A 50,595-nucleotide genomic window follows, 5' to 3' on the forward strand; every position below is an offset into this window, starting at 1 on the left:
TTAAACCGTTTATCCAGTCGGTCCGCCAGGGCTACTGGGGCTACTATTTGCCCGATCAGGATCACGGCGCCGAACACAGCGAGTTCGTCGATTTCTTCGCGACCTATAAAGCCACCTTACCGGCGATTGGCCGACTGATGAAAGTCTGCCGCGCGCGCGTGGTGCCGCTGTTCCCAGTTTATGATGGCAAAACCCATCGTCTGACGGTGCTGGTGCGTCCGCCGATGGATGACCTGCTGGACGCCGATGATCACACGATCGCCCGACGAATGAATGAAGAGGTCGAGATTTTCGTCAAGCCGCATACCGAGCAATATACCTGGATCCTCAAATTGCTGAAGACGCGCAAACCGGGGGAGATCGAACCTTATCAGCGCAAAGAGCTCTTTGCGAAAAAGAAATAGCGCCTGCCTGTACCTTCACCGGCACAGCACTCATGAGCCAGTGAACCTGCCGGGTTCACTGGCTGTATTGTCTGAGTAAAGCCACATGTTCGATTATCAACCGGTAGCGGTATTCCGGTCGGCCGGTGAGACCATAGTGGTTAGTGGTGAAGAGAATCCCCGTCTTTTCCAGCCAGATTAAATATTTACGGCACGAAACTCTGGAGATTTTCAGTGCGCCGGCGATCTCATTTGTCGAAAAGGCGTTCTCCTGATGGCGATCAATCCATTGACACACCAGACGCAGCGTTTGCGGCGTTAATCCCTTAGGTAGGCGGCGGGCGCTATCCGGGCGCTGAATACCGCTGCGCAGTAAATCGTCAAGATCGGACTGTTCGTAGTGGGATTTGGCGTGTTGTAGCTTACGTCGTTTGCGCCATGTCAGCAGTGCCTCTTCAAAACGCGGAAACTGAAACGGTTTAATTAAGTAATCAACCACGCCAAAGTGCATCGCCATCTGGACGGTGACCGCATCTGCAGCGGATGTAATCATGATCGCATCGATGCTGCGGGCGTTTGTACGCAGGGCGGGCAGCAGATCCAGCCCATTCTCATGCTGCATATACACATCGAGCAGGACTAAATCGATCGATGGCATATCATTCAGCATCTGCTGAGCTTCCTCCAGGGTTGAGGCGATACCGCAGCAGCGAAAGTCGGCGACCCGGCTGATAAACAGCCGGTTCAGCTCCGCAACCATCGAATCATCATCCACAATTAGCACATTGAACATGCGCGGTTCCTTTGGCTATCGGGAAGCATGGGAGTCGACGCCTGGATGCTTCCCGCAGGTTTAATGACGGGGGATCGCTACAGCGATGAACGCTTATATGAGGAGTAACGCGCATGCCAGAAGGTTTTATCAATATTCGCGATCAGCTCTTCCTCGCTGAGTTTTGCGGCGACGCCTTCGGCCTGGGCCACCAGCGCGACATCAAGGGCAATGGCCCGGGAAATCATCTCAATATCTTCCACCGGGGGTAATAATCCGCCTTTGCCGGTCGTGGCTAACGGTGAGTAGGCTGCCAGAGTTTTACTGCAGGTAATCAGCATGGCTTCGGTGACACGCTCCGCTTTGGTCGCCAGAATGCCTAATCCCAGTCCGGGGAAAATATAGGCGTTGTTGCACTGCGCGATGTCGTAGGTCTCTCCCTGACAGAAAACCGGTTCAAACGGACTGCCGGTGGCGATCAGCGCATTACCCTGAGTCCATTCAAGCAATTCTTTCGGCTGCGCTTCAGCGCGGGAGGTTGGATTCGAGAGCGGCATCACAATTGGCCGTGGGCAGTGGCGGTGCATTTCTTTGATAATCTCTTCACTGAACAGACCCGGCTGGCCAGATACGCCAATAAGTACGGTCGGGTGCACATTGCGCACGACATCCATCAACGACAGGTTGGCGGACGTTACATCCCAGTGGGCAATTGTGTCCCGTGGCGTCACGAGGCTTTGCTGAAAATCGAGCAGATTGGGCATCTCATCGGTCAGTAAACCAAAACGATCGACCATGAAGACCTTGTTGCGGGCTTCTTTCTCCGACAAACCATCATCCACCATCAGCGCAATAATTTTTTCGGCAATACCGCAGCCGGCGGAACCACCGCCGAGGAAAACAACCCGCTGGTCACGCATACGGCTGCCTGATACCGCGGCGGCGGCAATCAACGTACCGGTGGTGACGGCGGCTGTGCCCTGGATGTCATCGTTGAAACAGCACAACTGGTTGCGATAACGCTTGAGCAGGCGGCTGGCATTCTTCTGAGCAAAATCTTCGAATTGCAGCAGGACATGCGGCCAGCGACGTTTTACCGCGTCCACGAACATATCCATAAACTCCGTATACTGATCGTCGTTAATGCGCGGATGACGCCAGCCCATATACAGCGGGTCATCCAGGTGCTTCGCATTGTTGGTTCCGACATCCAGCATCACAGGCAGCGTCGAGGCGGGATGAATCCCCCCGCAGGCGGTATACAGCGAGAGTTTGCCAATCGGAATGCCCATTCCGCCGATACCCTGATCGCCCAGACCAAGAATCCGCTCGCCGTCGGTGACGACAATCACCTGAATATCGTTGCGCGAGAAGCTCTGCAGCATCTCGTCAATATGATGCCGGTTAGGCCAGGAAATAAACAGGCCGCGCCCGCGGCGATAAATGTCGGAGAAGTGTTCACAGGCTTCCCCAACGGTTGGCGTATAAATTACCGGCAGCATCTCTTTCATATGATCGCGCAGCAAATGATAAAATAGCGTCTCGTTCGTATCCTGAATATTCCGCAGATAGATATGCCGGGAAATATCACGCTTAAATTCACTGAACTGCTTCCAGGCACGCTCCGTTTGTTCTTCGATGGTTTCGACATTATGCGGCAATAATCCATGGAGATTAAAAGCCGTTCTTTCCCCCTCGCTAAAAGCGAGTCCTTTATTTAATAACGGATTTTCCAGCAGGACTGCGCCATTGTAAGGGGTGTATAATGTTTCTTTGACTAACATTTCGTGACTCCTGAATATTGTTTAAATAAATGCAGAGTTAACCTGGTAAATAATGTTGTGTTAGGGATGACAGTTAAGAAACTAAATAAATCATGATGCCTTCGGTGACGACGCCAATAGCGGTGCCGAGTAAAATCGAGGATGAGGCCGGTTCAATGTAAGTATCGCTGCGCAACGCAAACATTCCGGCGGCAATGGCCGAAGGCGTTGCGCCAATGATAATGACCTGCTGCATCAGCGTGTGGCTAAGACCAAAAGCCAGGCCAGCCACGGCCATCATGGCGGGCTGAATCAGATTTTTAATACTAATATTGGTGCAGGTCTGGATATTGACCGTCGGGCGTTCTCCATAAAACAGCAGACCAAGCGCAAACAGCGACAGGCCGCCGGCAATTTTCCCAACCATTTCAATCGGCATGCTGAGCATATGTGGAAGCTGTACGCCAGCCAGGCTCAGTAGCACCCCGGAGATCGGAATCCAGACGATAGGGTTTTTTATCGCTTTCAGCAGGTTTTGCACAATCAGTTTGCCGGCATGAATTTTCTCTCCATCATCAGTGCCAGATTTATCGCCCATCCGAATCAGGATTATCGTCAGGGGAATCATAAAGACGCTGGTGACTAAGTTGCCGATCAGCACGCCAAGAAACCCTTCTGGCCCAATCAGGACGGCAAGGACCGGCGCGCCGAAATAGGCCATATCAGGAAATGCGCATACCAGGGACTGGAGCGCGCTGGTTTTGATATCATGGCGGAAAACATAGCGCGAGATCAGCAGGGTAAGAAAATAAGATCCCATCAGGCCTATCACTAATACGGCCATAAAGGCGAAGTTTTTAATTTTATCCGGGTTGGTATTTAACGCCCCAATAAAAAGATGAAAGGGCAGAGCAAACCGAATGACGACGGTGGCCAACACCGAGGCATCTTCACGACGGGTATAGCCTAACTTACCGCTGAGCCAACCGAGTAACATGACAAAAACTAATGGGAACAATGATTGCAATAGCAGCGTAGGCATAAATTATTATCCTGAAAATAGGGTGTAGGGTTCGTTGTGGTTTTTAATCTAACGGTCCCTTATGGAATGAAAGGTGACTGAAATCACAGTGGTGGTTGTTTAAATAATTTCTCATTGGAAACTTTACTTACAAATGCTGACTCGGCGATTAATTCCTTTTTTTTCATGGCTGTCGATGACTGAGTGTTGTGGCGAAAACTTTAACTACGCCTTAATAATTTAAATTACTTAAAAGGGAGTTTCTAACTCAGTCACAAAGTCGCGAAAGGAGAGCGTTATTTACTTTTTTAGCGGAAAACCCTGTGCTACCGTTTCCCTGTCTTTAATTCTATTGTTTCTTCATTTTTTATTTTTATTTGACAGTGCAATTTTAATATTGCGCGACGATCCTACGCCATCTATCACAATGCAGGTGAAACATGAAAAATAATTCACTCAACCATCCGGTAGAACAAACGCACTCGAGTGGGCAAACTCCGCGCTTCTTATCCAACGTTGATGTCGGCGCCGTACCTTTAACGTTATTTGTCGGTATCGCGACGATTGTCGCCGTCTCTGCAATGGCGGGACTGTTGCCAAAAAACATGATTGGCGGGTTGGCGATCATCATGACCCTGGGATTTGCTCTGGCCAAAATCGGGCGAATGGTACCGGTACTTAAAGATATCGGCGGCCCGGCCATTTTGTGTCTGATGATGCCGTCGGTACTGGTCTATTTCGGGGTGTTTGATCCCCATACACTGGGCACCGTGCATCTGTTGATGAAAGAGGCCAATTTACTCTATTTTGTCATCGCCTGCCTGGTCGTCGGCAGTATTCTGGGAATGAACAGAACCATACTGATTCAGGGAATGGTGCGCATGTTCGTTCCGCTGGTCGCGGGGACCGGGGCGGCGATCGCGACGGGCCTACTGGTGGGCAGCCTGTTTGGCTACAGCATGTACCATACCTTTTTCTTTATTATTGTGCCGATTATCGGCGGCGGCATTGGGGAAGGGATCCTGCCGCTGTCGCTGGCGTATTCTGCGATCCTCGGGCAAACACCGGATGTGTATGTTGCACAGTTGGCGCCCGCAGCGGTAGTGGGGAACATCTTCGCCATTATCTGCGCAGGCTTTCTGGCACGCCTGGGCGTCCGCCGCCCGGCGCTGTCCGGCGACGGCATGTTGATTCGTAGTCGTGATGATAACGCTGTTTTCTCGCCGTCGCAGGGAGGGCAGCCCACCGATTTCCAACTGATGGGGGCCGGGTTGTTAATGATCTGTGCATTTTTCATCGTTGGTGGGCTGCTGGAGAAAGTACTGCATATCCCGGGACCGGTATTGATGATTCTGGCCGCCGTCTTGTGCAAATACACTAAAATTATCCCCGCCGCGATGGAGTTGGGGGCGCACAGCTGCTACAAATTTGTTTCCGCAGCCCTCGTCTGGCCACTGATGATCGGTCTTGGAATGCTGTATGTCCCGTTGGAGAGTGTGGTTTCCGTTTTCTCTATCGGCTATGTCGTCGTTTGTGGTTCCATCGTAATGGCCATGGCATTAAGTGGATTTTTCATCGCTTCCCGGCTGAATATGTATCCTGTGGAAGCGGCGATTGTGACCAGCTGTCACAGTGGGTTGGGCGGCACCGGGGATGTGGCGATACTCTCGGCATCGAATCGCATGTCGCTGATGCCGTTTGCACAGATTGCCACCCGTATTGGTGGCGCCTCAACGGTGATTGCGGCGACGTTGCTGCTGAGCTGGATTGTCTGATTAAGGATAAAAAAACCTGCCAGCGTCATGCTGGCAGGTTGGGTGGTCACGATGAGGTCGATGTTACCCGACGGTCAGAATACGCGTTGTGTTGGTGCTGCCGATGGTGCTCATGACGTCACCCTGAGTGACGATAACGAGATCACCCGACATCAGGTAGCCTTTATCGCGCAGCAGGTTCACCGCATCGTGCGCCGCAGCGACGCCGTCGTTGCTGCTGTCGAAGTAAACCGGTGTTACGCCGCGATACAAGGCGGTCAGGTTCAGCGTACGTTCGTGACGGGAGAGTGCGAAAATGGGCAGGCCAGAGCTAATGCGTGACGTCATCAGCGCGGTACGGCCGGACTCGGTCATGGTGATGATCGCGGTGACGCCTTTCAGGTGGTTCGCCGCATACATCGCTGACATGGCAATCGCTTCTTCAACGTTGTCGAACTGGATGTCCAGACGGTGTTTGGACACGTTGAGGCTTGGGATTTTTTCTGCGCCCAGACAGACGCGCGCCATCGCGGCCACGGTTTCTGACGGATACTGACCTGCGGCGGTTTCCGCTGAGAGCATCACGGCATCGGTACCATCGAGGACGGCGTTGGCGACATCCATGACTTCGGCGCGAGTTGGCATCGGGTTAGTAATCATCGACTCCATCATCTGAGTCGCGGTGATGACCGAACGGTTCAGTTGACGGGCGCGGCGAATCAGGGCTTTCTGAATACCCACCAGTTCCGGGTCGCCGATTTCAACGCCAAGGTCGCCACGGGCAACCATCACCACGTCAGAGGCCAGAATAACGTCGTCCATCGCATCCTGATCGCAAACCGCTTCCGCTCGCTCGACTTTTGCCACGATCCGGGCATCGCAGCCGGCTTCGCGCGCCAGACGGCGGGCGTAGTTCAGGTCTTCACCACAGCGTGGGAAGGAGACGGCCAGGTAATCAACGCCGATTTTCGCCGCGGTGACGATGTCAGCCTTGTCTTTCTCAGTCAGCGCTTCGGCGGACAGGCCACCCCCCAGCTTGTTGATACCTTTATTGTTTGACAGCGGTCCGCCGACGGTGACCTCGGTGAACACTTTCAGACCCTGAACTTCGACCACTTTCAGCTGTACGCGACCATCGTCCAGCAGCAGGATATCGCCAGGCACGACGTCCGCCGGCAGGCCTTTGTAATCAATACCGACTTTCTCTTTGTCGCCTTCGCCTTTACCCAGCTCTGCGTCGAGCAGGAATTTGTCGCCGATATTAAGAAAAATTTTGCCTTCTTTGAACGTGGATACGCGAATTTTAGGGCCTTGCAGATCGCCCAGAATGGCCACATGGCGGCCCAGTTTTGCCGCGATCTGGCGGACTTTATCCGCCCGAATCTGATGATCTTCCGGGGTACCGTGAGAGAAGTTCATACGTACCACGTTAGCACCTGCGGCGATCACCTTTTCAAGGTTGTTATCACGATCGGTTGCCGGGCCTAAGGTCGTTACGATTTTGGTTCTGCGAAGCCTTCTGGACATGTAATACTCCGTTGACTAAAACAACTTTGGTGTTGCGTGAACATGGAATCGGCGGTGCCGGTCAGCAATGTCGCTATGCCGGAACGTAACCGAAGGTGTAATGGGTCACTACCTAATTATCAAGTTTTATGGGTTGTCGCTGTGTGCAGGCAGCTCTTTATCAAAACGCGATTCCTTCAAGGCTTCCTTGACCCTCTTCAAGTTATCTCTGAATTTCGCTCCACGGCGAAGGGTAAAACCGGTGGCCAACACATCGATCAACGTCAGTTGGGCAAGACGTGAAACCATGGGCATATAGATATCCGTATCTTCAGGGACATCAAGCGTAATCGACAACGTAGCCTCTCGTGCCAGCGGGGTACCCGCCGACGTAATGGCGATAACCATGGCATCGTTTTCACGCGCCAACTGCGCCAGTTCAACCAGACTTTTCGTCCGGCCAGTATGTGAGATAATCACGACAACGTCATCATCATTACAATTCATACAGCTCATGCGTTGCAGGACAATGTCGTCGGAGTAGATAACCGGAACGTTAAAACGGAAAAATTTGTTCATGGCGTCATGAGCGACGGCGGCCGAAGAGCCGAGGCCAAAGAAGGCGATTTTCTTGGCCTGCGTCAGAAGGTCGACGGCGCGATTCACCGCTGACATATCGAGAGAGTGGTGGACCTGATCTAAACTGGCCATGGCTGACTCGAAAATTTTTCCCGTATAGGACTCTACGCTGTCGTCTTCATCGACATTGCGGTTAACATAGAGAGTACCTTGTGCCAGGCTTTGTGCCAGGTGAAGTTTAAAATCGGGAAAGCCGCGGGTTTCCAGGCTTCGGCAAAAGCGGTTAACGGTCGGTTCGCTGACGCCAGCTTCCAGCGCCAGGGCCGCAATGCTTGAATGAATCGCCTGAGCAGGCGTAGCAAGAATGACTTCCGCCACTTTGCGTTCGGATTTGCTAAGGTGTTCCAGTCGGGACTGGATTTTTTCCAGCATATTCATGGGTAATAGAGCGCTCATTAGTGGAAGCGATTTCATTAATGGGTGAAATCATCAGGCGTTTTAGCAAGAATATACCCCTCCGTTGTGACAAGCGGGGAGGAATGACGTTAAAAAATGTTGTTTTTTTTCATTACATGATCAGAGTCGTATTTTATTAACTTAAAACCGGTCTAAAGAACGAACAAGTCTGGCCGTTTGCCTGAATAGTCGGCGGAAGTTTCCTCCGCGTGCGGTTTAGCATCGAGAATAGCGGCCTGAGGGTTTCGGGAAGTTCGTAAACACAGTACAGTGCAGTGTAAGAAAATTACAAATATAGCCTGGCATAAGCACCAGACTATCAACTGAGGAGAATGACATGGCGGTAACGCAAACGGCCCAGGCATGCGATCTGGTCATTTTCGGCGCAAAGGGTGACCTGGCGCGTCGTAAATTGTTGCCTTCCCTGTATCAGCTTGAAAAAGCTGGCCAGATCAGCCCTGAGACCCGGATTATCGGGGTCGGACGTGCTGACTGGGATAAAGATGCTTACACCCGGGTCGTACGTGAAGCGCTTGAAACCTTCATGAAGGAAAAGATTGATGAAGGTTTGTGGGATACCCTGAGCGGACGTCTGGATTTTTGTAACCTCGATGTGAACGATACCAAAGCGTTTTCCCGTCTGGGTAAAATGCTGGATCAGGAAAAACGCGTCACCATCAACTATTTCGCGATGCCGCCGAGCACCTTTGGCGCCATTTGCAAAGGCCTTGGTGAAGCCAAACTGAACGCTAAACCTGCGCGCGTGGTGATGGAAAAACCGCTGGGGACCTCTCTGGAGACTTCTCGTGAAATCAACGACCAGGTCGGCGAATTCTTCGAAGAGTGCCAGGTTTACCGTATTGATCATTATCTCGGTAAAGAAACGGTGCTCAACCTGCTGGCGCTGCGCTTTGCGAACTCCCTGTTTGTCAATAACTGGGACAGCCGCACGATTGACCACGTTGAAATTACCGTCGCAGAAGAGGTGGGTATCGAAGGCCGCTGGGGTTACTTCGATCAGGCCGGGCAAATGCGCGACATGATTCAGAACCACCTGCTGCAGATCCTGTGCATGATCGCGATGTCGCCGCCTTCAGACCTCAGTGCCGACAGCATTCGTGATGAAAAAGTAAAAGTGTTGAAGTCGCTGCGCCGTATCGATCGTTCCAACGTGCGTGAGAAAACAGTCCGCGGTCAGTACACCGCCGGCTTCGCCCAAGGGAAAAAAGTCCCGGGCTACCTCGAAGAAGAGGGGGCGAACAAATCCAGCAATACCGAGACCTTCGTGGCTATTCGCGTGGATATCGATAACTGGCGCTGGGCTGGCGTGCCGTTCTACCTGCGTACCGGTAAACGTCTGCCGACCAAATGTTCTGAAGTTGTGGTTTATTTCAAAACCCCAGAGCTGAACCTGTTTAAAGAGAACTGGCAGGAGTTGCCGCAGAACAAGCTGACGATTCGTCTGCAGCCGGATGAGGGGGTGGATATTCAGGTCCTCAATAAAGTGCCGGGTCTTGACCATAAACACAATCTGCAGATAACCAAGCTGGATCTGAGCTATTCGGAGACCTTCAACCAGACTCACCTGGCGGATGCCTATGAGCGTCTGTTGCTGGAAACCATGCGCGGTATTCAGGCGCTGTTCGTGCGTCGCGATGAGGTCGAAGAGGCGTGGAAGTGGGTTGACTCCATTACTGAAGCCTGGGCTGCCGATCGCGATGCGCCGAAGCCCTATCAGGCAGGCACTTGGGGGCCGGTCGCCTCCGTGGCGATGATCACCCGTGACGGTCGTTCCTGGAACGAATTTGAATAGTCGGGGCGTAATCCGGATAAGTGATTTTACCGGTAACATGATCTGACGCAGCAAGTCGCATAATTTTTGCTCTTTTATGCCCCGGGAGGATTCACCCCCGGGGCTTTTTTTATTACACTGCGAACAGATATTTTGCCGCTGAGCTGCAGTTTTGGTGCCTTTCATCTTTTAAGACGTTGCTAACATGCTGTGGTCGGACAGATAAAAATTCAGGAGCCTTTATGAATTCGAAAATGTTACGGGTAACAAATCGCATTATCGAACGGTCGCGTGATACCCGCACCGCCTACCTCGCACGAATTAACCAGGCGAAGACGGATACCGTCCATCGCGCACAGTTGGCGTGCGGTAATCTTGCTCACGGCTTTGCTGCCTGTCAGTCGGATGATAAAGCTTCGCTGAAAAGCATGTTGCGTAACAATATCGCCATCATTACTTCTTACAACGACATGCTGTCAGCTCACCAGCCCTATGAGTATTACCCGGATATCATCCGCAAAGCGTTGCATTCGGTGAATGCCGTAGGCCAGGTGGCGGGTGGGGTACCGGCGATGTGTGATGGTGTCACCCAGGGGCAGGACGGGATGGAACTCTCTCTCCTGAGCCGCGAAGTGATTGCAATGTCGGCCGCTATCGGCCTGTCGCATAACATGTTCGACGGCGCGCTGTATCTGGGCGTATGTGACAAAATCGTCCCCGGACTGACGATGGCCGCGCTCTCCTTCGGCCACCTGCCGTCAGTATTCGTACCGTCTGGCCCGATGGCCAGCGGTCTGCCAAATAAAGAAAAAGTGCGCATTCGTCAACTGTATGCCGAGGGTAAAGTCGATCGGATGGCGCTTCTGGAGTCTGAGGCGGCGTCCTACCACGCGCCGGGTACCTGCACATTTTACGGTACGGCGAACACCAACCAGATGGTGGTGGAATTTATGGGCATGCAGCTCCCGGGTTCATCGTTTGTGCATCCGGATGCCGAACTGCGCCAGGCGCTGACCGCCGCCGCCGCACGCCAGGTGACGCGCATGACCGGTAACGGTAATGAATGGATGCCGTTAGGCAAACTGATTGATGAGAAGGTGGTGGTGAACGGGATTGTTGCGCTGTTGGCAACCGGCGGTTCGACCAACCATACGATGCACCTGGTGGCGATGGCTCGCGCGGCGGGCATTATCATTAACTGGGATGATTTCTCGGATCTTTCCGACGTTGTGCCGCTGCTGGCGCGCCTTTACCCGAACGGTCCTGCGGATATTAACCATTTCCAGGCCGCGGGCGGCGTACCGGTTCTTATACGTGAGCTGCTGAAAGGCGGCCTGCTGCACGAAGATGTCAACACCGTGGCCGGTTTTGGTCTCTCCCGTTACACCATGGAGCCGTGGCTGAATAACGGCGAGCTGGACTGGCGCGAAGGGGCGACGGCGCCATTAGACGATCAGGTCATTGCGACTTTCAACAAGCCATTCTCTCGCCATGGCGGGACGAGAGTGCTGAGCGGTAACCTGGGGCGCGCAGTGATGAAAACCTCGGCCGTACCGGTTGAGAACCAAATTATTGAGGCGCCGGCGGTGGTGTTTGAAAGCCAGCACGACGTTTTGCCTGCTTTCGAAGCCGGACTGCTGGATAAGGATTGCGTGGTGGTTGTTCGCCATCAGGGGCCAAAAGCGAACGGCATGCCAGAATTACATAAACTTATGCCGCCACTTGGTGTATTATTGGACCGCCGTTTCAAAATTGCGCTGGTTACCGATGGTCGACTCTCCGGCGCATCAGGCAAGGTCCCGTCAGCAATCCACGTTACGCCTGAAGCGTACGATGGCGGCCTGCTGGCAAAAGTACGTGATGGCGATATCATCCGCGTTAACGGGCAGACGGGCGACCTGACGCTGCTGGTGGATGACGCTGAACTGGCCGCACGCCAGCCGCATGTTCCTGACCTCAGCGGTTCGCGTGTCGGGAGCGGCAGGGAAATGTTTGCAGCGCTGCGTGAAAAACTCTCCGGAGCAGAACAGGGCGCAACCTGCATCACTTTTTAAGACGATACAATTTGTAGATCTGGCGAGAGAGAAACTCTGATGAAAAACTGGAAAACAACTGCAGAAGCAATCCTCACCAACGGCCCGGTTGTCCCGGTGATCGTGGTGAAAAAGCTGGAACACGCTGTGCCGATGGCCAAAGCGTTGGTTGCTGGCGGCGTGCGTGTACTGGAGGTCACGCTGCGTACCGAATGTGCAATTGATGCGATCCGCGTGATTGCGAAAGAAGTGCCGGAGGCGATTGTCGGTGCAGGTACCGTCACAAACGTAGAGCAACTGAAAGCGGTCACCGAGGCTGGCGCGCAGTTTGCTATTAGCCCAGGTCTGACCGAGTCCCTGCTGAAAGCCGCGACTGAAGAAGGGACCATCCCGCTGATCCCGGGTATCAGCACCGTCTCTGAACTGATGCTGGGCATGCAGTATGGCCTGAAAGAGTTTAAATTCTTCCCGGCAGAAGCAAACGGTGGCGTGAAAGCGCTGCAGGCGATTGGCGGTCCGTTCGCGCATATCCGTTTCTGCCCGACTGGCGGGATCTCTCCGGCAAACTACCGCGACTACCTGGCACTGAACAGCGTGCTGTGCATCGGCGGCTCCTGGCTGGTTCCGGCGGATGCACTGGAAGCAGGCGATTACGACCGTATCACCAACATCGCTCGCGAAGCGGTTGAAGGCGCGAAGTAATTTTCACGCCCTGAACAATGGCAAAATCCAGACCCGGTCGCGTTGACGCAACCGGGTTTTTTATCCCTGAACCAGCACGGCTGACGCAGCGGCTTTCGCGCGCGCCACCGCCTCCTCGACGCTATCGGCGACGGCCAGTGTGACGCCCAGTCGACGAGAACCGTCAATATCCGGTTTACCGAACAGGCGTAGCTGCAGTCCCGCCCCTACCGCGCCCTGAAGATTGCTAAAGGTGACGTTCTGGCTGGTGAGCTGCGGCAGAATGACCGCGGAGGCTGCCGGACCATACTGGCGGATCGCGCCAACCGGCAGACCGAGAAAAGCGCGAACGTGCAGGGCAAATTCTGAGAGATCCTGGGAAATCAGCGTCACCATCCCGGTGTCGTGTGGGCGAGGGGAGACTTCACTGAAAATCACGTCATCGCCGCAGACGAACAGCTCCACACCAAACAGACCGTAGCCGCCGAGCGCCAGCACGACTTTGCTGGCAATCTCCTGTGCACGGGCCAACGCCTGCTCGCTCATCTGCTGCGGCTGCCAGGATTCGCGGTAATCACCATCCTCCTGACGATGGCCGACCGGCGCACAGAAATGGACGCCGTCGACCGCACTGACGGTAAGCAGGGTAATTTCAAAGTCGAAATTCACCACCCCCTCAACGATAACCCGACCGGCGCCAGCACGACCGCCTTGTTGCGCGTAGCGCCAGGCCTCAGCCGACTGGTCAGAGTGACGAATAAAGCTCTGGCCTTTACCAGAAGAGCTCATGACCGGCTTCACAATGCACGGAAGCCCAATCTCCGCGACGGCCTCGCGGAAGGTCGCTTCGCTGTCGGCAAACCGGTACGCCGAGGTGGGGAGCAGCAACTCCTCCGCGGCCAGACGGCGAATCCCTTCGCGATTCATGGTCAGTTTCGCCGCGCGGGCGGTAGGGACGACTTTCTGCCCGGCCCGCTCCAGCTCCACCAGCATATCCGTGGCAATAGCTTCAATTTCCGGCACGATAAAGTCGGGTTTTTCTTGCGCAATCAGTGCGCGCAGCGTTTCACCGTGCAGCATGTTGATGACGTGCGAACGGTGCGCTACCTGCATTGCTGGCGCATCGGGGTAGCGGTCGACCGCGATGGTTTCAATACCCAGCCGCTGGCACTCAATAGCGACTTCTTTACCCAGTTCGCCGGAACCTAACAACATCACTCGCGTCGCTGCCGGACGCAGCGCTGTGCCTAATAACGTCATGACTCTTTTCCACAGTAAAAAAACATGCGTCGCATTATAAACGAAAACGTTTGCGTCTGTCTTTATGACTGTTGGTTGAGTCCCGGGTGAAAATTTGCTATACTGTATAAAAATACAGTATAAAGGGGCTGCACAATGGCGGTTGAAATTAAATATGTGGTGATCCGCGAAGGTGAGGAAAAGATGTCGTTTACCAGCAAAAAAGAGGCCGATGCTTACGACAAAATGCTCGATCTTGCCGAGGTCCTCAACGACTGGCTGGTAGAGTGCCCGCTGACATTAGATGAAACCCAGCGCGATGAAATGGCAATGTGGCTGGCGGAACGCAAAGAGACATTGCACCACATTCTGAGGTCAGGAAAACTCCCGGAAGCGGAAGCGGAAGCGGAAGCGGAAGCGGAAGCGGAAGCGGAAGCGGAAGCGGAAGCGGAAGAAGATACGAGCGGCCAGGTTTCCCTGGATGAGAGCTCCGCGGCTGAAACCTCAGAGGCTCTGGCGGAGGGGGCGAGCGAGCCGCCCGCGGCAACCGTGCTCGCAAAATCGCGCAAGCCGAAGGCCGCCTGAGTCCGGCCGAATTTGCGCATCTTTAGCTGCACATAACATTTCCTGACATCTCGTCGTTTAGGCTGATGACATCGCGTAATCAGTAACGAGGGAAATCATGGCTAACTGGCTTAATCAACTCCAGTCCCTGCTGGGCCAACAGGGACCATCTTCCTCATCAGGCGAGCGGCAGGATGGTAAAAGCTTTCTCCTGCCCGGCGCGCTGGGCGGCCTGGCAGGGTTGCTGGTGGCCAGTAAGTTATCGCGCAAGCTACTGGCCAAATATGGCACCAGCGCACTGCTGGTTGGCGGCGGTGCGCTGGCGGGAAGCGTACTGTGGAATAAGTATCAGCAGAAAATGCGGGAAAATTCCCCGGCACAATCTGTCTTTTCCCCTGCGCAACCCGACAGGGCGTCAACCTCGCCAGCCTCCGGGCTTGATGCGCGCAGTGAACGGCTCATTCTGGCGCTGGTGTTTGCCGCTAAAAGCGATGGGCACATCGATGACAGCGAACGGGCACATATCGAAGAGCAGCTACGCGCCGCTGATATTGCCGTACAGGGGCGCGTATTGATCGATCGTGCCCTGGCGCAGCCGCTTGACCCGCAGCGCCTGGCGCAGAGCATCGACAACGAGCAAGAGGCGCTGGAAATCTATTACATCAGCTGTGCGGCGATCGATATCGACCATTTTATGGAGCGGAGCTATCTCAACGCCCTTGGTGAGGCTTTAGGCCTCCCGCCGGAAGTGCGCGCCGACATCGAACAGGATATCCAGGCACAAAAACAGGCGCTTTCTACCTAAATCAGCAGGTTTTGCTTGCAACGTGGGCCACTTTTGCCACCCTTATATACACGCCATCCTTCAAGCCGCTTCTTGAATGATTTTGTGTATGAAATACAGGATGCAGAAGACCAAAAGATGCCACCAAAAGCAAAACGAATCCCTCACGCCATGATCCTTCATGGCGATACCCGTATCGATAATTACTTCTGGCTGCGCGACGACGAGCGTTCGCGGCCTGAAGTGCTTGATTATCTTCGTGAAGAAAATGCGTACGGACAGCAGGTCATGTCCACTCAACGTAACCTGCAGGAGCGGGTACTAAAAGAGATTATTGACCGTATCCCGCCGCGCGAAGTCTCCGCACCCTACAGCAAAAATGGCTACCGCTATCGTCAGGTATATGAGCCGGGCTGTGAATACGCTATCTATCAGCGTCAGTCGGTGCTGAAAGAGGCGTGGGATGAATGGGACGTGCTGCTCGATAGCAACCAGCGCGCGGCGCAGAGCGAATTCTATACTCTCGGTGGACTGGGCATTTCGCCGGATAACACGATTATGGCGCTGGCAGAGGATTATCTCTCCCGAAGGCAGTATGGCCTGCGCTTGTGCAATCTGCAAAATGGCGAATGGTATCCTGAAGTACTGGAAAACGTTTCGCCGGAATTTGCCTGGAGCAATGATTCGCAAACGTTGTGGTATGTCCGTAAGCATCCGACGACGCTACTGCCTTATCAGGTCTGGCGGCATACCGTGGGCACGTCGCCGTTTTCCGATGTGCTGGTCTATGAGGAGAAGGATGAAACCTTCTACGTCAGCCTCCATACGACCACCTCCCGGCAATTCGCCGTGATCTATCTTGCCAGCGCGACAACCAGTGAAGTGCGGTTACTGAATACCGAGATGCCGGATGCGGAACCGGTATGTTTCCTGCCGCGACGTAAAGATCATGAGTACAGTCTCGATCACTACCAGCATGCCTTTTATCTTCGTTCCAACCGCGAGGGGAAAAACTTCGGTCTCTATCGTACCCATGAGCGCGACGAGCAGCTGTGGGAGACGCTGATCGCGCCGCGCCAGGATGTGATGCTCGAGGGATTCGCCCTGTTTACCGACTGGTTGGTGGTCGAGGAGCGCCAGCGCGGGTTAACCAGCCTGCGCCAGATTAACCGCAAGACCCGGGAAGCGGTTGGGATCGCCTTTGATGATCCGGCCTACGTGACCTGGCTTGCCTATAATCCGGAACCGGAAACTTCGCGCTTGCGCTACGGATACTCATCCATGACCACGCCGGATACGCTCTTTGAGCTGGATATGGATACCGGTGAGCGGCGGGTACTGAAACAGCAGGAAGTGAAAGGGTTTGATGCCAGTCATTATCGCAGCGAACATCTGTGGATTGAGGCCCGTGATGGCGTGGCGGTCCCTGTTTCGTTGGTCTATCAGCGTGAGCATTTCCGCAAGGGCATCAGCCCACTGCTGGTCTATGCCTACGGGTCGTACGGCGCCAGTGAAGATGCTGATTTCAGCGCCAGCCGGTTGAGCCTGCTCGATCGTGGTTTTGTGTTTGCGATTGCCCACGTTCGCGGTGGCGGTGAATTAGGGCAGCAGTGGTACGAAGACGGCAAGTTCCTGTGTAAGAAAAATACCTTTAACGATTATCTCGATGTCTGCGATGCGCTGCTGGCGCAGGGGTATGGCAACCCTCGCCTGTGCTATGGCATGGGCGGCAGCGCGGGCGGTATGTTAATGGGCGTCGCCATCAATGAGCGGCCAGAGCTGTTTCACGGCGTGGTGGCTCAGGTTCCGTTTGTGGATGTCCTCACCACGATGCTGGACGAGTCTATTCCGCTGACGACCGGGGAGTTTGAAGAGTGGGGAAATCCACAGGACGAAGAGTACTATCGCTACATGAAGAGCTACAGCCCTTACGATGGCGTCACGGCGCAGGCCTATCCCCATCTGCTGGTTACCACTGGCCTGCACGATTCCCAGGTGCAATATTGGGAACCGGCAAAATGGGTGGCGAAGCTGCGCGAACTGAAAACGGACGATAACCTGCTACTGCTTTGCACCGATATGGATTCAGGGCACGGAGGGAAGTCGGGGCGCTTTAAAAGCTATGAAGGGGTGGCGCTGGAGTTCGCCTTTCTGATTGGCCTGGCGCAGGGGACATTACCCGGCCAGGCGGACGTTTAGCGTCGCTACTCCCCGAGATAGTGCTTGAGCGTCAAGCGCAGCTCGGGGCTCATCCGATCCAGGTTATTGAACAGCCAGCGTAAATAGCCCGGGTCGTTTTCTGCTATTTCGGCCACCGCCCTGCCGCGATATTTACCGAAGGTAAAGGTGGTCAACAGCGACGGACGACCGGTAATGGTCGCCATCTCCTTAGGTTGCCAGCCGGAAACATTCATAATATCGAGAAGCAGCGCGGCGGTGATATAGCAGTCGTACAGCGCGCGGTGGTGATGCAGCCCCGCGGGCGTTGCGACGCTCAGTTTACGTGATTTATACAGTCCCATATTGCTGTATTTAATGCCTGGCCACAGGCGACGGGCCAGCTTCATGGTGCAGATCCACTCTCCGTGCATTTCCGGTAACACCCGGCGGTCGAAGCTGGCGTTGTGGGCGACATACCACCGGCTGCCGATGTAATGCGGCAGAATTTCTTCAATCCACGGTTTGTCGGCGACCATCTCTTCGGTGATACGGTGAATCGCCATGGCCTGAGGGCTGATAGGTCGGTCGGGACGAACCAGATGACTCATCGGATTGGTTATCTGACCATCGACAATATCAACAGAGGCAATTTCAACAATGCCTCCCTGCAGTCCGCAAGTTTCCGTATCGATTACGCGTAGCATGGCTCACTCCGGCCCAAAGAAACCAGCGTAATGGAATGCGCTGCGCTTGCCAACCGGGACGTCCGTAGGAGACGGGAATTATTTCGCTTTGGGTTCATAAGGCAGGCGCGACAGCGAAACAGACGCCAGACGATGGGCGATCAGGCGTTCACGGAACCAGTCACGCAGGTGTGACGGTTGCTCCCGCTCAACTAAATCGGCGACAACAGGCATGTTGTAACGCTCTTTAAAGGCGACACCGGCCGCGGCAAGGTCGACGTTCACTTTATCCATCTCGTCCTGCGAAATTTTGGCCAGATTCTTTTCCATTTAGTTTCTCCTTCATGATGCCGAAAAACGCGCGGGCGCGACGTCAGACCGGGACGCAGCGCTCGACTACGCTATTATACAGGGTTATTCTCTGTGCTACATACATAACGAAAAGGAATGACGATTATGCGTACCATCGCCGGGCGCGCGCTGCGTGCCTCTGCTTTTTTCGCCGGTTTCCTGGCCAGCGCCGCAGCCTTTGCTCATGCGCATCTTCAACAGCAAACGCCTGCCGCAGATTCCACGGTCGCCGCTTCTCCTGCATCACTGACCCTGAGATTTTCTGAAGGTATCGAAACGGCCTTTAGCGCAGTGACCGTGACCGGCCCGCAGCAGAACGCCGTTGCGACCGGAAAGCTTGCGCGCAGCGACAGCGATAAAGCCCAACTGATTGTTCCGCTGACGCAGCCGCTGTCTGCGGGGGAGTATACCGTTGACTGGCACGTGGTCTCCGTTGATGGCCATAAAACCAAAGGGCAATACCACTTTACCGTGAAATAACTCATGCTCGCGGGAATCTATATCGGTCTGCGCTTCATCCACTTTCTCTCGCTGATGATGGCGTTTGGCTGCGTGCTGTATGGCGCGTGGTGGGCGCCGTTGACGTTGCGGCGTTTGCTGATGCAGCGCTTCTTCCCGCTACTGCGGCATCTTTTGCTGCTCAGCGCGGTTTCTGCGCTGCTGATGCTGATGGTACAAGGCGGCCTGATGGGGAACGGTTGGGGGGACCTCTGGCAACCTGCGATCTGGCAAGCCGTTGCTGGTACCCGCTTTGGCAGCGTCTGGGTCTGGCAGATTGTTCTGGCGTGGATTGCGCTGGCGATCGCGTGGCTTAAACCGCGTCATCCGGCGCGTTTGCTGTTGGTGCTGCTGTGTGCGCAGATCTTGCTGATGGCGGGCGTGGGCCATGCGGCAATGAGCGAGGGTGTGCGGGGTGTGGTGCAGCGGACTAACCACGCTGTGCATCTGCTCTGCGTCGCCGGTTGGTTCGGCGGGTTGCTGCCGTTCATCTACTGCCTGCGCCTGGCGCTCGGGCGCTGGCGTCAAGCCGCTATCGGCGCCATGATGCGCTTTTCTCGCTACGGGCATCTGGCGGTCGCGGGTGCGATTGCCAGCGGTGTGGTGAATGCGTTGCTGATCCAGGGCGGATTATTCCGTGATTCACTCTGGGGAGAGATGTTATTGATCAAATGTGCCCTGGCCGCAGGGATGGTAGCAATTGCGCTGGTGAACAGGTATGTTCTGGTGCCACGTATGTCGGTGAACGGAACGCGAGCGGAGCAGCTTATTTTGCGCACCACACAGGTTGAAATGGCACTCGGAATATTGGCGCTGCTGGCTGTCAGCCTGTTTGCAACCTGGGAACCTTACTGAATTAACTGGCTAAATCATGAAAAAAACTCTTTTAACTATGTTGTTACTGGCAAGCTCTGGCGTTGCGCTGGCAGCACCGCAGATTATCACTGTTAGCCGCTTCGAAGTGGGAAAAGATAATTGGGCGTTCAATCGCGAGGAGGTGATGTTGACCTGCCGCCCGGGGAATGCGCTGTATGTCATTAACCCCAGCACGCTGGTGCAGTATCCGTTGAATGACGTTGCTGAGCAGCAGGTGAAAGCGGGTAAAACCAGCGCTCAGCCGATTTCTGTGATCCAGGTTGACGATCCGCAACATCCGGGACAAAAAATGAGCCTCGCGCCATTTATTGAGCGCGCGCAGAAGCTTTGCTGATACCCGAGCGTATCTTACTGTATTAACATATAAAAAAACCGCCGGCATTCCTCTCAGGAAGCGGCGGTTTTTTGTTGGCGTTGGCCATTTAGACAGGAATTATTCGACCACTTTTGTTGCGGACTGGAAAACCTGACGCGGTAAACTATTCTTATAAGGCAAGGCGACTTAGCCTGCATTAATGCCAACTTTTAGCGCACGGCTCTCTCCCAAGAGCCATTTCCCTGGACCGAATACAGGAATCGTGTTCGGTCTCTTTTTATCTGAAGCTTATCAACTTGTTGCATAACAAGACCGCACATCATCCTTCGTTTCGCGTTACGGCCTTTTCACCTTATACCACAACAAAAAACGCCTTCACATTCTCTTTACAGAAAATCTGAGCACGATGGCGGGTCTGCGGAAGAGCGATGGCGCGCTGCGCTTTCGCAAACAAGGTCATTATCGGAGCGGGATCTTCATGTACTGAAGATACGCCGGCATATGATTTTATTGCGAACTATTTGACTGCTCGTTGACAGCAAATGAAAGGCGGTTCTGAAGAAGGCGGAGTAATAAAGAAAAGCATTATTCAGGTGTAACGAATGACGGATATAGCAGAGATTCAAGGATGGAGACCAGGGTCCAAATCTCACCGCTAAAAATAAACCAAAGCGCACTGACCAGAATTATTATCACGATAGCCAGAAGGGCAATTTCACTTTTACTCATAACTTCAATGGCTGCCAGAAGGAAAACGATGAAGGTATGATAGTAACGAAACCACAGGATAAGATGCAAACGCCGTGATTTAAAAACGGCGTTTGTTTGATATGAACAGGTGTTAGTCCGTCAGAGTTGGGGAGTCAGCTGCGCGACCTGCGCGGTCAGTTCGTCCAGCAGCTGGAAGCGGCGGCGATATTCCGCACGCTTTTTACTGGCGATGTCGTCCAGCGATTTTCTTGCCATCTGGAGCGGCAGGCGCCAGCGCCAGGTGCCATCGGCTACGCCATCAATAGACTGCCAGAACTCATCATAGCTGGCGTGGAAATGGCGCCCCTTGCTGAGACGATAGCGCAGCGCGCGGAAAACGTGACCGTTATCGCTTACGCCATAAATGGCCTGAATGTGACTTCTTGCGGCCAGCGCCCAGATAAATTCGAGCAGCAGGCGTTTAGGAAACAGACCATAGCAGGCGCGGGTGGCGAGTTTGATGACTTCGTGCGGCACATCGCGTCGCGGCCCCTGCAGTCCGCCGATAACCAGCTGCCATTGCTCCTGCTGGCGCACGACGCTGAACGTGGCGCTGGCCAGCAGCGTCTGGTTGCCGTCGTGCAGCCACAATGTGGTTTCGCCTTCGCGCTCGGCTTTACCTGCGGAGGAGGCCGAGAGAGTGAAGCGGGCCTCATCTTTGCCCTGCAATTCCAGCAGGGTCGTCTCGTTGGCGGCGGTCATCGCGGCAGCCAGCTTCGCGCCTGACAGTGAGTCGATGAACTGATAGTGGCTGATAATCGCCTGGGCGCGCTGGCTGGCGTTTAACCCACGTCTCAGATACTGGCGGTGAACTTTACCCGGCAGGGTGACCTGTGCGGCAAGTAACTGATTAAAGTCAGGACGCCCGGAAAGATTATCCAGCATCGCGCGCGTTGGCGTATAAAATAAGGCCGTACGCAATAAAAATTTAAGCCGGTAATTACGCTTTTGCCAAATCGGAGCGGGAATAAGTCTGCCCATCACCAGATCGGCAATAAGATGGGTGCGTGGCTGTTGTGCGAAGGCGGAGTGCAGGCTATTGTCCGTCACGATAAAATACCTCGTTGTTATTTAGCTTTATTTTAAGGGCTCAGTGAGGTGAGATTAATATCCTGGCGGACTATATTTCTGTTTCGTTTATATTTGATTGAGGTGGGGATCTTCGGGAGAGCCGGGGAGCGAATTAACTATAATTGCATCAGGAGGACAAAATATGTATCAACGCATCGATGGTTCGGCCTGGCGCAATATCTGGCTGATTGGCGATCTGCACGGCTGCTTTGCCTTATTGATGAGCCAGTTGCGGCATATAAAATTCGACCCTTACCAGGATCTTCTCGTTTCCGTGGGCGATTTGATCGATCGCGGGCCGCAAAGCGCGAAATGTCTCGCGCTTCTCGACTGCCGCTGGTTCTGTGCGGTGCGCGGTAATCATGAACAGATGGCGCTGGATGCGCAGGAGAGCGGGGTGCAGACGCTATGGGCCATGAACGGAGGCCACTGGTATCAGGAGAGCACGCGCAGCGAACGGCGACACATTGACGAACATCTCAGGAGCTGTCGCCAGCTGCCGCTGATCGTGGAACTTAGCGCCGGATCGCAGCGTCATATTGTGGCCCACGCCGATTACCCGGCGGCGACCTATCGTTGGCAGCAGCCGGTCGACGAACAACAGGTGCTCTGGAGCCGGCAGCGCCTGATGGACCATCTTGCTGGCCGGCATGGTGCGATAGGCGGAGCGGACCACTTCTGGTTTGGCCACACGCCGTTGAAGCAACGTTATGATAGCGACAATCAACATTATGTTGATACGGGGGCGGTATTCGGTGGTGCGCTGACCCTGGTACAGCTGCAATAAACGGCTCAAAAGTCGCTGTATTCGCTGGCAGGCTGCCAGAAGCCATCAATAAAATCCTCAACCGGAAAACAACCGCCCTGACGTATCCGCTGATCGTCCATCGCGACAAGGCACCGTCGCTCGTTATCGTAAACGTCGACGACAATATCTTCGCAACCACCATCCAGGTAACAAATAAACAAAACTAAGGCGAACATCCTGGCCTCATGTTTGGGTTTGTTATCAGTATAGGGTAGCTCATAAACGGGGGAATAAATAACCCGTCTCAGGCGACGGGTTCTTTTTGAATCAGGCAACGCGCATGATCCAGGCATCGGTTTGTTGATCGTAGTGCTTACGGTAGAGGACTGAATGTTGACCATCAAGAATGGCAGGGACGCTGGTTTCCGCATCCCAGCCATCCAACTGCATGCAGAGGTCCGGATCGGATTTGCAAGGAATGCTTAACGTTCGCTCTCCCTGCTGTTCACCGTACAACTCGGCGTCGTCTATCTCAAACGCACCGATTCGAATACTGGTTTTACTCATAAATTCACCCCATTGGTCTGCTGATTTGTGGTACGACCAGTTAGGCCGTCATTTTTCAGCGTAGACAACGGGGGACAAACCGCCAGTAAAACAATGCGGTTTTTTTGCACTCGCTCACGCCTTACCGGCAAAAAGTTTACCGTCGCGAACCAGCTCTCGCGGGTAGCTATTTTTCAAACGGGAGCCAACTTTTTTCGCCAGGCCCAGAGTCGCCCCCAGGAACGTGACGATGACTTCATCCCGCTGCGGCGGTGTTTCAGGGTAGATGTCGCGGCCGCGATACCACTCTTCTGCTTCATTCTGCGTCAGTTCAAAAGGGGCATCCGACGCGGCGAGCGCAATGACCGCTTCGTGCTGCCAGCGATAGCCTTTGCTATGGGTTTCCGCCAGCCGAATGCCAATCCGCGAAAAACGGACCTGGCCAATTAATGGTTCCAGTGCTTTAGGGAACAGCCAAATCTCTTTATCACGCTGCCAGAGCGTATGACTGTCATCCCAGTGCAGCCCGACGGCGAGGGCTGCGGCGGAAATCGCAGCGGCTTCACGGCCTTTAAGCGGTGAGAAAGGAAATTTTCCGACTTTGTAACCCGGCGCCGGTAATGCTGCGATCGCCGCGGTTTTCTTGAGGCGGGCAACGAAAAAGCCTTCGCAGTCAAAAATCTGCGGAAAGACGTGGAGAAACCCCTCTGGGGTTAAGGCATCCGCAGCCAGCGGGAACAACGTGCCGAGCGGTAGCACTTCGACCGCCTGCGGATAGCGGGCCAGCAACCACTGCACGACATCCTGGTTCTCTTCCCGGTTCAAGGTGCAGGTTGAGTAGACCAGCGTGCCGCCGGGACGCAGTGCGTGAAATGCGCTGTCGATGAGTTCCCGCTGGGTTCCGGCGATCTGCTGATTACTCTCCGGCGACCAGTTTTTCAACGCATCGGGGTCTTTGCGTACCACCCCCTCTCCGGAGCAGGGGGCATCCAGCAGGATGGCGTCAAAGCACTCCGGTAGCGCGGCGCCAAACACCCGGCCATCGAAGTGGGTCAAGGCAACGTTGCTGATGCCGCAGCGGCTGATATTGGCATGCAGCACTTTAACCCGGCTGGCGGAAAACTCATTGGCGAGGATCCCGCCCTCATTTCCCATGCGTGCGGCGATCTGCGTGGTTTTGGAACCCGGTGCGGCGGCCACATCCATGACCCGCTGCGGCATGTCGCCATCGGCAAACAGCGCTGCAACTGGCAGCATAGAGCTGGCTTCCTGGATATAAAAAAGGCCGCTCAGATGCTCGGCGGTGCTGCCCAGCGGCAGGGCGTCCTCGTCATCGCGTTCGATCCAAAAGCCCTCTTCGCACCAGGGGATTGGCGTCAGTTGCCAGCCATAGGGCGCCACACGCTGCAGAAAGTCGGCGACGGAGATTTTCAGCGTGTTCACGCGAAGGCTGCGGCGTAACGGGCGCTGACAGGCAGCGATAAACGCATCGAAAGAGAGATGCGTTGGCATCGCGTCACGCATTTGAGCGAGGAATTGGTCAGGAAAATAGACTGCGTTTTGAGCCACTGGTGCGCACCACAAGAAAAAAGGGTGCGCAGTTTATCATAAACGCTCCGGCGGAGGACACCGGAGCGTTTTGCTTACTGTGGCAGGGCTGTGCCCCATTCACGCCACTCTTTTGGTTCGCTTTCCAGCAGCAGGAAGTGTTTACCATCCTGCGCCTTTGGCGCCAGCGGCGTGCCCGGCGGGGTGGCGAAGGAGATGCCGCCACGAATGAACTGGTTAAAGGTCCCGGTTTTCACGACGCCACCAATCAGGCCAAAGTCGAGGTTATAGCCGGAAGAGAGCCAGAAGACCGAATTGTTACGCACCAGATACTGATAGCGTTTGCTGATACGCAATTTGACCATCACGCGATCCGACATCGAGCCCAGCGTCAGGCCAGTGACCGTACCGACTTCCAGTCCGCGGAACAGTACCGGCGTCCCAATATCCAGCGAACCGGCTTCCGGCACTTCAACCACGATGCTCAGGCCGTCAATGTAGCGGGAGTCGCTAATGGTCGTTTCCTGAATTTCGAAATCACGGCGCGGCGTGCCGCGGCCAGGTTCAACATTGATATAGGGCTGGAAAATGGTATCGAGGTGTTCGACGCCCGCCGCAGAAATCTGCGGGGTGATTACCGAGAAGCGGGTCCCGTTGCGGGCGAAGGTATCGACGTACTCCGGGTAGAGCACGGCTTTTGCCTGCACTTCGTTTTTCGCGGTAATCAAATTCAGCGACTGGATCTGGCCGATATTAATGCCCAGATAGCGAATCGGCATCCCTGCAGAAATTTTCCCGGCATCAAAGGCATGCAGCGTAATCTGGCCACCTACCGCCCGCGCGGCGGTTTCAGACGCATAGAGAATGCGTTTGTTGCCAATTCGCGCGCCAGCGCTGCTGCCGCTGAGATCGTCAAAGCTAATCGCGCCTTTCAAGGCCCGTGACAGCGGTGATGCCTGCACCGTCAGACCATTGCCATCGAGCTGGACTTTGGCGCCCCCCTCGGCCCAGAAGACGCTATTGTTGGTCAACAGATAGCGATATTCCGGCTTAATATGCAGATCGATATCAAATGCATTGCGGCGGGGTTTAACCGAAATGATCTCGCCGACGGCAAACTTACGATACAGCACCACCGAGCCTTCCTGAACATCCGGCAGAGTTTCTGCCGTCAGGCTCAGGGTGGTGGTGGGGACTTCGCTAAGGCTGTTTTCTTCCGCCTTTTCCATATTGGCATACAGCGGATAGCTGGCCTGCATTGCCCCTTTCTCGCCAGGAATGATGCGAATACCGCCTTCGACCCACTCGCTGGCGCTGGCGCCCAGCACTTTGATGCCATCAAAACCCACTTTTACGTCAAGGCGGCTGTTAACGACAAATTTGCTGTCGCCGCGCACCAGGTCGCGATACTCAGGGCTAATGGCCACCTGGAACGTGACGCCTTTAGCCGTCAGCTTGCGCTCCAGAACCTGGCCCACTTTCACGCCGTGCAGTGCCAGCGGCTGCCCGGCATCAATACCATAGCTCTCCGCTGCCGTGAGCGTGAGCGTCGCCACATCTGGTTCATCAAGCAGGGATTTGTCAGCCGGAAGCACCACAAAGTGATTCCGTGTCTCCCCCTCTCCGGGCACCAGTTCGAACGTATTACCGGTCAGTAGGGCGCTGAGGCTGGGGTTATCCAGTGAGATTTTTGGCTTTTTCATCTGGATAAGCGTCTTCTCTCTGAGCAGGGTGACAACGCTTGGGTCAACCGTCATCTCCCCGGTCACTTTACTGCCGGGGGTGAGGTTAAGTTTGGTCAACTGTCCGACTTCCAGTCCCTGATACATGAGCGGGGTGGAGCCGGCTTTCAGTCCTTCGCCGTCAGGCAGTTCCAGGGTGATCAGAACCCCACGCTGGCTATGAGCCAAATCTTCATACAGACTAAATTCCGCGTTTTGTTGCGCGGCCTGAGAATCGGCAGGAGAGTCAAACGCAATGGCGCCATTAACCAGCGCGGACAGGCTTTCCAGCTGGACCTTCGCACCGCTGAGGCTGACATCGGCCTTAACGCCTGACACATTCCAGAAACGGCTGCCTTTTTTCACCAGATTCGTAAAGCGGCGTTCGATCAGCACATCAATAGTGACGCCCTGATTGTTCTCATTGAGCGCAAAATCGTAAACCCGGCCCACCGGAATTTTGCGGAAGTAGACCTGCGATCCGGTGGTGAGCGAACCGAGATCCGGCGCCTGCAGATGAATCATCAGTTCGCCGTTATTAATATGGTATTTCGGCTGGGTATCGAGGGCGACGAAATGATCCTGCGGCTCGCCTTTGCCCGGCATCATACCGATATAGTTACCACCAACCAGCGCATCGAGTCCGGATACCCCGGCCAGCGAGGCTTTCGGAGTCACCAGCCAGAACTGGGTATCATTGCGCAGAGCGTCTTTCATATCGCCTTTCACGCTGGCAGAGACTTCAATTTTGCTCAGGTCTTTGCTCAGCGAGATAGTCTCGACGGTGCCTACCTCGACCCCTTGATAGCGGATAGGCGTGCGCCCCGGGACAATTCCGTTGGCCGACTGGAAGTCGATGGTGATGGTCGTGCCGCGATCGTTATAGCTGGTCCAGATCAGCCAGCAGGCGATCAACAGAGCGATTACCGGCAGCAGCCAGAATGGCGAGATGCGACGTTTGGTTTTAATTCTGGCCTCAGTCGGTGAAGCGGGCGTTTCCTGACTCATGTGCGTCCCAAAGTAAGCGGCTGTCCAGCCATTCAACAGTAAGGATAGTTAATATTACCGCGGCGCCGAAATATACCGCAGCAGGCCCCATCGTGAAAGCGAGGAGTTGGTCGCGATTAATCAGTGACATGGTTAATGAGATAACAAAAAGATCCAACATGGACCAACGGCCGATCCAGGTAATCAGCCGCAGCAGGATGATGCGGGTACGCAACCCCTGTTCGCACTTGAATTGTATGCTCACTAACAGCGTAAACAACACAATAACTTTAGTAAATGGCACCAGAATACTGGCGATAAACACGACGCCGGCAATCGCCACATTGCTATTGGCCAACGACATAATCCCCGACAGAATCGTATCATCCTGACGCGCGCCGTTGACGTAAATAATGGAGATCGGTAGCAGGTTCGCGGGCAGCAGGAATACCACCGAAGCAATCAGCCCGGCCCAACTTCGCTGCAGGCTTTGCGGCCGACGATGGTGGAGCGGCGTATGGCAGCGTTGGCAGCGTCCGCGGGCATCGCGAAAGCCGGTGTAATGACAGCCGAGGCAAACCTGCAGCGCCGGGTCGGCCCGAAACGCGGGGCGCTGGGGATAAAATCGCTCCCACAACTCTTCGACGTTCATATGGATGAGCGTCAGAATGCTGAGCAGGGTGAGCGAGATAAAGGCCACAAGCCCGACGCCCGGTTGCAGGAAAGCGTAATCCTGCACTTTGATGGAGGCCACGCCGATACCTACCAGATAGATATCCAGCATCACCCACTCTTTGAGTTTTTCCAGCATCAGCAGCACCGGGCGTAAATTCATGCCCAGAACGTTCCCCAGCCAGAGATAGGCGATAGAGATGACCAACAGCGCCGGCGCGCCAATCGCACAAAACAGCACCATCGCGGCAGTGAGCGGATCGCCCTGACCGGTCATTTGCCAGATCCCCTGGATCACGTTTGCATCGATACGTACGCCGAGCAGATGCAGGCGCAACAACGGTTCGCTCCAGGCAAAGGGCATCAGGAGCATCATGGTAATAGCCATACTCCCCAGCCGCGACAGAGACCAGTCGCGGCCATCACGCACTTTTGCATTGCAGCGGGGGCACCAGGCGCTTTGATGACGCTTCAGCACCGGCAAACGAAAAAGAACGTCACACTGCGGACAGCGGTGATAATGTGCCTGGGGCAGCGGACTGCTGACCGCATGCACAACCATCTTTTTTGCCGGTATTATCGGTTGTGTTTTTAGTGGCATTTATTACGTACAGGTATCAATGTATCTCACTATATTAACCCAGGAATGAATTCATCTTGAGCCTGAACGCATTTAATGCTTATTTTATTAGGCAATGCGTGTTTCGCAGCAAGACAACTAAGTGACCAGATAATGAACAAAACAGATTTTTACGCGGATTTGAACCGTGATTTTCAGGCTTTAATGGCAGGTGAAACCAGTTTTCTGGCGATGATCTCTAATACCAGCGCACTGTTGTTTGAGCGCCTGACCGAGGTTAACTGGGCGGGCTTCTATTTGCTCGAAGGGGAAACGCTGGTTTTAGGACCATTCCAGGGCAAGCTGGCCTGCGTACGGATTCCGGTTGGGCGGGGCGTTTGCGGCGCGGCCGTTGCGCAAAATCGCGTTCAGCGGATTGAAGATGTTCATGCCTTCGATGGACATATCGCATGTGATGCCGCCAGCAATTCGGAAATCGTCTTTCCGCTGCGGGTGAACAATCAGATTATTGGCGTTCTGGATATCGACAGCACGGCCTTTTCCCGCTTCACTGCTGAGGATGAACAGGGGCTGGCTGAACTGGTTGTACATCTGGAAAAACTCATTTCTGCGACTGACTATCAAAAAATATTCGCCCACGTCGCAGGATAATCAACGGATAACGTAGCATTTAGCGATGGCGTCATTATAATGACGCCTGTTCATGCCTGCGGCTTGTTGGCTACGTCCGTTGTAATCAGGAAATTTCATGGAAAATCAACCTAAGTTGAATAGCAGTAAAGAAGTTATCGCGTTTCTGGCCGAACGTTTCCCTCAGTGCTTCAGCGCTGAAGGTGAAGCTCGCCCCCTGAAAGTCGGTATTTTTCAGGATCTCGTGGAGCGTGTTGGGGGGGAGATGAATCTCAGCAAAACCCAACTTCGTGCCGCTTTACGTCTTTATACTTCGAGCTGGCGCTATCTGTACGGTGTTAAGCCAGGCGCAGTCCGCGTTGACCTTGACGGCAACCCGTGCGGCGAACTGGAAGAGCAACATGTTGCTCACGCTCGTCAGCAGCTCGAAGAAGCAAAAGCTCGCGTTCAGGCGCAGCGCGCAAACCAGCAGGCTAAAAAACGCGAAGCCGCCGCTGCTGCGGGTCAACAGGAAGACGGCGCTCGTCGTGAGCGTAAGCCACGTCCTCAGGTTCGTCGCAAAGAAGGCACCGAACAGCGTAAGCCGCGTCCAGCCGTGGCGAAAGCAGCACCGCGTGAAGAGCGTCATACCCCTGTATCAGATCTGACCGCGTTAAGCGTTGGCCAGGCGCTGAAGGTAAAAGCGGGTAACAATGCTATGGACGCCACCGTACTGGAAATCACCAAAGATGGCGTTCGTGTACAGCTGACTTCTGGTATGTCAATGATTGTACGCGCAGAACACCTGGTGTTCTGAAACGGAGGCCGGGCCAGGCATGAACACATTCTTTAAGCTCACCGCGTTTGCGGGTCTGCTAGCAATAGCAGGCCATGCGTTCGCCGTGGACGATATCACTCGAGTCGACCAAATCCCCGTGCTGAAAGAAGAGCCGCAGCACGCGACGGTGAGCGAGCGCGTAACCTCGCGCTTTACCCGTTCGCACTATCGGCAATTTGATCTCGACGACGCTTTCTCGGCAAAAATTTTCGACCGCTATCTGAATCTGCTGGACTACAGCCACAACGTGCTTTTAGCCAGTGATGTTGCTCAGTTCTCGGTGAAGAAGAATCAAATCGGCGATGAGCTGCGTACGGGAAAGCTGGCCGTTTTTTACGACCTGTATAACCTGGCGCAGAAGCGTCGTTTTGAGCGCTATGAGTATGCATTGAAGGTGCTGGAACGTCCGATGGACTTTACCGGCAACGACAACTTCAACCTTGACCGCAGCAAAGCACCCTGGCCGAAAGACAAAGCCGAGCTCAACGCGCTGTGGGATGCCAAGGTTAAGTTTGACCAGCTGAGCCTGAAGCTCGCTGGCAAAAATGACAAAGAAATTCGCGATACCTTAACGCGTCGCTACAAATTCGCTATTCGTCGTCTGGCGCAGTCAAACAGCGAAGATGTGTTCTCGCTGGCGATGACCGCTTTCGCTCGCGAGATTGACCCCCACACCAACTATCTGTCCCCGCGCAATACCGAACAGTTCAATACGGAAATGAGCCTGTCGTTAGAGGGCATCGGCGCGGTACTGCAGATGGATGACGACTATACGGTCATCAATTCGCTGGTAGCCGGTGGTCCGGCGGCGAAGAGCAAATCGATCGCCGTCGGCGATCGTATTGTCGGCGTCGGCCAGTCGGGTAAAGGCATGGTTGACGTCATCGGCTGGCGTCTGGATGACGTCGTCGCGCTGATTAAAGGGCCGAAGGGCAGCAAGGTGCGTCTCGAAGTTCTGCCTGCCGGTAAGGGCGCCAAAACCCGAATCGTCACGCTGACCCGAGAACGCATTCGTCTTGAAGACCGCGCGGTGAAGATGTCGGTGAAAACTGTCGGCAAAGAGAAAGTCGGTGTGTTGGATATCCCAGGCTTCTACGTTGGTCTGACCGATGACGTCAAGGTGCAGCTCCAAAAGCTGGAGAAACAAAACGTCAGCAGCATTGTTATCGATCTGCGCAGCAATGGCGGTGGGGCGCTGACCGAAGCCGTTTCGCTTTCTGGCCTGTTTATCCCGTCCGGCCCGGTGGTTCAGGTCCGTGACAACAATGGCAAAGTGCGTGAAGACAGCGATACCGATGGCGTGGTGTACTATAAAGGCCCGCTGGTGGTGTTGGTCGATCGTTTCAGCGCTTCGGCTTCAGAAATCTTCGCTGCCGCCATGCAGGACTACGGTCGCGGGTTAATTGTTGGTGAGCCGACCTTTGGTAAAGGCACCGTTCAGCAGTATCGCTCGCTGAACCGGATTTACGATCAGATGCTGCGCCCTGACTGGCCGGCGCTGGGCTCCGTGCAGTACACCATTCAGAAGTTCTACCGTATCAACGGCGGCAGTACCCAACGTAAAGGCGTAACGCCGGATATCATGATGCCGACCGGTAGCGAAGATCGCGAAACCGGTGAGCAGTATGAAGACAACGCGCTGCCGTGGGATAGCGTCAATGCGGCGACCTACGTGAAATCCGGTGATTTGAAGCCGTTCGATCCGCAGTTGCTGAAGTTGCATAATGAGCGGATCGCCAAAGATCCCGAGTTCCAGTACATTATGAAGGACATCGCTCGCTATAACGCAATGAAAGATAAGCGTTATATTGTTTCTCTCAACTACGCTCAGCGTGAGAAAGAGAACGAAGAAGACGACGCGACTCGCCTGGCACGGATTAACGACCGTCTGAAGCGCGAAGGTAAGCCGCCGCTGAAGAAACTGGACGATCTGCCGAAAGACTACCAGGAACCGGATCCGTATCTTGATGAGACGGTCCATATTGCGGTAGACCTTGCGCACCTTGAGAAAGAGATGCCCGCGGTAGAACCGCAGGTCAGTAAATAAGCACCCAACGGGCACAATGATTGTGCCCGTTTTTCTTTCCGTCATCCTCCTGAGCCGCCTCTCTGATACCTACAAAACGTCAACAATTTCTGTGGATGTCAGTTCGATGTGACAAAATGTAAAGTTGTGTTTTTCTCGTGACTTAGCCGGGTCTGATCGTTGAAAATTAGCGTTCTACCCATACGATATGGGGAATCGCATAGTGCGTTTTGTTAAATCGAGGTTAAAAGAAAATTATGATGCGAATCGCGCTTTTCCTGTTGACCAACCTGGCAGTGATGGTGGTATTCGGGCTGGTATTAAGCCTGACGGGAATTCAGTCAAGCAGCATGACCGGGTTACTGATCATGGCGCTGCTTTTTGGTTTTGGTGGTTCGATCGTTTCACTGATGATGTCGAAATGGATGGCACTCAAATCCGTAGGTGGGGAAGTCATTGAGCAGCCGCGCAATGAGACAGAACGCTGGCTGATGAACACCGTCGCGCAGCAGGCGCAGCAGGCGGGTATCGGCATGCCACAGGTTGCTATTTACCACGCGCCGGATATCAACGCGTTTGCCACCGGCGCACGCCGCGATGCTTCTCTGGTAGCCGTGAGCACCGGGCTGCTGCAAAACATGAGCCGTGACGAAGCTGAGGCGGTCATCGCCCACGAAATCAGCCACATCGCCAACGGTGACATGGTCACGATGACGCTGATTCAGGGAGTAGTGAACACCTTCGTTATTTTTATCTCGCGTGTTATCGCCCAGATTGCCGCCGGCTTCCTGGGTGGAAACCGGGATGACAGTGAAAGCAGCAACGGTAACCCGCTGATTTACTTTGCCGTAGCGACCGTGCTGGAACTGGTGTTCGGTATTCTGGCCAGCATTATTACCATGTGGTTCTCGCGCTACCGTGAATTCCACGCCGATGCCGGTTCTGCCAGACTGGTTGGCCGTGAGAAAATGATTGCCGCTCTGCAGCGGCTGAAAACCAGCTACGAACCGCAGGAAGCGAGCAGTATGATGGCGTTCTGCATTAACGGTAAGGCGAAGTCAATGAGTGAACTGTTCATGACTCACCCGCCCCTGGATAAGCGTATTGAAGCGCTGCGCAGCGGCGAATACCTGAAATAACGTTGTTCCAGAGTAGATAAAAAATCCGCGGCCTTCGGGCCGCGGATTTTTTTATGCCTGAAGCCTGACGAGAGTGGCTATTGTCCCGGTCGGGGCTGAGTCACGCGAAGCCCGCTGACGGTCGCGGCAATCACTGCCAGTCCGCCAGCCAGCAACAGTGCGCTGTGGGTACCGCTATTGCCCTGCAGGTTAAGCAGCAGGGCAACCAGCGCCGCACCGGTACTTTGACCGAGCAGACGCGCGGTCCCCAGCATTCCGCTGGCGCCGCCGCTGCGATGGCTCGGGGCGGAAGAGACAATGGTATGGTTGTTCGGCGACTGGAACAGGCCAAAGCCGGCGCCGCACAGCGCCATACGCCAGATAATATCCAGATCGGCGGGCGAGGAGGGCAACAGCGCGAGGCCGAACAGGCCGCAGGCCATCACCAGCAGGCCGATTGCCCCCAGTAATCCCGCATGCACCTTCTCAATCATATAACCCGCCAGCGGTGCCATCACCATCGTAGCCAGAGGCCATGGCGTTAGCAGCAAACCGGTTTCTACTTCGCTGCGGCCCATCATCGACTGCAGGAAGAAGGGCAGAGAAACCAGCGCCAGCATTTGCGCACAGAACGAGCAAATGGAGGTGCAGATAGAAAGGGAAAACAGCGGGATGCGCAGCAGGTCAATCGGCAATAGCGGGACCGGCATCTGCAGCTGGCGGCGCACAAAGAAGAAACCGATGACCAGCATTGCGGCCACTTCCGCAAGCACGAGACGTCCCGACTGACCCTGGGCAAAACCGCCGAGAGCGGTGATCAACAGGCCAAACGTTAGCGCATTCATGATGGCGCTGGGGAGATCGAAGCGGGTGATTTTACTGCGGCCAACGTTCGCTGGCAGGTAACGCAGGGCGAGGATAAGCGAAACGATCCCGAGCGGGATATTAATAAAAAAGAGCCATTGCCAGGAGGCGACCGAGAGAATCGCTGCCGCAATGGTGGGACCGGCGGCCGATGAAATCGCTACCACGAAGGAGTTAATCCCCATTCCGCGCCCCAGAAAACGCTGCGGGAAAATCAGTCGGATCAGCGCGGTATTGACGCTCATCAGGGCGGCGCCGCCAAGGCCCTGTGCGACGCGGGCAAGCGTCAGCATCTCCAGGCTATGGGAAAGCGCGCAGGCGAGCGAAGTCAGCGTAAACAACGCAAGGCCGATTTTATAAATACGCCGATAGCCAAACATATCGCCGAGAAAAGAGAGCGGTAGAAGGGCAATCACGATGGCTATCTGGTAGGCGTTGACAATCCAGATTGACGCCGCCGGCGAGGCGTTTAAATCGGTGGCAATAGTCGGCAGAGCTACGTTGGCTATTGCGCCGTCGAGCACCGCCATGGCCAACCCTAAAACGATGGTCAATATTGCGCCATAGCGCTGTGGCAAAGGCAGGCCATCGGAAATGTTTTTATCCATGCTGAATATCGGTCTTTATGGTAATTATTCTCTGAGTAATGATTTTAGCATTGATTATTCGGCTGTATGTCGCAGATTTGTAACGAATGAGCAGAAGAATGATTGCGAGGGGCACGATGCGAATTTATAATAAAAACCGGTTCTGATTTTTATAAAACAGTTACGATGAGGTGATAAATGGCAGTTGCAGATTTGGATAAGCAGCCAGATTCTGTCTCTTCGGTATTGAAGGTTTTTGGCATTCTGCAGGCGCTTGGTGAAGAGCGTGAAATTGGCATTACCGAACTGTCCCAGCGCGTTATGATGTCAAAAAGCACTGTTTATCGCTTTTTGCAAACCATGAAATCGCTGGGCTATGTGGCGCAGGAAGGCGAATCTGAGAAATACTCGCTGACCCTCAAGCTGTTCGAACTGGGCGCGCGTGCGCTACAGAATGTCGATCTGGTCCGCAGTGCTGACATCCAGATGCGTGAGCTTTCGCGGCTGACGAAAGAGACGATCCACCTGGGGGCGCTGGATGAAGACAGCATTGTCTATATCCACAAAATCGACTCCATGTATAACCTGCGGATGTATTCACGCATTGGTCGTCGCAATCCGCTGTACAGCACCGCTATCGGTAAAGTGCTGCTGGCGTGGCGCGATCGCGCTGAAGTTGAGCAGATTCTCGAAGGCGTGGAATATAAACGTAGCACCGAGCGGACCATTACCAGTACGCAAGTGCTGCTAGACGTTCTGGATCAGGTTCGTCAGCAGGGCTTCGGTGAAGATAATGAAGAGCAGGAAGAAGGGCTGCGCTGCATTGGCGTACCGGTTTTCGACCGCTTTGGCGTGGTGATTGCGGGCCTGAGCATCTCTTTCCCGACGCTGCGTTTCTCAGAAGAGCGTCTGAGTGAATACGTGGAGATGCTGCACACGGCGGCGCGTAAGATTTCTGAACAGATGGGGTATAACAACTACCCATTCTGATCCGAATGACCATCTGGTCGGTTAAGCGACAGTGGGAATGTGCTTCCCGCTGTCACTTTTACGTATCAACCTTTGTCGATAACGATTTCGCTTTTGCGTAAAATCGGGCAGTCGGTAATACCGATAATACCGCTATCAGAATGAACATATTGTGCGGTACTGGTACCGCGGGCGGTCAGATATTTACACTGAAGGCCCAGCCCCGCAGCGTTCTCATCGCTGCCAATAAGAATGCCATAGCCGCTCAATAATATCCCAATCCATACGATAGCCAGTACTACAACGGAACGAATGATTAATCGCATTGTTGCCTCATAGTTTGCATTATCCCTGCGTTTATTTTGCCAGCTACACGAATTGAAACAAGTCTATGATTCCTAAACTTGTCTTTCGTATTACAGTTAGCCACGGTTTAAGATGTTCATGTTAACCTGGAAACATCTGACACTGATGCGGAGAATGGAGTGAAAAAAGTACGCTGGGTTTTGCTGATAGTCATCATAGTGGGTTGTTTGCTGCTGTGGACTCAGATGCTTAACGTAATGTGCGATCAAGATGTACAGTTTTTCAGCGGCATCTGCACAATCAACAAGTTTATCCCCTGGTAAGACATTTTTATGACGACCGATTTCCTTCTGCTGTGCGAGTGGTAGAATGTACGCCTTCTCTTTGAGGTGGTGAAATGAGTGAGTTACTGAATCCTGGGATGTTAAACCTGGCATCACTGGCACTGTCTGTTGTGCTGCTGCTTGTCGGTTTGTTGTTATGGTTTTTTGTTAATCGCGCAAGTTCGCGCACCAATGAGCAGATTGAACTGCTGCAGGCGTTACTGGACCAGCAAAAGCGGCAAAATGCGCTGCTGCGCCGTCTCTGTGAAGCCAATGAGCCTGAGAAAGAAGAGGTTACTAAGACTTCGGCGGGAAAGAAAGACGATGACGATTTTATCCGTCTCGTCGCCGAACGGTAACTAAATGACAGGTGTGCACCGCGTCGGTGTGCACCTGGTTCAATAAGGTGCTATAACTTTTTCTTATCCTTTTCGATCGTTTTGTTACACCTCTCCGCGCGCTGAGTGTGTTCCCGCTCCCAATTCTGGCTATTGACGTCATTGATTTTTTAGTTAATCAAAATAAATAATAACAATCTGTTTTAATTGTCTGATGAAAAAATATCGTCATTAATGCGTCATGTTCAAATTGTATTATAAATAATATTTATAACCTAACCGTGCGGTGATTTTATATCTTTACCTCCGCAGAATTTAAGCGAAATTTCAACTATAGATATGACCTTTTATACGCATCGTTATGCATATGTCCTTACCCCGGTTGCTGAAAATGTGATGTTAGAATAGCCAACTGTCTGGACGATGCGAAGTTGTTGAGCTATGGTAAAAAAGTTGCCACTATGGGGTTTGCGATATAGCGAATCCTGCGGTAGCCGCGACGGTAGCCCAGGGCGGCAAAGACGCATAAATGTGCAGGTGATCAAATGATTCCCTTATAATTTGTGCGAAGGATCGAGACACGTTTAAAAATGGCTTGCCATTATTTACGTTGTATGTGATAACACCTTTCGGGTTAAACGAGGTACAGTTCTGTTTATGTGTGGCATTTTCAGTAAAGAAGTCCTGAGTAAACACGTTGTCGTTGAATACCGCTTCTCTGCCGAACCTTATATTAGTGCCTCATGCAGTAACGTGTCAGTTTTATCTATGTAAGCGCCTGTGGGCGAAGAAAACAGTCTAAGGAATTTTGCAAATGGCAAAGATTAAAGGTCAAGTTAAGTGGTTCAACGAGTCTAAAGGTTTTGGTTTCATTACTCCGGCTGATGGTAGCAAAGACGTGTTTGTACACTTCTCCGCTATCCAGGGTAATGGTTTCAAAACTCTGGCTGAAGGCCAGAACGTTGAGTTCGAAATTCAGGACGGCCAGAAAGGTCCGGCAGCAGTTAACGTTACTGCTATCTGATTCAAGACCACTCATCTTGTAAGAAAAGCCTCGCCTCTGCGGGGCTTTTTAGTGTTTATTGCAAAATATTTCCATTTTTTCCCTTCCGTCGTGCTTTGTTGCAAAACAACATCATTATTCGCATAGTTTCGCATTCTGTTGTGCCGATTTTCTGTTAAATCAGAGGGTTGCAATATAATGCTGGAGCTACGGTGCTAAAGAACAAAAATAAGTCAGTTGCTCATTTCACCCCTCTTCGTTTTGGGCTGTTGTGCGTGGCGATTCTCGGTTGTCTCGGAATATTGTTGGGGCGGGTGGCCTGGCTACAAATAATTTCTCCAGATAACCTTGTGAAACAAGAAGATATGCGTTCGTTGCGTGAAGAACCCATCGATGTGCAACGTGGAACCATCAGCGATCGTGAGAACCGTCCGTTGGCGGTTAGCGTGCCGGTGAGCGCCATCTGGGCCGACCCGCAAACCATTATGCAAAAAGGCGGCGTCGGCTATAGCCCGCGCTGGCAGGCGATGGCGGAGGCGCTGCACATCAATCTGGGTGATTTGGCCAAACGCGTTGAGAGCCATCCTCATATGCGATTTATCTATCTGGCCCGTCAGGTTAACCCGGAGCAGGCCGAATGGATCGACAAGCTGCACCTGCCGGGGATTAACCTGCGTGATGAGTCGCGCCGCTTTTATCCCGCAGGGCACGTGGCGGCTAACCTGTTGGGATTTACCAATATTGATAACCAGGGCATTGAGGGGATTGAAAAAAGCTTTAATGCCCAGCTCACTGGAAAGCCGGGGCGCCGGTTGGTGCGTAAAGATCGTCATGGTCACGTGATCGAAAATATCACCGAGATGCCGGCAGTGCCCGCGCATAACATTCAGCTGAGTATCGACGAGCGCTTGCAGACGGTCACCGAAGATGCGCTGGATAACGCCGTAAACTGGAATAAGGCGGAATCAGGGGCGGCGGTGCTGATTAAGATTGATACCGGCGAGATACTGGCGATGGCCAGCTATCCGGACTTCAATCCCAATAACCGTGATGACGCCAGGCTGGATGATTTTCGCAACCGTGCCATCAGCGATACCTTTGAGCCGGGCTCAACGGTAAAACCGCTGGTGGTGATGACGGCGCTACAGCAGGGCATTGTGCAGCCTGACAGCGTAGTGGATACCCATCCCTTTGTCCTTGATGGGCACCGCATTCGCGATGTTGGCTATTATCCCGAACTGTCATTGACTGGCATTTTGCAAAAATCCAGCGATATCGGGGTTTCACATTTGTCGCTGGCCATGCCCGTTCAACACCTGATTGATACCTATACAGCCTTTGGTTTTGGTGACCCTACAGGGCTGGGGCTGACCGGCGAAAGCGCAGGTCTGATGCCGAAACGGCGCTATTGGGGCCAGTTGGACCGCGCGACCTTTGCTTTCGGCTATGGTCTGATGGTGACCCCGCTGCAACTGGCACACGTTTATGCCACTATCGGCGGATTCGGTATTGAGCGGCCGCTCTCTATCACCCGCATCGATCCTCCGGTCATCGGGACGCAGGTGATGCCGGAAACCATCGTGCATGAAGTAGAGCATATGATGGAGAGCGTGGCGCTGCCGGGCGGTGGCGGAACCAAGGCGGCGGTGCGTGATTATCGTATTGCGGTGAAAACCGGGACCGCAAAAAAAATCGGTCCTGACGGTAAATATATTGATAAATATGTGGCGTATACCGCAGGCGTGGCGCCCGCCAGTCGTCCGCAATTTGCGCTGGTGGTGGTGATTAACGATCCTAGTAATGGCGCCTATTATGGCGGGGCGGTTTCCGCACCGGTCTTTAGTCAGATCATGGGAGATGTGCTGCGGTTGGAAAATGTGCTGCCGGACGGTATGCCGCAAGGTTCAGAAAATCTGATTGTGATGCATCACGGAGAGGTTGCGTCACCGGCGTTGTAACAGTGGTCTGAAAGGGCGAATAGCGCTACACTTTCGCCCTTTCAGCGACACCGGAGTTGTCATGTCATACAGTTGCCCACTTTGCCACGCGCCGCTTTCCCGCCGCGATAATAGCTATATCTGCCCGCAGCGGCACCAGTTCGATCTGGCAAAAGAGGGGTATGTCAATTTACTGCCGGTGCAGTTTAAGCGGTCTCGCGATCCGGGCGATAGCGCGGAGATGATGCAGGCGCGGCGGGCGTTTCTCGATGCAGGTCACTATCAGCCCCTGCGTGACGCCATCAGCGACTTTCTTTCCGTTGCCGCGCCTGAGCGTCTGCTCGATATCGGCTGCGGGGAAGGGTATTACACCCACGCATTTGCCGCCATCGCCGCTCATTGCTGGGGGCTGGATGTCTCAAAGTCGGCTATTCGCGCGGCCGCCAGACGTTATCCGCAGGTTAATTTTTGCGTCGCTTCAAGTCAGCGTCTGCCGTTCGACGACGTGAGCCTTGATGCGGTGGTCCGGATCTATGCCCCTTGTAATGCACAGGAGCTGGCGCGCGTGGTCAGACCCGGCGGCTGGGTGATTACCGCCACGCCAGGACCGCGTCATTTGCTGGAGCTGAAAGGGTTGATTTATGCCGAGGTGCGTCTGCATGAGCAAAATCATGAACAGATGGCTGGCTTTACGTTAAGCCAGCAGCACCAACTGGCCTATCCGATGCAACTGACCGGGTACGAGGCGGAAGCGCTGCTGCAGATGACGCCATTCGCTTGGCGGGCGAAGCCGCCGGTGCGTGAAACGTTACGCGCGCAGGCAACTTTCCGCTGCCAGACCGATTTTATTATTCACTGCTGGCAGCGCGAGTCCTGAGAATTAACCGGCGAAATGGCTCCAGAGAATCTGGGCGCCGATACCAATCAGAACGATACCACCAAGAATTTCGGCTCGTTTGCCCAGCAGCGGGCCGATAAACCGTCCGACCATGATCCCCAGCGTCGACATCACCAGCGTCGCGCAGCCGATAGCCAGCGCGGTGGCGATAATGTTGACCTGCAGGAACGCCAGGCCGACACCGACAGCCATCGCATCGAGACTGGTGGCGAAGGCGGTGGTGACCAGCAGCCAGAAACCATGGCGGCGAGGCGCTTCACTTGCCTCATCTTCGGTTGCGCGAAAACCTTCAATAACCATACGTCCGCCGAGAAAGACCAGTAGCACGAACGCGATCCAGTGATTCCACTCCAGTACGAACTGGCTGGCGAACATCCCCATTCCCCAGCCGAGAAGCGGGGTGAGCGTTTCGATGGCGCCAAAAATTAACCCGGTGCGCAGCGCTTCGGAGAACTTAGGTTTATGTAAGGTGGCGCCTTTACCGATAGAGGCCGCGAAGGCGTCCATGGACATGCCAAAGGCAAGAAGAATCGTAGCGGAGATGTTCATGATTGCGTCCTGACCGGGGAAAATCCATATGACACATCACAGCCCCCAGTAGATATACGCAGCCCACGCGTCAGGTATTGCGTATAGCGGTGATGTGTCTATGGTCTCGCCTGATTGAACACCTTCTTCAACCCGTACGTGCCACGTTTTGCAACGAGTATGTTGACACGTACATTTCCTGGCAGACAGGAAATCGGCTACTCCCCAACGACGGGCGCAACCTTAACATATTTTTAGAATATAAAACAATAACAGGATTTATTTATTTCAATAACCAAATGATAACGATTTTCATTTGGTTTTATGCGTGAATAATTCGTTAATAAATATAAGTGAAGTGCGCAGACGGAATATAGCCATGGCTATATATCTGTCTGCCAAAAATCGCTGAAATATAGCGTTGGCTATATTTTTAACTTATTGAGTTGAAATGAGAAATTTGTATATCCTTTCCAGATCGTCGATGTTTCGTACACGAATAAGCAAGCGCCGTTGTTCTAATTGCATCACCAGTACGCCGTCTTCCGATAAATTCATCGCTTTAATTCGCTTATATTCAATCCAGATATTGGCGAAGAAAAAACCAGTCGGTTTGAAGATGATTTTCGGCGTCCGGATCCAGAACAGATACCAACCCATTAACGTCAGTGCAGATAATAACCATGTGGTAATTAGCGCGCCGTGGCTGATGACGTTGTTATAAATCAGAATGGCGGTCAGGCCGACAAAGATGATCCCGTCAACGCGGCTGCGGCGGAGCAGGGGGATAGCCAGGAGTTGCGGGCCGTTACGACGGGGCATAATAAACTGGTCATAAATGGCAAACACCAGCAGAACAAGAATAAACAGAATCAGCACCAGATCCGTGAGTGTCATCTACCCTCCAGTGAAAAAAAACCGGGGGCAAGCCCCCGGCGGACAACAGGATTATTACAGGCCCAGCAGGCCGATAGCGTAGCCGACGATACCGATGACGAAGAAGCCGACGATAATCCACAGGGCGTTAACTTTCTTACGCAGCAGCCACATACAGGCAAAGGTCAGCAGCAAAGGCACCAGGCCCGGCATCAACTGGTCAAGAATGGTCTGTACGGTCGTTACGTGAACCTGACCATCTGAACCGGTGATTTTTGACACCACCAGCGGAATGTTCACATGCGTCCACTTGTTAACCAACGCCCCCATGACAAACAGGCCGAGAATTGACGCCCCCTCGGTCAGTTTCTGCAGGAAGCCGCCGCCCATATCTTTAACGATATCGATACCCTTGCTGTAACCGTATGCCACGCCGTAGTAACGGGTCAGCAGACGAACGGCGTTGAACAGAATAAAGAACAACAGCGGGCCTAACAGGCTGCCGCTCATCGCGATACCGGCACCCAATGCCGCAAATACCGGACGCACGGTACCCCAGAAGATCGGGTCGCCGACGCCAGCCAGCGGTCCCATCAGACCAACTTTGATACCGTTGATGGCACCATCATCGATCTCGGCGCCGTTTGCACGCTGCTCCTCCATCGCCAGCGTCACGCCAAGAACGGGCGCTGCGACGTACGGGTGAGTATTGAAGAACTCCAGGTGACGCTTAATCGCCTGCTTACGCGCATCGTTGTTCTCCGGGTACAGGCGACGAATAGCCGGTACCATAGAGAAGCAGAAGCCCAGCGCCTGCATACGTTCGAAGTTCCATGACCCCTGGAACAGGTTAGAACGAATGAACACGCCACGAATGTCACTCGGAGTGAGTTTTTTCTCGGTGGTATTTTTAGTCATATCAACCATTTCGCTCACCTGTTAGTCCAGTTCGTTATCGAGATCGTTATTACCAGCAGCCTGCGCTGGCGCACCCGCAACGCGGTTGTATTTCGGGCTCAGCTGGATATAGAGGATAGCCATCACCGTGCCAATCACGCCCAGCGCAACCAGGTTGAAGTTAGTGAATGCAGCGGTGACGAAGCCAAGGTAGAAGAACGGCATCAGGTAGCCTGCGCGCATCATGTTGATGACCATCGCGTAACCGACCACCACGATCATGCCGCCGGCGATGTTCAGACCGCTGGTGACCACTTCAGGAATCGCATTCAGCATGCCCTGAACTTCGCTGGTTCCGACGGAGATAGCCACGATGACCGCCGGGATAGCGATACGCATAGCCTGCAGGAATAACGAAGAGACGTGGATCCACGAAATTGCCGTCAGGTTGCCATTTTGCGCCGCTTTATCCGCCGCGTGCTGGAAGGCTACGGTAATGGTACGAACGATGATGGTCAGCACCTGACCTGCCGCTGCCAGCGGGATAGCCAGTGCGATACCGGCGCCGATACCCTGATGGCCAGCAATAACCAGAACGGTAGAAATGATGGATGCCAGCGCGGCATCCGGCGCAACTGCCGCACCGATGTTCATCCAGCCCAGAGCGATCATTTCCAGAGTACCACCGATGATGATACCGGTTTTCATATCGCCGAGAACGGCACCGATCAGCGTACACGCGACCAGAGGACGGTGGAACTGAAACTCATCAAGTACCGACTCCATACCCGCAATACACGCGACGATGAACACCAGCACAATCTGAAGAAGGGTAATCTCCATTGTACTTCTCCTGTTGATTAAGTCTTAAGTTGAAAACTGGGGCGCGACCCGCAAGGTTATTTCGCCACCTTGCCAATCAGGTCCATCATTTTCAGTTTCTGGTCGGTGGAAACTTTACGCACTTCCAGTTCAATACCGCGGGCATTCAACTTTTTAAATGCTTCAATATCTTTTTCATCGACCGAAACGGCGTTGTTCACCTGCGTTTTACCCTGACGGAAAGCCATACCGCCGATATTGACAGTGGTGATTTTCACCCCGCCTTCAACGACACGTTCGACGTCGGTAGGGTTGGTAAACAGCAGCATGACGCGATCGCCTGCGTATTTCGGGTTGTTGTAGACGCGAAGCATCTTCGCAACGTCGACAACGTGGGCCGTCACGCCCGGAGGAGCAACCTGAGTCAGTAATGTTTTGCGCACGGTATCCGCCGCCACTTCATCACTCACGACAATAATGCGGGTCACGTTGGTTTCTTTTGTCCAGCGGGTGGCCACCTGACCATGAATAAGACGGTCATCAATACGCGCCAGGCCGATAACCATGTAGTCGTCTGGACCCATTGGTTTTGCCGGGGCTACCGCTTTGGCTGCTGCCTTAACCGCAGCCGGAGCGACTTTTTCCACCGTCTTCGCTTTCAGCGCTTTCACGCCTTCACGGCCAGTTTCTACCGCCAGAGCCACCAGTTCGTCGAACGATGGATCGTCGTCGCGCGCCATCAGCGTTTCGACCAGCATCGGGATGTTAACGCCAGCAATCACTTCGTAATGTTCTTTATCGACGACAATGCGGCTGGCGGCATTGAATGGACTACCTCCCCACGTATCGACGAGAAATAACACGCCTTTAGTTGTGTCCAGCTTTGCCAGCTGTGCGTTGTATTTCTCGATTAGCGTTTCGGCGTTTTCACCCGGAACGAAATCGATCCAGCCAACGTTTTCCTGCTCGCCCAACAGCATTTCTGCGGTTTTCAGCAGTTGTTCTGCAGCCCAACCATGTGTGCCTATTACAATAGCAATCGTCACTTGCTACCTCCTTTATTATCGTGAATGCATCATCTGTGGTGATACATCCTGAATCACTCTTGCGGACAAAATCGATTCAGTGAGGGTGTAAGATCTAAAATAATTACTACCGCGAATTATTTTAGATAGTGAAAAAATAATTAATGTGATGAAGATCCGTTAATCACGTATCTACAAGGAATAATTTCGCGGCGCAAAAAATAGGCTTACCTATTGCAAAGACTGGTAAATTTTTTTCCAATCTCCCTCTATTTTTTGTTATGTTTAGCATCCGTTTAATTACTCAGGAGTATAGGGCATAGCCCGCTGTATGGACCCTCATCGACGTCTTTTCACCTTCTGGCATTTTTCTGCCGCCGCTACCTGCTACGCTTTTTTACCTGCAACGATTGTCTGTGCCGTACGTGACATGGCGATGACTCCGTCTGTCGTTAACTGGAGCAACTCATGGAATTCTTAATGGATCCCTCTATCTGGGTGGGTTTATTGACGCTGGTCGTCCTCGAAATCGTGCTCGGTATCGACAACCTGGTCTTTATCGCCATCCTCGCGGATAAACTGCCGCCGAAACAACGGGACAAAGCCCGTCTGATCGGCCTGTCGCTGGCGCTGTTTATGCGTCTGGGGCTGTTGTCGGTCATTTCGTGGATGGTGACCTTAACCAAACCGCTGTTCAGCATCGCGGATTTCTCTTTCTCCGGACGCGATCTCATCATGCTGCTGGGGGGGATATTCCTGCTGTTTAAAGCGACTACGGAACTGCATGAACGGTTGGAAAACCGCCAGCACGATTCCGGACATGGTAAAGGTTATGCCAGTTTTTGGGTGGTGGTGCTGCAAATCGTCGTACTTGACGCTGTATTCTCGCTGGATGCCGTGATTACTGCGGTTGGGATGGTTAACCACTTGCCGGTAATGATGGCGGCAGTCGTGATTGCGATGGCGGTGATGCTGCTGGCTTCTAAGCCATTGACTAACTTTGTCAATCAGCATCCGACGGTGGTGGTGCTCTGTCTGAGCTTCCTGCTGATGATCGGCCTGAGCCTGGTGGCTGAAGGCTTCGGTTTCCATATTCCGAAAGGGTACCTGTACGCCGCTATTGGCTTCTCGATAACCATAGAGTTCTTTAACCAGATAGCACGACGTAACTTTATTCGTCACCAGTCGACGCTGCCGTTACGCGCACGTACGGCTGACGCTATTCTGCGCATGATGGGCGGGCGCAAACAGCACGCCGTGAGCCACGATGGCGAGAGCCCGGCACCGGTTCCGGTCCCGGAAGGGGCGTTTGCGGAAGAAGAACGCTATATGATTAATGGCGTCCTGACTCTGGCGCAGCGTTCATTGCGCAGCATCATGACTCCGCGTGGTGAAATCAGCTGGGTGAACGCGGAGCAGAGCGAAGAAGAAATTCGACGTCAACTGCTCTCTTCGCCGCACAGTCTGTTCCCGGTATGCCGGGGCGAGCTGGATGAAATCATCGGTATCGTGCGAGCCAAAGAGATGCTGGTGGCGCTGGAGGCCGGTGAGAATGTCGCTGCATTAGCCGCGGCTTCGCCGGCGATTGTGGTCCCGGAAACGCTGGATCCTATCAATCTGCTGGGTGTGCTGCGCCGTGCCCGCGGTAGCTTCGTCATCGTGACTAACGAGTTTGGCGTGGTTCAGGGGCTGGTGACGCCGCTGGATGTCCTTGAAGCCATCGCGGGTGAATTCCCTGATGCCGATGAGACGCCGGAAATCGTTGCCGATGGCGACGGCTGGCTGATTAAAGGATCAACCGATCTGCACGCTTTACAGCAGGCGGTGGGACTCGATGACCTCGTCAATGAAGACGAAGACATCGCCACGGTTGCCGGGCTGGTGATTGCCGTAAACGGTCATATCCCGCGTACCGGCGATGTTGTTGAGCGGGCGCCGCTGCAGTTTACCGTTCTTGAAGCGAACGACTATCGGGTCGATCTGGTGCGTGTCGTGAAAACGGTGCATGACAGCCAGGAAGAAGAGTAAACTTTCCTGGTTGATCAGACTGACCGGCCGGTCTCCTCTGGAGGCCGGTCGGCGTTATTATCCATCCTCGCCTCGACCTGACGCCGGGCGGCCAGCCACTGCGGGAAGTCTTCAACCGGCATTGGCCTCGCATAGAGAAATCCCTGCAGGATATCAACGCCGTGGCGTCGCAAATATTCGGCCTGCTGCGGGGTCTCCACGCCTTCTGCCACCGTCATAATCTTCAGCCGGTGCGCCAGCGCAATAATCATATCCGTGACCGTGGCATTCACGCTGTCGATACCGATAGCGCTGGTAAAGGATTTATCAATTTTCAGCACGTCAGGCCGCAGCTTTTCCAGCCAAGAGAGCGAACTGTTGCCGGTGCCAAAGTCATCGATAGCCAGGTATACCCCCCTGAAATGTAGATGCTCGGCCATGTGGTGATCGCCATCCTGAAGGACGTCCCGCTCGGTGAGTTCAACCACCAGCTGCTGCACCGGGTAGGCGCTGAACCAGAGTTTATGCAGATCGCGCAGCAGTTCGCCATCGGCAAAATGGCGGGCCGCGACATTAATCGAAATATGAAAATGTTTATCGTGGGGGAATAGCGACAGCCGGTGTGCGGTTTCGGCAATGACATAGCGGGTGAGGGGAATGATCAGGTTATAACCCTCGGCGATCGGAATGAACACATCCGGCGAGATGTTTCCCCGACGCGGATTATTCCAGCGCAGCAGAATCTCGACTCCGCAGCATTTTCCCGAACGCAGGTCTTTCAACGGTTGGCACCACAGCGTGAATTCGCGGGCGGCGATGCCGAGGCTGATTTCCCGGGAAAAACTCATCCTGCCCGCGGTAGCCAGCCAGGCGATTCCGGTCATCAGTAAACTCAGAATCAGCGCCAGCGGCAGTTCCCCTGGCAGCTCGTTGAGCGCCAGAGCTGAAGCGCCGGGGCCGCTGACGTTGATGGCAAAGGGGAACTGTGTTGAATGTTGACGGTATATCACAGACTCACCAGGAGGGACCGGGTGATCAACCACCCCGATTCCGCTGATAAAGCTTTTTGTGCCAACACTCAGTCCGATACCGGTAATCAACGATGATTTTGCATTGAGAATTAACTCACCCAGCAGCTCAATATTGATGATCATCATCACACCGTCGGCGCTATTGAACACGGAGGGATACCATTGAATCAAGACTGGGGTGCCGACCAGCAGCGTGTTATCGGTTGAAAAAGCCAGCAGCGCCCGCTGGCTCGGCAGAACGGGTTGCAGCTTATGAATAGAGACGTTGCGGTCGCCAAAGATGCTGGAACAGTAGAGAATATTCGATTTAACCAGGACGATTGAACGCACGGTTTGTAACGAGGCCGCCAGTTTGCGCAGCGGCAGACGCACATCCTCACAGGGTTTCCCCACCATCTGAAGCAACGAAAGGTGTTGCTCCGACAGCGGGCGTAAAATTTTATCCATCGCCACCACCATTTTATTGGTGGTCATCTGGACGCGCTGCTGATTTAAACTACGCTGCGAAATAAATCGGACCACCAGCGTGGCCGTCAACGTCAGGAGCGCAACAATCAAACAAATGACAACCCGTTTACGACGGTATGTCGAAATGACCTTTTGTGCATTTTGCATGCGCGACACCCTGTCGACTCTATATGATGAGTAGAATAACAACCGCCTTTAAGCAAGTGTAGTGGGTGTAAATAAATAACAGAGAAAAATGCGCCCGGAAGGGCGCATTTTATGGGGAGAGTTTAGTCACACTGAACTTTTATCGCCAGACCACCGCGCGAGGTTTCGCGATATTTGGCGTTCATGTCTTTACCGGTCTCATACATGGTCTCAATGACTTTATCGAGAGAGACGCGCGGTTCACTGGTGCGACGCATGGCCATACGTGCGGCGTTGATCGCCTTCACGGATGCAATTGCGTTGCGTTCGATACACGGAACCTGAACCTGGCCAGCCACCGGGTCGCAGGTGAGGCCCAGGTTATGCTCCATACCGATTTCTGCCGCAATACAAACCTGCTCCGGGCTCGCGCCAAGCAGTTCGGCAAGACCGGCGGCCGCCATGGAACAGGCCACGCCAACTTCCCCCTGACATCCGACTTCCGCGCCAGAAATGGAGGCGTTCATCTTGTAGAGGGTGCCAACGGCGCCGGACGCCATAAAGTAGCGAATATAAATATCCGGGCTGACCGATTCGATAAAGTGATCGTAGTAGGCGAGCACCGCCGGGACGATGCCGCAGGCGCCGTTTGTCGGGGCCGTCACTACGCGTCCGCCGGCAGCATTCTCTTCGTTCACGGCCAGGGCGAACATATTCACCCAGTCAACGACGTTCATCGGGTCGTTTGACAGCTTATCGCTGGCCACCAGCAGACGACGCAGGGCAGAGGCGCGACGAGGAACGCGCAGCGGGCCAGGCAGCACGCCTTCGGTATTCATCCCACGATCGATACAGGCCCGCATGGTCTGCCAGACGTGAGCAAAATAGTCTTCAATCTCTTTTTTGCTGTGTAGCGCCAGCTCGTTTTGCATCACTATGCCGGAGAGCGACAATCCGGTCTCCTTGCAATGACTCAGTATCTCCTGCGCCGATTTGTACGGGTAAGGCACGCACAGTTCGTCGGCACTTTCTTTGCCGAAGTGCTCTTCGTCGACAATAAAACCGCCGCCAATCGAGTAGTATGTTTTGCTGTAGATCTCTTTGTCGCCCGCCCAGGCATGAATCGTCATGCCGTTCTCGTGCAGCGGCAGATTGTCGCTACGAAAACGCATGCCGTCATCCGCCGGGAAATCAACTTCATGCCGCCCTTGCGCCAGCAGCAGACGTCCGCGGGTTTCAACGTCGCGGATAAATGCCGGTATCGCGTCAATGTCGACCGTATCGGGCTGATTGCCCGCCAGTCCCATAATGATGGCGATATCCGTATGGTGGCCTTTGCCGGTTAATGAAAGTGAGCCGTAGACATCGACCGCCACGCGGGTCACTTCATTAAGCAATCCCTTTTCGACCAGGTCATCGACGAACTGTTTACCGGCCTTCATCGGCCCTACAGTATGGGAAGATGAGGGACCAATCCCCACCTTGAACATGTCGAATATACTAATCACGATAATACTCCTGACAGGGTTACCGCAGCGGCGGTAACGATGTGATAACTGCGCATAGTGTAAGAGGGAACCGAACCATCAGCTTAACTATTCACATGAATTAAACTAATGGATAACGGTGAATTTACTAATGATGAGCGCGCATTCTCATTTTGAGTATATACCCGAAATACGCCGCCCGATGGCGGGGATTTCGAGCGGTCTGCAGCGGGGGCACGCGGCCGGTATTTCAGCCGCCTCAGGCGGGATGAAGAAAACTAAGGTTTAGTCCCGATTTGCAGCGCCAGTTCGCGAATAATACCGGCGGTCATTCCCCAGACAAAATAGTGCTGATACCACGACAACCAGACGCGATGCGAGTTACCCCGGCGGTGAATGTCCAGCGGATGATAGCGTCCAAGACGCAGCGCTTCAGCGAGCGGCATCTCGAACACCGCAGCGACTTCATCCTGGCTGGCGTGATAGTGGAGATTTGGCGGAATGATGCCGACCACCGGCGTGACCTGGAAGCCGGTTACGCTGTCTACCGGTGGCAACACGCCGATAATCTCGACTGATTCGGGGGGGATGGCGACCTCTTCCTGCGCTTCGCGCAGCGCGGCGGCAATAAGCGTTGCATCGGTGGCATCCACGGCTCCGCCGGGAAAGGCAACCTGG

Annotated in this window: 49 protein-coding genes and 1 pseudogene; 25 read left to right on the plus strand and 25 right to left on the minus strand. The window is 53.9% G+C overall.

Annotated elements, in window-relative coordinates; translation table 11 throughout:
• Nucleotides 1-404 (plus strand): LpxL/LpxP family acyltransferase (locus ACZAHD_RS05025; protein ID WP_462455798.1); only part of this gene is annotated, 404 nt, incomplete at its 5' end.
• Nucleotides 405-459: 55 nt separating this feature from the next.
• On the opposite strand, the gene dcuR is transcribed toward ACZAHD_RS05025, so the two are convergent.
• The 3 genes from dcuR to ACZAHD_RS05040 form a co-directional block, all read right to left on the minus strand.
• Nucleotides 460-1,176 carry a two-component system response regulator DcuR gene (gene dcuR, locus ACZAHD_RS05030; RefSeq protein ID WP_462455799.1) on the minus strand — a complete coding sequence of 239 codons (717 nt, stop codon included), beginning with the start codon at nt 1,174-1,176 and terminating at the stop codon, nt 460-462.
• Nucleotides 1,177-1,253: 77 nt separating this feature from the next.
• Nucleotides 1,254-2,939 carry an NAD-dependent malic enzyme gene (locus ACZAHD_RS05035; protein ID WP_462455800.1) on the minus strand — a complete coding sequence of 562 codons (1,686 nt, stop codon included), beginning with the start codon at nt 2,937-2,939 and terminating at the stop codon, nt 1,254-1,256.
• Nucleotides 2,940-3,012: 73 nt separating this feature from the next.
• Nucleotides 3,013-3,960 (minus strand): AEC family transporter, encoded by a 948-nt coding sequence (locus ACZAHD_RS05040; RefSeq protein WP_462455801.1) that lies wholly within the window; start codon nt 3,958-3,960, stop codon nt 3,013-3,015.
• Between the two features lie 419 nt (nt 3,961-4,379).
• Here ACZAHD_RS05040 and ACZAHD_RS05045 point away from each other — a divergent pair, with 419 nt between their 5' ends.
• The gene (locus tag ACZAHD_RS05045; protein WP_462455802.1) at nt 4,380-5,714 is read left to right on the plus strand and encodes a 2-hydroxycarboxylate transporter family protein; all 1,335 of its coding nucleotides are present in this window, start codon (nt 4,380-4,382) and stop codon (nt 5,712-5,714) included.
• Nucleotides 5,715-5,777: 63 nt separating this feature from the next.
• Here ACZAHD_RS05045 and pyk read toward each other — a convergent pair whose 3' ends face one another.
• Entirely contained in the window at nt 5,778-7,220 is a 1,443-nt protein-coding gene (gene pyk / locus ACZAHD_RS05050; RefSeq protein WP_462455803.1) for a pyruvate kinase, read from the minus strand.
• Nucleotides 7,221-7,346: 126 nt separating this feature from the next.
• Nucleotides 7,347-8,252, minus strand: coding sequence for a MurR/RpiR family transcriptional regulator (locus ACZAHD_RS05055; protein ID WP_462455804.1), 906 nt, complete (start codon nt 8,250-8,252; stop codon nt 7,347-7,349).
• Between the two features lie 222 nt (nt 8,253-8,474).
• Here ACZAHD_RS05055 and ACZAHD_RS05060 point away from each other — a divergent pair.
• From ACZAHD_RS05060 to ACZAHD_RS05075, 4 genes and pseudogenes are all read left to right on the plus strand, one after another.
• Nucleotides 8,475-8,561, plus strand: a pseudogene (locus ACZAHD_RS05060) (formate--tetrahydrofolate ligase); the annotation flags it as partial.
• 10 nt (nt 8,562-8,571) lie between these two features.
• Nucleotides 8,572-10,047 (plus strand): glucose-6-phosphate dehydrogenase, encoded by a 1,476-nt coding sequence (gene zwf, locus ACZAHD_RS05065; RefSeq protein WP_462455805.1) that lies wholly within the window; start codon nt 8,572-8,574, stop codon nt 10,045-10,047.
• A gap of 221 nt (nt 10,048-10,268) precedes the next feature.
• Nucleotides 10,269-12,080, plus strand: a complete 1,812-nt coding sequence (edd, locus tag ACZAHD_RS05070) for a phosphogluconate dehydratase (protein ID WP_462455806.1) — start codon at nt 10,269-10,271, stop codon at nt 12,078-12,080.
• Between the two features lie 39 nt (nt 12,081-12,119).
• Complete coding sequence (locus tag ACZAHD_RS05075; protein WP_462455807.1) at nt 12,120-12,761, plus strand: bifunctional 4-hydroxy-2-oxoglutarate aldolase/2-dehydro-3-deoxy-phosphogluconate aldolase; 642 nt, start codon at nt 12,120-12,122, stop codon at nt 12,759-12,761.
• A gap of 60 nt (nt 12,762-12,821) precedes the next feature.
• Here the strand turns inward: ACZAHD_RS05075 and purT are convergent, their stop codons facing one another.
• Nucleotides 12,822-14,000 (minus strand): formate-dependent phosphoribosylglycinamide formyltransferase, encoded by a 1,179-nt coding sequence (gene purT / locus ACZAHD_RS05080; protein WP_462455808.1) that lies wholly within the window; start codon nt 13,998-14,000, stop codon nt 12,822-12,824.
• 135 nt (nt 14,001-14,135) lie between these two features.
• Between purT and ACZAHD_RS05085 the strand changes: the two genes are divergently transcribed.
• The 3 genes from ACZAHD_RS05085 to ptrB all read left to right on the plus strand — a co-directional run bounded on the left by ACZAHD_RS05085 (nt 14,136) and on the right by ptrB (nt 17,526).
• A complete protein-coding gene (locus ACZAHD_RS05085) occupies nt 14,136-14,564 on the plus strand; it encodes a YebG family protein (RefSeq protein WP_462455809.1) in 429 nt (142 codons plus the stop codon).
• Between the two features lie 97 nt (nt 14,565-14,661).
• The gene (locus ACZAHD_RS05090) at nt 14,662-15,348 is read left to right on the plus strand and encodes a tellurite resistance TerB family protein (protein WP_462455810.1); all 687 of its coding nucleotides are present in this window, start codon (nt 14,662-14,664) and stop codon (nt 15,346-15,348) included.
• Between the two features lie 117 nt (nt 15,349-15,465).
• Complete coding sequence (ptrB, locus tag ACZAHD_RS05095) at nt 15,466-17,526, plus strand: oligopeptidase B (protein WP_462455811.1); 2,061 nt, start codon at nt 15,466-15,468, stop codon at nt 17,524-17,526.
• A 5-nt stretch (nt 17,527-17,531) separates the two neighbouring features.
• On the opposite strand, the gene exoX is transcribed toward ptrB, so the two are convergent.
• The gene (gene exoX / locus ACZAHD_RS05100) at nt 17,532-18,191 is read right to left on the minus strand and encodes an exodeoxyribonuclease X (protein WP_462455812.1); all 660 of its coding nucleotides are present in this window, start codon (nt 18,189-18,191) and stop codon (nt 17,532-17,534) included.
• A 78-nt stretch (nt 18,192-18,269) separates the two neighbouring features.
• Nucleotides 18,270-18,500 (minus strand): DNA polymerase III subunit theta, encoded by a 231-nt coding sequence (locus ACZAHD_RS05105; protein WP_004863978.1) that lies wholly within the window; start codon nt 18,498-18,500, stop codon nt 18,270-18,272.
• Between the two features lie 126 nt (nt 18,501-18,626).
• Between ACZAHD_RS05105 and yobA the strand changes: the two genes are divergently transcribed.
• Genes yobA through ACZAHD_RS05120 form a run of 3 tightly spaced genes read left to right on the plus strand, consistent with a single transcriptional unit; the run spans nt 18,627 to nt 20,229 of the window.
• Nucleotides 18,627-19,001 carry a CopC domain-containing protein YobA gene (yobA, locus tag ACZAHD_RS05110; RefSeq protein WP_462455813.1) on the plus strand — a complete coding sequence of 125 codons (375 nt, stop codon included), beginning with the start codon at nt 18,627-18,629 and terminating at the stop codon, nt 18,999-19,001.
• Between the two features lie 3 nt (nt 19,002-19,004).
• Entirely contained in the window at nt 19,005-19,874 is an 870-nt protein-coding gene (copD, locus tag ACZAHD_RS05115) for a copper homeostasis membrane protein CopD (RefSeq protein WP_462455814.1), read from the plus strand.
• Between the two features lie 13 nt (nt 19,875-19,887).
• Complete coding sequence (locus tag ACZAHD_RS05120; RefSeq protein WP_462455839.1) at nt 19,888-20,229, plus strand: YebY family protein; 342 nt, start codon at nt 19,888-19,890, stop codon at nt 20,227-20,229.
• 567 nt (nt 20,230-20,796) lie between these two features.
• On the opposite strand, the gene ACZAHD_RS05125 is transcribed toward ACZAHD_RS05120, so the two are convergent.
• Nucleotides 20,797-20,940, minus strand: coding sequence for an Ecr family regulatory small membrane protein (locus ACZAHD_RS05125; protein ID WP_462455815.1), 144 nt, complete (start codon nt 20,938-20,940; stop codon nt 20,797-20,799).
• Between the two features lie 120 nt (nt 20,941-21,060).
• Nucleotides 21,061-22,032: a VirK/YbjX family protein gene (locus ACZAHD_RS05130; protein ID WP_462455840.1), complete on the minus strand. Its 972-nt coding sequence runs from the start codon at nt 22,030-22,032 to the stop codon at nt 21,061-21,063.
• A 142-nt stretch (nt 22,033-22,174) separates the two neighbouring features.
• On the opposite strand from ACZAHD_RS05130, the gene pphA reads away from it, so the two are divergent.
• A complete protein-coding gene (pphA, locus tag ACZAHD_RS05135) occupies nt 22,175-22,819 on the plus strand; it encodes a protein-serine/threonine phosphatase (protein WP_462455816.1) in 645 nt (214 codons plus the stop codon).
• Nucleotides 22,820-22,824: 5 nt separating this feature from the next.
• On the opposite strand, the gene ACZAHD_RS05140 is transcribed toward pphA, so the two are convergent.
• From ACZAHD_RS05140 to yebS, 5 genes are all read right to left on the minus strand, one after another.
• Complete coding sequence (locus tag ACZAHD_RS05140) at nt 22,825-23,016, minus strand: YdfD/YebW family protein (RefSeq protein ID WP_032686984.1); 192 nt, start codon at nt 23,014-23,016, stop codon at nt 22,825-22,827.
• A 91-nt stretch (nt 23,017-23,107) separates the two neighbouring features.
• Entirely contained in the window at nt 23,108-23,347 is a 240-nt protein-coding gene (locus tag ACZAHD_RS05145) for a YebV family protein (RefSeq protein WP_462455817.1), read from the minus strand.
• 114 nt (nt 23,348-23,461) lie between these two features.
• Nucleotides 23,462-24,895 (minus strand): 16S rRNA (cytosine(1407)-C(5))-methyltransferase RsmF, encoded by a 1,434-nt coding sequence (gene rsmF, locus ACZAHD_RS05150; RefSeq protein WP_462455818.1) that lies wholly within the window; start codon nt 24,893-24,895, stop codon nt 23,462-23,464.
• Nucleotides 24,896-24,969: 74 nt separating this feature from the next.
• The gene (locus ACZAHD_RS05155; RefSeq protein WP_462455819.1) at nt 24,970-27,603 is read right to left on the minus strand and encodes a PqiB family protein; all 2,634 of its coding nucleotides are present in this window, start codon (nt 27,601-27,603) and stop codon (nt 24,970-24,972) included.
• Nucleotides 27,572-28,855: a membrane integrity lipid transport subunit YebS gene (yebS, locus tag ACZAHD_RS05160; protein WP_462455820.1), complete on the minus strand. Its 1,284-nt coding sequence runs from the start codon at nt 28,853-28,855 to the stop codon at nt 27,572-27,574. Before yebS ends, ACZAHD_RS05155 begins: the two co-directional genes overlap by 32 nt.
• A 132-nt stretch (nt 28,856-28,987) precedes the next feature.
• On the opposite strand from yebS, the gene ACZAHD_RS05165 reads away from it, so the two are divergent.
• The 4 genes from ACZAHD_RS05165 to htpX all read left to right on the plus strand — a co-directional run bounded on the left by ACZAHD_RS05165 (nt 28,988) and on the right by htpX (nt 33,446).
• A complete protein-coding gene (locus tag ACZAHD_RS05165; RefSeq protein ID WP_462455821.1) occupies nt 28,988-29,485 on the plus strand; it encodes a GAF domain-containing protein in 498 nt (165 codons plus the stop codon).
• 97 nt (nt 29,486-29,582) lie between these two features.
• Nucleotides 29,583-30,260, plus strand: a complete 678-nt coding sequence (gene proQ, locus ACZAHD_RS05170; RefSeq protein WP_462455822.1) for an RNA chaperone ProQ — start codon at nt 29,583-29,585, stop codon at nt 30,258-30,260.
• A 19-nt stretch (nt 30,261-30,279) separates the two neighbouring features.
• Complete coding sequence (gene prc / locus ACZAHD_RS05175; RefSeq protein WP_462455823.1) at nt 30,280-32,328, plus strand: carboxy terminal-processing peptidase; 2,049 nt, start codon at nt 30,280-30,282, stop codon at nt 32,326-32,328.
• A 236-nt stretch (nt 32,329-32,564) separates the two neighbouring features.
• Nucleotides 32,565-33,446, plus strand: a complete 882-nt coding sequence (gene htpX, locus ACZAHD_RS05180; protein WP_004863936.1) for a protease HtpX — start codon at nt 32,565-32,567, stop codon at nt 33,444-33,446.
• Nucleotides 33,447-33,523: 77 nt separating this feature from the next.
• Here htpX and ACZAHD_RS05185 read toward each other — a convergent pair whose 3' ends face one another.
• Nucleotides 33,524-34,897: an MFS transporter gene (locus ACZAHD_RS05185; protein ID WP_462455824.1), complete on the minus strand. Its 1,374-nt coding sequence runs from the start codon at nt 34,895-34,897 to the stop codon at nt 33,524-33,526.
• 177 nt (nt 34,898-35,074) lie between these two features.
• On the opposite strand from ACZAHD_RS05185, the gene kdgR reads away from it, so the two are divergent.
• On the plus strand, nt 35,075-35,866 hold the full coding sequence (gene kdgR, locus ACZAHD_RS05190; protein ID WP_462455825.1) for a DNA-binding transcriptional regulator KdgR: 792 nt from the start codon (nt 35,075-35,077) through the stop codon (nt 35,864-35,866).
• Between the two features lie 65 nt (nt 35,867-35,931).
• Here the strand turns inward: kdgR and ACZAHD_RS05195 are convergent, their stop codons facing one another.
• Entirely contained in the window at nt 35,932-36,171 is a 240-nt protein-coding gene (locus ACZAHD_RS05195; protein ID WP_462455826.1) for a YobH family protein, read from the minus strand.
• 159 nt (nt 36,172-36,330) lie between these two features.
• On the opposite strand from ACZAHD_RS05195, the gene mgrB reads away from it, so the two are divergent.
• The 6 genes from mgrB (at nt 36,331) to rlmA (ending at nt 40,629) form a co-directional block, all read left to right on the plus strand.
• Nucleotides 36,331-36,474 (plus strand): PhoP/PhoQ regulatory lipoprotein MgrB, encoded by a 144-nt coding sequence (mgrB, locus tag ACZAHD_RS05200; RefSeq protein ID WP_462455827.1) that lies wholly within the window; start codon nt 36,331-36,333, stop codon nt 36,472-36,474.
• 74 nt (nt 36,475-36,548) lie between these two features.
• Nucleotides 36,549-36,833 carry a YebO family protein gene (locus ACZAHD_RS05205; RefSeq protein WP_462455828.1) on the plus strand — a complete coding sequence of 95 codons (285 nt, stop codon included), beginning with the start codon at nt 36,549-36,551 and terminating at the stop codon, nt 36,831-36,833.
• Between the two features lie 636 nt (nt 36,834-37,469).
• Nucleotides 37,470-37,586: a DUF2627 domain-containing protein gene (locus ACZAHD_RS05210; RefSeq protein ID WP_049267871.1), complete on the plus strand. Its 117-nt coding sequence runs from the start codon at nt 37,470-37,472 to the stop codon at nt 37,584-37,586.
• 40 nt (nt 37,587-37,626) lie between these two features.
• The gene (gene cspE, locus ACZAHD_RS05215) at nt 37,627-37,836 is read left to right on the plus strand and encodes a transcription antiterminator/RNA stability regulator CspE (protein ID WP_001062678.1); all 210 of its coding nucleotides are present in this window, start codon (nt 37,627-37,629) and stop codon (nt 37,834-37,836) included.
• 191 nt (nt 37,837-38,027) lie between these two features.
• The gene (ftsI, locus tag ACZAHD_RS05220; protein ID WP_462455829.1) at nt 38,028-39,773 is read left to right on the plus strand and encodes a peptidoglycan glycosyltransferase FtsI; all 1,746 of its coding nucleotides are present in this window, start codon (nt 38,028-38,030) and stop codon (nt 39,771-39,773) included.
• A gap of 61 nt (nt 39,774-39,834) precedes the next feature.
• Nucleotides 39,835-40,629 carry a 23S rRNA (guanine(745)-N(1))-methyltransferase gene (gene rlmA, locus ACZAHD_RS05225; protein ID WP_462455830.1) on the plus strand — a complete coding sequence of 265 codons (795 nt, stop codon included), beginning with the start codon at nt 39,835-39,837 and terminating at the stop codon, nt 40,627-40,629.
• Nucleotides 40,630-40,632: 3 nt separating this feature from the next.
• Here the strand turns inward: rlmA and mntP are convergent, their stop codons facing one another.
• The 5 genes from mntP to manX all read right to left on the minus strand — a co-directional run bounded on the left by mntP (nt 40,633) and on the right by manX (nt 44,819).
• Nucleotides 40,633-41,199 carry a manganese efflux pump MntP gene (gene mntP / locus ACZAHD_RS05230; RefSeq protein ID WP_462455831.1) on the minus strand — a complete coding sequence of 189 codons (567 nt, stop codon included), beginning with the start codon at nt 41,197-41,199 and terminating at the stop codon, nt 40,633-40,635.
• 417 nt (nt 41,200-41,616) lie between these two features.
• Nucleotides 41,617-42,075 (minus strand): DUF986 family protein, encoded by a 459-nt coding sequence (locus ACZAHD_RS05235; protein WP_462455832.1) that lies wholly within the window; start codon nt 42,073-42,075, stop codon nt 41,617-41,619.
• A gap of 54 nt (nt 42,076-42,129) precedes the next feature.
• The gene (locus tag ACZAHD_RS05240; protein WP_032686998.1) at nt 42,130-42,981 is read right to left on the minus strand and encodes a PTS mannose transporter subunit IID; all 852 of its coding nucleotides are present in this window, start codon (nt 42,979-42,981) and stop codon (nt 42,130-42,132) included.
• Between the two features lie 12 nt (nt 42,982-42,993).
• Entirely contained in the window at nt 42,994-43,794 is an 801-nt protein-coding gene (gene manY, locus ACZAHD_RS05245; protein WP_462455833.1) for a PTS mannose transporter subunit IIC, read from the minus strand.
• A 56-nt stretch (nt 43,795-43,850) separates the two neighbouring features.
• Entirely contained in the window at nt 43,851-44,819 is a 969-nt protein-coding gene (gene manX, locus ACZAHD_RS05250) for a PTS mannose transporter subunit IIAB (protein ID WP_462455834.1), read from the minus strand.
• Between the two features lie 447 nt (nt 44,820-45,266).
• Between manX and yoaE the strand changes: the two genes are divergently transcribed.
• Nucleotides 45,267-46,826 (plus strand): CNNM family cation transport protein YoaE, encoded by a 1,560-nt coding sequence (gene yoaE, locus ACZAHD_RS05255; protein ID WP_462455835.1) that lies wholly within the window; start codon nt 45,267-45,269, stop codon nt 46,824-46,826.
• 14 nt (nt 46,827-46,840) lie between these two features.
• Here the strand turns inward: yoaE and ACZAHD_RS05260 are convergent, their stop codons facing one another.
• The 3 genes from ACZAHD_RS05260 to ACZAHD_RS05270 form a co-directional block, all read right to left on the minus strand.
• Nucleotides 46,841-48,451 carry an EAL domain-containing protein gene (locus ACZAHD_RS05260; protein ID WP_462455836.1) on the minus strand — a complete coding sequence of 537 codons (1,611 nt, stop codon included), beginning with the start codon at nt 48,449-48,451 and terminating at the stop codon, nt 46,841-46,843.
• 122 nt (nt 48,452-48,573) lie between these two features.
• A complete protein-coding gene (gene sdaA, locus ACZAHD_RS05265) occupies nt 48,574-49,938 on the minus strand; it encodes an L-serine ammonia-lyase (RefSeq protein WP_462455837.1) in 1,365 nt (454 codons plus the stop codon).
• A gap of 257 nt (nt 49,939-50,195) precedes the next feature.
• Nucleotides 50,196-50,595, minus strand: a 400-nt coding sequence (locus ACZAHD_RS05270) for a CoA pyrophosphatase (protein ID WP_462455838.1), incomplete at its 5' end; no start/stop codon positions are given.

The organism is Raoultella sp., assembly GCF_039594335.1.
Taxonomy (GTDB): Bacteria; Pseudomonadota; Gammaproteobacteria; order Enterobacterales; family Enterobacteriaceae; genus Klebsiella.

Excerpts from the sequence above, each read along its gene's own strand:
- dcuR (WP_462455799.1), bottom strand. The coding sequence starts at position 1,176 with ATGTTCAATGTGCTAATTGTGGATGATGATTCGATGGTTGCGGAGCTG.
- ACZAHD_RS05035 (WP_462455800.1), bottom strand. The coding sequence starts at position 2,939 with ATGTTAGTCAAAGAAACATTATACACCCCTTACAATGGCGCAGTCCTG.
- ACZAHD_RS05040 (WP_462455801.1), bottom strand. The coding sequence starts at position 3,960 with ATGCCTACGCTGCTATTGCAATCATTGTTCCCATTAGTTTTTGTCATG.
- ACZAHD_RS05045 (WP_462455802.1), top strand. The coding sequence starts at position 4,380 with ATGAAAAATAATTCACTCAACCATCCGGTAGAACAAACGCACTCGAGT.
- pyk (WP_462455803.1), bottom strand. The coding sequence starts at position 7,220 with ATGTCCAGAAGGCTTCGCAGAACCAAAATCGTAACGACCTTAGGCCCG.
- ACZAHD_RS05055 (WP_462455804.1), bottom strand. The coding sequence starts at position 8,252 with ATGAAATCGCTTCCACTAATGAGCGCTCTATTACCCATGAATATGCTG.
- zwf (WP_462455805.1), top strand. The coding sequence starts at position 8,572 with ATGGCGGTAACGCAAACGGCCCAGGCATGCGATCTGGTCATTTTCGGC.
- edd (WP_462455806.1), top strand. The coding sequence starts at position 10,269 with ATGAATTCGAAAATGTTACGGGTAACAAATCGCATTATCGAACGGTCG.
- ACZAHD_RS05075 (WP_462455807.1), top strand. The coding sequence starts at position 12,120 with ATGAAAAACTGGAAAACAACTGCAGAAGCAATCCTCACCAACGGCCCG.
- purT (WP_462455808.1), bottom strand. The coding sequence starts at position 14,000 with ATGACGTTATTAGGCACAGCGCTGCGTCCGGCAGCGACGCGAGTGATG.
- ACZAHD_RS05085 (WP_462455809.1), top strand. The coding sequence starts at position 14,136 with ATGGCGGTTGAAATTAAATATGTGGTGATCCGCGAAGGTGAGGAAAAG.
- ACZAHD_RS05090 (WP_462455810.1), top strand. The coding sequence starts at position 14,662 with ATGGCTAACTGGCTTAATCAACTCCAGTCCCTGCTGGGCCAACAGGGA.
- ptrB (WP_462455811.1), top strand. The coding sequence starts at position 15,466 with ATGCCACCAAAAGCAAAACGAATCCCTCACGCCATGATCCTTCATGGC.
- exoX (WP_462455812.1), bottom strand. The coding sequence starts at position 18,191 with ATGCTACGCGTAATCGATACGGAAACTTGCGGACTGCAGGGAGGCATT.
- ACZAHD_RS05105 (WP_004863978.1), bottom strand. The coding sequence starts at position 18,500 with ATGGAAAAGAATCTGGCCAAAATTTCGCAGGACGAGATGGATAAAGTG.
- yobA (WP_462455813.1), top strand. The coding sequence starts at position 18,627 with ATGCGTACCATCGCCGGGCGCGCGCTGCGTGCCTCTGCTTTTTTCGCC.
- copD (WP_462455814.1), top strand. The coding sequence starts at position 19,005 with ATGCTCGCGGGAATCTATATCGGTCTGCGCTTCATCCACTTTCTCTCG.
- ACZAHD_RS05125 (WP_462455815.1), bottom strand. The coding sequence starts at position 20,940 with ATGAGTAAAAGTGAAATTGCCCTTCTGGCTATCGTGATAATAATTCTG.
- pphA (WP_462455816.1), top strand. The coding sequence starts at position 22,175 with ATGTATCAACGCATCGATGGTTCGGCCTGGCGCAATATCTGGCTGATT.
- ACZAHD_RS05140 (WP_032686984.1), bottom strand. The coding sequence starts at position 23,016 with ATGTTCGCCTTAGTTTTGTTTATTTGTTACCTGGATGGTGGTTGCGAA.
- ACZAHD_RS05145 (WP_462455817.1), bottom strand. The coding sequence starts at position 23,347 with ATGAGTAAAACCAGTATTCGAATCGGTGCGTTTGAGATAGACGACGCC.
- ACZAHD_RS05155 (WP_462455819.1), bottom strand. The coding sequence starts at position 27,603 with ATGAGTCAGGAAACGCCCGCTTCACCGACTGAGGCCAGAATTAAAACC.
- yebS (WP_462455820.1), bottom strand. The coding sequence starts at position 28,855 with ATGCCACTAAAAACACAACCGATAATACCGGCAAAAAAGATGGTTGTG.
- ACZAHD_RS05165 (WP_462455821.1), top strand. The coding sequence starts at position 28,988 with ATGAACAAAACAGATTTTTACGCGGATTTGAACCGTGATTTTCAGGCT.
- proQ (WP_462455822.1), top strand. The coding sequence starts at position 29,583 with ATGGAAAATCAACCTAAGTTGAATAGCAGTAAAGAAGTTATCGCGTTT.
- prc (WP_462455823.1), top strand. The coding sequence starts at position 30,280 with ATGAACACATTCTTTAAGCTCACCGCGTTTGCGGGTCTGCTAGCAATA.
- htpX (WP_004863936.1), top strand. The coding sequence starts at position 32,565 with ATGATGCGAATCGCGCTTTTCCTGTTGACCAACCTGGCAGTGATGGTG.
- ACZAHD_RS05185 (WP_462455824.1), bottom strand. The coding sequence starts at position 34,897 with ATGGATAAAAACATTTCCGATGGCCTGCCTTTGCCACAGCGCTATGGC.
- kdgR (WP_462455825.1), top strand. The coding sequence starts at position 35,075 with ATGGCAGTTGCAGATTTGGATAAGCAGCCAGATTCTGTCTCTTCGGTA.
- ACZAHD_RS05195 (WP_462455826.1), bottom strand. The coding sequence starts at position 36,171 with ATGCGATTAATCATTCGTTCCGTTGTAGTACTGGCTATCGTATGGATT.
- ACZAHD_RS05205 (WP_462455828.1), top strand. The coding sequence starts at position 36,549 with ATGAGTGAGTTACTGAATCCTGGGATGTTAAACCTGGCATCACTGGCA.
- ACZAHD_RS05210 (WP_049267871.1), top strand. The coding sequence starts at position 37,470 with ATGTGTGGCATTTTCAGTAAAGAAGTCCTGAGTAAACACGTTGTCGTT.
- cspE (WP_001062678.1), top strand. The coding sequence starts at position 37,627 with ATGGCAAAGATTAAAGGTCAAGTTAAGTGGTTCAACGAGTCTAAAGGT.
- rlmA (WP_462455830.1), top strand. The coding sequence starts at position 39,835 with ATGTCATACAGTTGCCCACTTTGCCACGCGCCGCTTTCCCGCCGCGAT.
- mntP (WP_462455831.1), bottom strand. The coding sequence starts at position 41,199 with ATGAACATCTCCGCTACGATTCTTCTTGCCTTTGGCATGTCCATGGAC.
- ACZAHD_RS05235 (WP_462455832.1), bottom strand. The coding sequence starts at position 42,075 with ATGACACTCACGGATCTGGTGCTGATTCTGTTTATTCTTGTTCTGCTG.
- ACZAHD_RS05240 (WP_032686998.1), bottom strand. The coding sequence starts at position 42,981 with ATGGTTGATATGACTAAAAATACCACCGAGAAAAAACTCACTCCGAGT.
- manY (WP_462455833.1), bottom strand. The coding sequence starts at position 43,794 with ATGGAGATTACCCTTCTTCAGATTGTGCTGGTGTTCATCGTCGCGTGT.
- yoaE (WP_462455835.1), top strand. The coding sequence starts at position 45,267 with ATGGAATTCTTAATGGATCCCTCTATCTGGGTGGGTTTATTGACGCTG.
- ACZAHD_RS05260 (WP_462455836.1), bottom strand. The coding sequence starts at position 48,451 with ATGCAAAATGCACAAAAGGTCATTTCGACATACCGTCGTAAACGGGTT.